Origin of the sequence: Streptomyces sp. NPDC001508 (assembly GCF_040298665.1) — a bacterium.
Taxonomy (GTDB): domain Bacteria; phylum Actinomycetota; class Actinomycetes; order Streptomycetales; family Streptomycetaceae; genus Streptomyces.
Genome location: NZ_JBEPAP010000068.1, coordinates 1 through 52224, shown reverse-complemented (window position 1 = coordinate 52224; position 52224 = coordinate 1). Strand labels below are relative to the sequence as shown.

Below are 52224 nucleotides of genomic sequence, written 5' to 3'. Positions count from 1 at the left end.
CCCAGTACGCGGACGACCCTCCGCCTTGCGATGCACCGCACCAGACGCCGCGGGCCCCGCCCTCCGGGCGGACGACGCTACTTTCGAAACACGCCTAGCCCGCGTAGGGGTCCCGCACCTGGCCCGGCCGGGCCGGGAACTCGAAGTCACAGCCGGTGTCGGCCTGGGCGATCTGCTCGCCGCAGAGCGCGCCGTAGCCGCGCTCGTCCCGCATACGCCCCCGCACCACCACCCAGCCCCGGTCCGACGCTCCCTCGTGGCACAGGCGCTCGCTCAGCGCCCGGCAAGCCCCTCCCGCACCACCACCACGTCACCGTCCGACGCCAACCCGGCGTGGCACAGGCGCTCGCTCAGCGCCCCGTGAGGGCCTCCCGTACCGCCGGCAGGTCGTCGTCCGACGCCAAACCCGCGTGGTACAGGCGTAGTTCGGTGGCGCCTGCCGCGCGGGCGCGGGTCGTGTCCGCCGCCAGGGTGGCGGGGCTGCCGCCCATGCCGGAGACCACGGTGAAGTCGGCCGCGAGCACGGCGCCCGCGCGCCGCTGGTCCGCGAAGGGCGCGAGCGGCCCCGGGCCGCCGGCGCAGGGCACCACGACCCCGTCCGCGACGGTGCCGAGCCGGGCGAGCCGCGCGGGCGCCTCCGGGTCGCCGTTGACGTCCCAGGGGTAGACGAACGCCGAGGTCTTCACGTGCCCTCCCCCAGCAGCGCGTACCCGCGCTCGATGACCTGGGCGAGCTGTGTGACGTGGTCCTCGCTCGGCTCGTGCAGCGGGGGCCGGACCTCTCCGACGTCGAGGCCGCGCAGCCGCACGCCCGCCTTGACGAGGGCGACGGCGTAGCCGCGGCCCTGGGCGCGCAGTTCCACGAAGGGGCGGTAGAAGCCGTCCAGGAGCCGGTGCGCGGTGGTCTCGTCGCCGTCGCGCAGCGCCCGGTGGAAGGCGAGGGCGATCTCGGGTGCGAAGCAGAAGACGGCCGAGGAACAGAGGGTGATGCCGAGGGCGCGGTAGGCGAGCTGGGTCTGCTCGGCGGTCGGCAGGCCGTTGAAGTACAGGAAGTCGCCGGTGGTCTCGGTGCGTACGGCGCTGACGATGCGCTGCATCAGGTCCAGGTCGCCGAGGCCGTCCTTGAGACCGATGATGCCTTCCGTGCGGGCGAGTTCGGCCACTGTGGGCGGGGTGAACACCGCGTTGTCGCGCTGGTAGACGATCACGGGCAGGTCGGTGGCGGCGGCGACCTGCCGGTAGTGCCGCAGCAGTCCCTCCTGGCCGGCGACGACGAGGTACGGCGGCATGGCGAGCAGCCCGTCGGCCCCGGCGTCGCGGGCGAGCCGCGCGTAGCGTGCGGCGAGCGCGGTGCCGTAGCCGGCGCCCGCGACCACCGGTACCCGTCCGCCGGCCGCTTCGACGGCGGCGCGTACGCAGGACTCGAACTCCTCGGGCAGCAGCGCGTGGAACTCCCCGGTGCCGCAGCAGGCGAACACGGCGGCGGCCCCGGCCTGCACGCCCCGGCGCACGTGCGCGCGGTAGACGTCGAGGTCCACGGAGCCGTCGGCGCCGTACGGGGTGACGGGGAAGAACAGCGGCCCGCTGGGGTTGCGGAGTCGAGCGGCGAGAGGGACTGGCGTCACGGGCACTCCCTGGAAGTGCATGTTTGTGATCGGCATCTATGTTTCTGAACGCTGCACGCTACGGGCCGCATTGGGGAGCGGTCAAGCGGGCAAACCGCGACGCGAGAGCGGATTTGCCCACTCCGCGCCCCACTTGACGAGCCGACCGGCGCTCCCTAGCGTGTCCACGAATGTGAATGCTGGCTATGAATACGGCTGTTGAGTCAGGTTGACCCAAGGAGACCGAGGATGCCCGCTCCCCGTACCGTTCTGCTCACCGGCGCCGCCGGCGGGCTCGGCACCCTGATGCGGGAGCTGCTCCCGGAATACGGCTACGAGCTGCGGCTGTTCGATGTGCGCCCGATCGAGGGCGAGCCGGACGCCATCACCGCGGACCTCTCGGACACCGAGGCGCTGCGCGGGGCCGTGCGGGGCGTCGACGCGATCATCCATCTCGCGGGCATCTCCCTGGAATCGACCTTCGAGAAGGTCCTGAAGGCGAACATCGAGGGCACCTACCACCTGTACGAGGCGGCCCGCGAGGCGGGCGTGCCCCGGATCGTGTTCGCCTCCTCCAACCACGCGGTCGGCTTCACGCCCGCCCCGCGCGGCGACGACCCGCTGATCCCGGTCGGCATCCCGCGCCGCCCCGACACCTTCTACGGCCTGTCCAAGTGCTTCGGCGAGGACCTCGCACAGCTCTACTGGGACAAGTACGGGCAGGAGACCGTCTCCATCCGCATCGGCTCCTGCTTCCCCGAGCCGACCAGCGTGCGGATGCTCTCGGTGTGGATGAGCCCGGCCGACGGGGCCCGGCTGCTGCACGCGGCCCTGACCGCCGAGCACGTCGGGCACACCGTGGTGCACGGCTCGTCCGCGAACACGCGCCTGTGGTGGGACCTGACGTCCGCGCGTGGGCTCGGCTACGCGCCGCAGGACGACTCGGAGCCGTACGCCGCCCAGCTGATCGCCGAGCAGGGCGAGCTGGATCCGGACGATCCGGCCCACACGCACCTCGGCGGACACTTCGTGAACGCCCCGCCGATCTGGCCGCACTGACGGCGTCCGAGACGACCACCGTCAGCAGGCGGGCGACAACAGACCGACGGCGGCGGACCGGCCGGCAGCAGACCGGCCGACGACAGCAGACCGGCGGCAGACCGGCCGGCAGCAGACCACCGGCGGCAGACCGACGACAGCAGACCGACGACAGCAGGCGAGCGGAAACGGTTTACGGGCGGCGGGCGGCGGGCGGCGGGCGGCGGAAAGGCAACGTTCACGTGGGCGGGCGGGCACCGATCGGGCCCGCCCGCCCGCGTATTCGGGCGGGCGCCCTGCCCGTTCTCACCCTCGCCCGCGCAGCCGCGCAGGTCCGAGGCGGGCACTCCGCCCGGCGATCGGGCACACACGGGCAGCATCGGGCCCGCAACAGACCTGGTCGGCGCCGCACACCCGCTGTACAACTTCCCCCATGGGTCGCACCGGGCCCGAACGGGCACACCTCGGCGTGGAGGCAGGTGAAGCGATGAGCGCCAGGACGGCTGAAGAGCGCCAGCGGGCGATCGTACGGGCCGCGCGGGCCGCCGGCTCGGTCGACGTCACCGTGCTCGCCACCGAGCTGGGCGTGGCCAAGGAGACCATCCGGCGCGATCTGCGCGCCCTGGAGGACCACGGTCTGGTGCGCCGCACCCATGGGGGCGCCTACCCCGTGGAGAGCGCCGGGTTCGAGACGACGCTCGCCTTCCGTGCCACCAGCCATGTGCCCGAGAAGCGCCGGATCGCCGCCGCGGCGGCCGAACTGCTCGGGGACGCGGAGACGGTGTTCGTCGACGAGGGGTTCACCCCGCAGCTCATCGCCGAGTCGCTGCCCGTGGACCGGCCGCTGACCGTGGTCACCGCCTCCCTGCCGGTCGCCGGCGCACTGGCCGAGGCCGAGAACGTCTCGGTGCTGCTGCTCGGCGGCCGGGTCCGGCCCGGCACGCTGGCGACCGTCGACCACTGGACCACGAAAATGCTCAGCGGATTCGTGGTCGACCTCGCTTTCATCGGCGCCAACGGCATCTCCCGCGAGCACGGTCTGACCACCCCCGACCCGGCGGTCAGCGAGGTCAAGACGCAAGCCGTCCGGGCCGCGCGGCGCACCGTCTTCGCGGGCACGCACACCAAGTTCGGCGCGGTCAGCTTCTGCCGGTTCGCCGATGTCGGCGCGCTGGAGGCGATCGTGACGAGCACCCTGCTCCCGGCGACCGAGGCCCACCGGTACTCGCTGCTGGGGCCACAGGTCATCCGGGTCTGAACGACATATGTCCGGCGTCACCCAGGGATTCCGCGCACACAGCGGTGCCCCTCGCATCTCCCTGTCTTCTTTGGTCCCCACATCTTCCAGGAGCGATCCATGCGCACCCAGAGCCGACGGAGGCCGCGAGCCACGCTCGCCATGGCCGCCGCAGGGACGCTGCTCGCCCCGCTGCTCTCCGGCTGCTGGGTCGGCGCGGGCGGGTCCGGTTCCGGCGGCGACTCCCTCAACGTGCTGATGGTCAACAACCCCCAGATGACCGAGTTGCAGAAGCTCACCGTCGCGCACTTCACCAAGGAGACCGGCATCAAGGTGAACTTCACGGTGCTGCCCGAGAACGACGTCCGCGACAAGATCAGCCAGGACTTCGCCAACCAGGCCGGCCAGTACGACGTGGCGACCCTGAGCAACTACGAGATCCCCATCTACGCCCGCAACGGCTGGCTGCACGCGATGGACTCCTATGTCGCCAAGGACCCGGCCTACGACGAGCAGGACGTCCTCAAGCCGATGCGCCAGTCCCTGACCGGCGACGACGGCAAGCTCTACGGTCAGCCCTTCTACGGCGAGTCGTCCTTCCTCATGTACCGCAAGGACGTGTTCGCCGAGAAGGGCCTGACGATGCCCGCACACCCGACCTGGACCCAGGTGGCCGACCTCGCCGCCAAGGCCGACGGCGCCCGGCCCGGCATGAAGGGCATCTGTCTGCGCGGCCTGCCCGGCTGGGGCGAGCTGATGGCGCCGCTCACCACCGTGGTGAACACCTTCGGCGGCACCTGGTTCGACAAGGACTGGAAGGCACACCTCGACTCCCCCGAGTTCGTGAAGGCGACGAAGTTCTATGTCGACCTGGTGCGCGAGCACGGCGAGTCCGGCGCCGCCCAGTCCGGATTCGCCGAGTGCCTCAACAACATGACCCAGGGCAAGGTCGCCATGTGGTACGACGCCACCTCCGCGGCCGGTCTCCTGGAGGCGGACAAGTCCCCGGTCAAGGACAAGCTCGGTTACGCCCCCGCCCCGGTGGAGAAGACTGGTTCCTCCGGCTGGCTCTACACCTGGGCCTGGGGCATCCAGCACGCCTCCCGCAACCCCGACAAGGCCTGGAAGTTCGTCTCCTGGGCGTCCGGCAAGGGGTACGAGCAGCTGGTCGGCGACACCATCGGCTGGTCCGACGTGCCGGCCGGCAAGCGCGCCTCGACCTACACCAACCCCGCCTACCGGCAGGAGGCCGCCGCCTTCCAGGACATGACGAAGGACGCCATCGAGAGCGCCCGGCCGAACGACCCCGGTCTGCAGCCGCGTCCCGCACCCGGCATCCAGTTCGTCGGCATCCCCGAGTTCACCGACCTCGGCACCAAGGTCTCCCAGGAGATCAGCGCGGCCATCGCCGGACGCCAGTCCGTGGACGCGGCCCTCAAGAAGTCCCAGCAACTCGCCGAGAAGATCGCCAAGGAGTACGAGGGACGATGACCGCCACGACGACAGCACCGATGCCAGCGACACCCGTACGCGCCGCTGCGCCGCCGCCCGCCCGGCTGCGCGCCTGGGCGAGTCGGGCCCCGCTGCTGGCCGCCCTGATCTTCATGATCGCGGTGACCCAGCTGCCCTTCGTGGCCACGCTGGTGATCTCCTTCTTCGACTGGAACGCCCTCTATCCCAAGGCCCGCCGCTTCACCGGCGTCGACAACTACCGGCAGGTGCTCACCGACACCGATCTGCGCCACTCGGTGTGGACGACCGTGCTGCTCACGGTGGCGGTGGTGCTGGCCAGTCTGGTGCTCGGACTGGCGCTCGCACTGCTCCTGGACCGGCGCTTCCGCGGCCAGGGTGTGGTCCGCACCCTGCTGATCGCACCGTTCCTCGTCGTGCCCGTGGCCGCCGCCCTGCTCTGGAAACATGTGCTCTACAACCCTGAGTACGGCCTTTTCAACGGGTTGCTGCACTATGTGGGCGGGCCCCAGCCCGACTGGATCTCCGACACCCCGCTGCTCGCCGTCGAGGCGGCCCTGGTCTGGCAGTGGACGCCGTTCATGATGCTGATCCTGCTCGCCGGGCTGCAGAGCCGCGATCAGCAGCAGATCGAGGCCGCTCGGGTGGACGGGGCGAGCGACTGGCAGATCTTCCGCCATCTGACCCTGCCCCATCTGCGCCGCTATCTCGAACTCGGCGCCCTGCTGGGCTCGATCTACATCGTCCAGAACTTCGACGCGGTCTTCACGATCACGTCCGGCGGCCTGGGTACCGCGAACCTGCCCTACACCGTCTACCAGAGCTTCTACCAGGCCCACGAGAACGGCCTCGCCTCGGCCGCGGGCGTCCTGGTGGTCATCGGCTCGATCATCATCGCGACCTTCGCGCTGCGCGTGGTGTCGTCACTGTTCCGCGAGGAGGTGTCCCGCGCATGAGCGCCGCAGTCGTTCCCGCCCGCCGCCGCAGGGGCGTCGGCCTTGGCCTGGTGGCCTGGCTCGCCGGCATCCTGTTCTTCCTGCCCATCGCCTGGATGGCGCTGACGTCCTTCCACTCCGAACAGGACGCGGCGGCCAACCCGCCGTCGTTCACCGCCGCCCTGACCCTGGACGGCTACCGCGAGTTCTTCGGCACCGGCGGCGGGGCCCACCCGTGGCCCGCGCTGATCAACTCGACGGTGGCGTCGGTGGTCTCGACGCTGTGCGTCCTGCTGCTGGCGCTCCCGGCGGCCTACGCGCTGTCGATCCGCCCGGTGAAGAAGTGGACGGACGTCCTGTTCTTCTTCCTGTCGACGAAGATGCTGCCGGCCGTGGCGGGCCTGCTGCCGATCTATCTGTTCGCGAAGAACGCCGGGATGCTCGACAACATCTGGCTCCTGGTCATCCTCTACACGGCCATGAACCTGCCGATCGCGGTGTGGATGATGCAGTCGTTCCTCGCCGAGGTCCCGGTGGCGGTGATCGAGGCCGCCCGGGTGGACGGCGCCCGGCTGCCCACGGTGCTCGGCCGGATCGTGGCCCCCATCGCCCTGCCCGGTATCGCCGCGACGGCGCTGATCTGCTTCATCTTCAGCTGGAACGAGCTGCTGTTCGCCCGGGTCCTCACGGGCGTGGTCGCCGAGACCGCCCCCGTCTTCCTGACCGGCTTCATCACCAGCCAGGGCCTGTTCCTGGCGAAGGTGTGCGCCGCGTCGCTCGTCATCTCCCTGCCGGTGCTCGCCGCGGGGTTCGCCGCCCAGGACAAGCTGGTCCAGGGCCTGTCGTTGGGAGCCGTGAAATGAAGGCCGCCGTCATCGAGTCCCTGGGCCACGCCGTCGTCACCGAGGTCCCCGACCCGACGCCAGGACCTCGCGAGGTCGTCGTCGAGGTGGCGGCCTGCGGGCTGTGCGGCACCGATCTGCACATCCTCCAGGGCGAGTTCGCGCCCAAGCTGCCGATCGTGCCCGGCCATGAGTTCGCCGGCCAGGTGGTCGGCATGGGCGCCCAGGTCACCGAGGTCGCCGTCGGCGACCGGGTGGCGGTCGACCCGTCGCTGTACTGCTACGAGTGCCGCTACTGCCGCAGCGGCCACAACAACCTCTGCGAGCGCTGGGCCGCGATCGGTGTGACCACCGCGGGCGGCGCGGCCCAGTACGCGGTGGCGCCGGTGGCGAACTGCGTGAAGCTGCCCGAGCAGGTGCGCACCCAGGACGCGGCCCTGATCGAGCCGCTGTCCTGCGCGGTACGCGGCTACGACATCCTGCGGTTGCGGCTCGCCGCCCATGTGCTGATCTACGGCTCCGGGACCATGGGTCTGATGATGCTGGAGCTGGCCAAGCGGACGGGCGCGGCGAGCGTGGACGTGGTCGACCTCAACCCGGCCCGGCTGGAGACGGCCCGCCTGCTCGGCGTCTCGGCGTCCGCGGCGAGCGCGGACGAACTGGATCGGCCGCAGGGCTGGGACGTCGTGATCGACGCGACGGGGAACGCGGCGGCGATCCAGGACGGCCTGGACCGGGTGGCCAAGGCGGGCACGTTCCTGCAGTTCGGGGTCGCCGACTACGCGACCCGCGTGACCATCGACCCGTACCGCGTCTACAACCAGGAGATCACCATCACCGGCTCGATGGCGGTGCTGCACAGCTATGAGCGGGCGGCGGAACTGTTCGCGAACGGCGTGCTCGACCCGGAGATCTTCATCAGCGACCGCGTCCCCCTGGACCGCTACCCGGAGGCACTGAACCAGTTCGCAGCAGGCGTGGGCCGCAAAATCGTGGTGGTGCCATAACGCATCCCGCCAAGATTCCCCCGCGCCGAAGGGGCAGCGCCCCGAAGGGCAAAGGCAAAGGGGCGCGGGGAACTGCGCAACCAGCCCCCACGCCGCCGCAGCCGACCAACGACCCCTCACGGCCCATCCAGCGGAGCGGTGCCGTATCGACATGCGGCTCCGCCGCGCGGGCGCGACCAGCCCCCACAGAGCCGCAGACGAACAACGACCCACCACGGCCCACCCAGCGGAGCACCAAGGTAAGGGAACGGTAAAGCACCCTCGATCGTTACTCCTGGCATGACAGCTATGACCCCCGGCTCGAACATCCCTCTCGCCGCCGCCCGTGTGACGGTGGACGTCGCCGCCCCGGTGCGGCTCGACGTATCGGGCCTGCTGCTCACCGCCGACGGCAAGGTGCGCTCCGACGACGACTTCATCTTCTACAACCAGCCCACCGGCCCGGGCGTGACCTACCGCTCGGGCGCAGGCGCGGCACCCGACGCGATCATCGTCGACACCGGCGCCGTACCGCCCGGCATCGAGAAGATCGTCGTGACCGCGAGCCCGGACGCCGCGGGCCAGACCTTCCAGGGCGTCGAACCGACGGCGACGATCCGCAACGCCGACGACAACGCCGTACTGGCGACCTTCACACCCCCGCAGCTCGGCACCGAGACCGCGCTGGTGATCGTCGAGGTCTATCGGCGCAACGGCCAGTGGAAGGCCCGCGCCGTCGGTCAGGGCTACGCCGACGGACTCGCCGGCATCGCCACCGACTTCGGCGTCACCGTGGAGGAACCGGCACCCGCACCGGCCGCCCAGCCCGTGGCACCGCCGCCGCCCGCCGCCCAGCCGGCCGCGCCCCCGATGCCCGCCGCGCCCCCGGCGCCCCCCGCCCCCGCGCCCGGCACCGGGAAGATCAACCTGGACAAGGGCCGGGTCAGCCTCCAGAAGAACCAGACCGTCTCCCTCGTCAAGGGCGGCCGTCCGCTGCTGTCCCGGGTGCAGATGGGACTCGGCTGGGAACCCGCGTTCCGCGGCAAGGACATCGACCTGGACGCCTCGGTCATCGCCTACGGCCCGCAGCGCAACCACATCGACAGCTGCTACTTCGGCAAGCTGACCATCCTGAACGGCGCGATCAAGCACTCCGGCGACAACCTCACCGGCGAGGGCGGCGGTGACGACGAGGTGATCGTCGTCGATCTCGGCCGGATCCCGCAGGAGGTCTCCGGCCTGGTCTTCACCGTGAACTCCTTCTCGGGCCAGAAGTTCACCGAGGTCGCCAAGGCCTACTGCCGCCTCGTGGACACCGCGACCGGCGAGGAACTGGTCCGCTTCGACCTGACCGGCGCCGAACCGCAGACGGGCGTGATGATGGCCAAGCTCATCCGCCAGTTCTCCGGCGAGTGGGAGATGACCGCGATCGGCGACTTCGTCAAGGCCCGCACGGTCCGCAACATGGTCAAGCCGGCCGGCCAGGCCCTGTAGCGAGCCAAGGGCTGACCCGCCATACCCGGGTCAGCCCTTGATCGTTGAGGGTGGGTCGATCAGCTACCGCTTCTGGCGCTTCCAGGGGCCGGTGATGGCGAGCATGATGCCGGGTTCCTGGATGTTGGCGAACAGGGTCCGGCCGTCGGGTGAGAAGGTGACGCCGGTGAACTCGCTGTACTCCGGCTCCTCGGCGGTGCCGATGTTCAGCTCGTTGCGGGCGATCGGGTAGGTGCGACCGCTGTCGGTGGCGCCGAACAGGTGCTGGATCCCGTCGCCGTCCTCGGCGATGACGAGACCGCCGTACGGGGAGACGGTGATGTTGTCGGGGCCGTCGAAGGCGCCCTCGGCGGAAGGGTCGGGGTTGACGCCGAGCAGAACCTTCAGGGTGAGTGTGCGGCGCTTCGGGTCGTAGAACCAGACCTGGCCGTCGTGCTGGACGGGGCTCTCCGCGCGGGCGTAGGAGGAGACGACGTAGGCTCCGCCGTCGCCCCACCACATGCCCTCCAGCTTGCGGGCGCGGGTGACCTGGCCGGTGGTGAACTGCTTGCGGACGGAGGTGGTGCGCGCGTCGCGGTCGGGGACATCGACCCAGTCGACGCCGTAGACCGTGCCGATCCGCGTGGCGCGGGACAGGTCGTCGACGAACGTGCCCCCGGAGTCGAAGCACTTGAACGCCTGCAGGCGGCCCGCGTCGGCGGCGAGGGTGCGCAGCCTGCCCCGGCCGTGGTGGAAGCCCTCCGGCGGGGTCCAGCGGTAGAAGAGTCCGTTCGGGGCGTCCGCGTCCTCCGTCAGGTAGAGGTGGCCGCGCTTGGGGTCCACGACGACGGCCTCGTGCGCGTACCGGCCCAGCGCCTTGATCGGCTGCGGGTCGCGGTTGGCGCGGCGGTCGGCCGGGTCCACCTCGAAGACATAGCCGTGGTCCTTGGTCATGCCGTTCTGGCCGGCCTTGTCCTCGGTCTCCTCGCAGGTGAGCCAGGTGCCCCACGGCGTGCTGCCGCCCGCGCAGTTGGTGGAGGTGCCGGCGATGCCGACCCACTCGGCGACATGGTCGCGGCGGACCTCGACGACCGTGCAGCCGCCCGAGGCGGCCGGGTCGTAGACCAGGCCCTCGGTGAGCGGGACGGGGTGCTCCCACTTGGTGCGCGGGCCCTTGAGTTCATGGTTGTTGACGAGGAGGGTCGCGCCGCGCGGGCCGTCGAAGGTGGCGGTGCCGTCGTGGTTGGAGGGCGTGAACTCGCCGGACTCCAGCTTGGTCCTGCCGCTGTGGGTGATGACCCGGTAGGTGAAGCCGACGGGCAGGGCCAGGATGCCGTTCGGGTCGGGGACGAGCGGTCCGTAGCCGGCCCCGGGGTGTCCGGCGGCCTCGGCCTCCCCCGCGCTCTCGGTGTCCGTGGAGGCCAGGGCGTTGGGGGCGGTGGCGAGGGCACCGACGCTGCCCGCCAGCGCGACACCGGCGCCGGTGATCGCGGATGTCCTGGCGAAGTCCCTGCGAGTGAGCGACATGCTGTCTCCTGTAGCGGGTGGGAAATGCCGTGGAGGGTGGCGGATCGCACTGCGCGCAACACTGCCGCCTCCCCCTGAACCGGGGTTGAACACCTGGCGACTTCAGGATCCCCGCTTCCGTGAACCCGTACGCGCACCGCGGCGACCGCCGAAGCACCGATCCGGTGTCTGGCGACGGGAAAGGGCGCGAAGGGGCTGGGCCCCGGGTTTCGGGTGCGCGGGCGTGTCGTGGCCCGCATGTCGCACACCCGCATGTCGCACATCGGAACCCGGGCCGCCCACGCGCCCCTCCGGGGGACCCCAGAACCCCGAGGCCAGGACGTGCCCCGGCGTCGGACGGGCAGGCGCCGTGATGCGGCTCGGGTCCAAGACGGTGCCCCGGCCTCGGACAGGGCAGACGCCTCGATGCGGCTCGGGTCCAAGACGGTGCCCCGGCCTCGGACAGGGCAGACGCCTCGATGCGGCTCGGGTCCAAGACGGTGCCCCGGCGTCGGATGGGGCAGGCGCCGTGATGCGGCTCGGGTCCAAGACGGTGCCCCGGCCTCGGACGGGGCACGTGCCTCGATATGACTCGGGTCCAGGGTGGTGACCCGGCGTCGTGAGGAGTCAGGTGGCCTGTGAGCGGGCCTTGAAGGCCGCTTTGCGGGCCTCCTTGGCGATCTTCTTGTCCGGGTGCAGCCGGCCCATCGCCTCCAACACGTCCGCGGTCGCCGGGTGCTCCACCCGCCACGCCGCCGCGAAGAACCCGCTGTGCTGGGCCGCAAGCCCCTCCACCAGGCCATGCAACTCCTCGGAGTTGCCCTCGGCGGCGAGCTGCGCGGCCACCGTGTCGATGGTGAGCCAGAACACCAGCTCCTGCGACGGCGCCGGCACACCGGGGATGCCCCGCTCGCTCAGCCACACCCGGGCAAGCCCGCCCAGTTCGGCGTCGTCAAGGACCTCCCGCAGCGCCGGCTCGGCTTCCGTGCCGACCAGGGACAGCGCCTGCTGGCAGCGCAGCCTGCGCAGCGGCGCCCCGGCATCGCCGCCCCGCGCCGCGGCCAGCAACTCCCGTGCCGCGGCGAGGGGTTCACGGCGGGCCAGCCACTGCTCGGTCTCGGCCCGGGCCGCCGCCTGCGGAAAACGGGACGTGCCGTCGAGCAGGACGTCCGCGCCCTTGTCCACGAGTTCGCCGACCGCGGGCGCCGCGAACCCGGCCTCCAGCAGCCGCGCCCGTAGCCCGTACAGACCGAGCGGGGTGAGCCGCACCAGGCCGTAGCGAGAGACGTCGGTGTCGTCCTCCGGCGCGGCCGGCTCGTCGTCGCCCTCGGCCATGAGCGCCTCGTCGACGGGCTGGTACTCCACGATGCCGATCGGTTCCAGCACCCGGAACTGGTCGTCCAGGCGCATCATCGCGTCGGACACCTGCTCCAGCACGTCATTGCTGGGTTCACCCATGTCAGGGGGCACGATCACCGAGGCGGCGAGCGCGGGCAGCGGCACCGTGCCGTCGCCGGGACCGTCCTCGCCGACGGTCAGCAGGTACAGATTGCCGAGGACACCGTCGAGGAAGTCGGCCTCGGCCTCCGGGTCCCAGTCGAGTGACGAGAAATCGACCTCGCCGTCGCCGTCCGTCGCGTCCATGAGGCCGTCCAGATCGGGCACGGTCGCGTCGGCGACGACGGCCTCCAGGGCGGCGAGCCACACCGTGAGCACGTCGTGCGGCGAGCCGGAGGTGAGCAGGGCCAGCTCCTCCCCCGCCGCGACGGTCCCGGCCTCCTCGTCGACGATGTCGACAAGGCCGGTGTCCACGGCGACCCGCCAGGCCTCGCTCGCCCAGGCCGCGGCGTCGTCGCCGGCCAGCCCCAGCAGCTCGACCGCGGCGGGCAGCTGTTCCTCGATCAGGCTGCCCCCGGCGTCCACTCTGGTGTCGGGCCCGGCCCAGCGGGCGAGCCTAACGGCCCGGGAGAGCGACGGCGTGGACAGCGCGGCGCGCGCCAGCTCCGCTTCGGAGTGCAGCCGCACCGGCGGCAGGGGGGAGCTGTCTGACATCGGCTGGTTCTCCTCGCGGCCGTGATGGGACTCAGCGGTTCAGCCTAGACGGATTTCCACCTATGCCGCCCGGTTCCTCTCCTCACCGGAATACGCACCTGGCCGAAACCCTGACGTCCCCCTCGACCGAGCCGGAGGTTGACGCGCGTAGCGGAAGCCGGTGACAGCTCGGACGACGACCGCCCACTCGGCCCGAGGCGCCGGCGGTCGCGCACGTCCCGCTATGTGACGGCGTGCGACGGCGTGCGACGGCGCCGTGGGCGGACCCGCCGGACAGCGGCGGTTCCGCCCACGGCGCCGTTCGCTCAGGACTGTCCGAACACCCCGTCCAGCCAGCCCTGCCACACGGCCTCGTTCGCCTTGGCGTCGGCGTCCGGAGCGAAGTCGTGCACGGAGATGCCGACCGGCGCGCCCCAGTGGTTGCGCCCGAAGAAGCGGATCAGAGCGTGGTCGGTGCGCAGTCCGATGAAGTACGGGTTGCGGAAGTCGAGGACGACGTCGAGAGGCCGCCCCTGCGGGCCGTGCACCTGGAGGCGGGCTCCCCGAGCGGTGTCGTCGCCGAGGCCGAGGGCCCGGCCGACGGCGGTGAAGGCGTCGGCGGCCTTGGACGCCTCGGGCCCGTCGAATGTGACGAACGCCACCGGACGGGGCGCGAAGTGGACCAAGTACTCACGCAGGGTGTGCAGATAGAACTCGGTGTGCTTGCTCGCGCCGTCGTACTGGTTGTCCCAGTCGTCGACGAAGATGCCGCTGTGCACGTACCGCACCCAGGCGCGGCGGCCCTCGTCGCGCGGCTCGATGGTGTAGTCGAGCTGGTTGAGGGTCTGCTCGGAGATGCCCTCGACGTTCTCGACACGGTTCGTGTAGCGGTGCGGCGGGTCCCAGGCGGTGACGGCGGACCCGAAGGGACCCCGGCCGCCCACCCGCGGCTCCGGCGGCTCCATCGGCCACAGGTAGCCCCCGGTGCCGGTGGTCACGGCCTGCCACACCTCCTCCGGGGTGGCGTCGACCTCAAACTCGCTGACGATCTCGAATTCCTTGGACATGGCGGGGCTCCTGATTACTGCGGGTCCGGTTCCGGGGCGGACCGCTCCCGGATCGAGGCGTCACCCCGGACCGGGCCACGGCCCTGGGCGCTGATCTGATCGTCGACCGCGGGCTGCCCACCCACCGGGGACTGCCCACCAACCGGCGGTTGGCCCCCCACCCGAGGTTGGCCACCCACATCGGGCTGCTCACCCACCGAGGGCTGCCCACCACCCGGGGACCGGCCACCCACCGGCGGCCGCCCACCCACGGGGGGCTGCCCACCAACCGGCGGTTGGCCACCCACCGGGGACCGGCCACCCACCGAGGGCTGTCCATCGACCTGTGGCCGGCCACCCGGGGACCCGCCCTTGACCGTCGGATGCAGGGCCACGACGATCCGGTGGCCCCGTCCACTCTCGGCGTCGGGAGCGTCGTACTTGCGGATGAGGGCACTCACGCCCGCCGTCAGCTCCTGGACGAAGGCCGCACGGTCGGCGGCAGAGGCGAAGCGGACCTCGCCGTCCAGGGCGTACGTCGCCAGCCGCTTGCGGGCCTTCGCCGCGCCGGTGATCAGCGTGCCGACGTCCCGCACGAGCCGGGCGCCGAGCGCGAGCAGCCAGCGCGCGGACAGCCGGTCCTGGAAGCGATCCGGGTCGGGCTGTACGGCGGCCAGCGCGAGCGGGCTGATCACGTACGACGCCGCGGTCGCGCGCATCAGCCGCTCGGTGACGTTGCCCTTGCGGCGCTCGCCGGCCAGCTCGACCAGGCCGTGCCGCTCCAGCGTCTTGAGGTGGTAGTTCACCTTCTGCCGGGGCAGTCCGACCCGGCCGGCCAGCATGGCGGCCGACGCGGGCGCGGAGGCCAGCTCGGCGAGCAGCCGGGCCCTCGTCGGGTCCAGCGACACGGCGGCGGCCTCGGGGTCCTCGATCACGGTGACGTCCAGCATGCGCCCACCCTCTCACCGAAAACTTTCCTTGTCCAGGCGACTGGAGCTTTCGGTGAGGAGGGCGCCGGGCACGTGGCGCCGGCGGGTCAGCCCTCAGTGCCCCCTTCGGCACCGCGGTCGCCGAGGCGGGCCAACTGGGTCTGGAACCAGTCGAGCCGGGCCTGCAACAGGGCGGCCTCGGCGACGAGTTCGGGCACGCCGAACCGTTCGGCCGCGCCGGCCACGTCGAGCGCGCCGCCCACGCCCGCGCCGCCCGGCCCGCCGGACGACGGCCGACCGCCGGTCGCCGACACCCGCAGCCCGTCGCCGGCCAGCCCGGCGAATCCGGCGAACGAGACCGACGTACGGGCGCGCACGCAGTCCGCACAGGCGGGCGCCAGGGCACGCCGGCCGGGGCGGCCCAGCCGGCGTCGGCCAGCGCGGCGGCGCGGGCACCGCAGGCGCACGGGCCGACGGCCACCGCACGCACCCGCTGCCGGGCGTAGCGGAAGCCGCGTTCGAAGCGGATGTAGGCGCCGAGGACGGAGACCTCCAGGAGGACCGCCGCCCGGTGCTCCGCGGTGCACAGCAACGCCTCGGCGGCCGTACGGTCGTGCACGCAGTGGAAACCGCAGTCGCACAGCCGCGCGGGCGGGCGGTGCCGCCGGCCGTAGACGCAGGAGGCGTCGTCGAGGACCCCGTACGGCAGCGCGCCGCCCAGTGACACCCCGGTGAAGCCGGCCCGGGTGCCGTCCTGGGACAGCATGGGGTGGGCGATCTTGTATCCGGTCGGCGGCTCCGTCGGGCGTTCCGCGGGAAGCCGCAGCCTCATCGGGCGGCCGGCACCTCTTCGGGCGCGGGCGTCCGCGGTTCGACGGCGCGCGCGGCGGTCTCCTCGGGGCGTTCAGGTGCTTCGTCGTGGTCGAGCGGCTGTTCCTGCGCGATTCCGGTGGCCAGTGCCTTGCCGAGCTTCATGGCTGCCTCCCATGACTGCCGTAGGTGACCGTTCCGCCCATGGTGACCCACACCGGCCGAGTCGGACACAGGGCAGCGTCACCGCAGCCGCCCACCGGGCAGCAACGCTTATCGATACCTCGTAGAAGAATTAAGTGGAGCTACACCATCGTCCTGCCGAGACTGTAGCCATGACGAACCCGGATCGCCCCGCTCCGCCCTTCGGCCGCGCCCTGTGCGCCATGGTCACGCCCTTCACGCCGACAGGCGCCCTCGATCGCGACGGCGCCGGGCTGCTGGCCGAGCGGCTGGTCACGGAGGGCTGCGACGGACTGGTGCTGGGCGGCACGACGGGCGAGTCGCCGACCCTCACCGACGCCGAGAAGGCGGAGCTGGTACGGGCCGTCCGAGAGGCCGTCGGCCCGCGGGCGACGATCGTCGCGGCCGTCGGCACCTTCGACACCCGGCACACCGTCGAACTGGCCCGCGCCGCCGAGAAGGCCGGCGCCGACGGCACGCTGGTCGTGACGCCCTACTACTCCAGGCCCCCGCAGGACGCGCTGGAGGCCCACTTCCGGGAGGTCGCGGACGCGAGCGGACTGCCCGTCATGCTGTACGACATCCCCGGCCGCACCGGCACCCGCATCGAGCCCGAGACGATGATCCGGCTCGCGGACCACCCGCGCATCGTGGCCGTCAAGGACTGCTCCTACGACTTCCTCGGCACCCAGAAGGTACTGGCACGCACGGAACTGGCGTACTACACGGGCTGCGACGAGCACATCCTCGCCCTGTACGCGGTGGGCGCGGCGGGCTGTGTCAGCACGGTGGCGAACGTCGTACCACGCGAAGTCGCCGACATCCTGGCGGCGTTCGACGCGGGCGAGACGGCACGCGCGGCCCGGATCCAGCGACGGGCCACGCCCTTGATCGAGGCGACGACGGCGGCGGGCCTGCCCGGCACGGTCACCACCAAGGCCCTCCTGAACGCACTCGGCCACCCCGCGGGCCCTGTACGCCCCCCACTCCGCCCGGCCACCCCCGAAACCACAACCCAACTCCTCGCCCGCCACACAGAGTTCACAACAACCTGAGCAGCCCCCGTACCGCGGGAGGACGCAGCGCAGCGAGATCTCCTCCGCCCGGAACTCAACCACGGGTCAGTCCCTGGCACCCGTGCGCAGTCAACCGTCAGCAGTTGTCAGCCCTGTACGGGGAGGTTCGGGTGGGTGGCCAGGAAGATCATGTAGGCGATCGCCGCGGTGGCTCCCAGGAGGGACAGCACGCCACCCACTACGGCTCGTGACCTGCTCGCCCGACCGGTCCGTGATGCCCGGTACTCGACGAAGGCCCGCACAAGGCCGCCGATGGCCGCGGGCAGGACGACGTAGCAGACGAGTATCCAGAACGGGCAACAGAACCAGCACGCCAGGGACGCACCGCCGAACCAGAGGGCGAGCGCCGCTTTCTGGGGTCTGTCATCCAGCGCGCCAACAGAACTCATGAGCTGATCCAAACAGAACACGCGGCGGAGCTTCGCAGCGGAGCCCGGCATGAACGCCGCTTCCAGGCCGAGACCTATGTACCGGTGTCTCCACGGATCCTCGTCCGCTGCGGTCCGTCGAACTCCCCCTGTCCGCCGGGCCGGAAAAAGCGCCCTTCCAGGCCGTACGGGGCCATGGAAGGGCGCTCAGATGGTGGTCAGTTGTGGGTGTGGAGGATCTCGTTCAGGCCGTCCCAGACCGCGTTGTTCGGCCGGGCCTCCACGGCGCCGGTGACCGAGTTGCGGCGGAAGAGGATGTTGGAGGCACCGGACAGCTCGCGGGCCTTGACGATCTGGCCGTCGGGCATGGTCACGCGGGTGCCCGCGGTGACGTACAGGCCGGCCTCCACGACGCACTCGTCGCCGAGCGCGATGCCGACGCCCGCCTCGGCACCGATCAGGCAGCGCTCGCCGATGGAGATGATCACGTTGCCGCCGCCGGACAGCGTCCCCATGGTGGAGGCGCCGCCGCCGATGTCGGAGCCGTCGCCGACGACGACGCCCGCGGAGATGCGGCCCTCGACCATGGAGGTGCCCAGGGTGCCGGCGTTGAAGTTCACGAAGCCCTCGTGCATGACCGTGGTGCCCTCGGCGAGGTGGGCGCCGAGGCGTACGCGGTCGGCGTCGGCGATGCGGACGCCCTTCGGCGCGACGTAGTCCGTCATGCGCGGGAACTTGTCGACCGAGGTCACCTGGAGGTGCAGGCCCTCGGCGCGGGCGTTGAGCCGCACCTTGTCGATGTCGTCGACGGCGACCGGGCCGAGCGAGGTCCAGGCGACGTTGGCGAGGAAGCCGAAAATGCCGTCCAGGCTCTGCCCGTGCGGCTTGACCAGACGGTGCGAGAGCAGGTGCAGGCGCAGATAGACGTCGTGCGCGTCGATCGGCTTCTCGTCGAGGGAGGAGATGACCGTGCGCACCGCCACCACTTCGACGTTCCGGCGGGGATCGGGGCCGACGGCGCGCACTGCGCCCTCGCCGAGCAGCCGCTCGGCCTGCTCGGCCGACAGCGACTCGGTGCCGGACGGACCGGGCTCGGCGACCAGTTCGGGCGCCGGGAACCAGGTGTCGAGAACGGTGCCGTCGGCGGCGACGGTGGCGAGCCCGGCGGCCACGGCGCCGGTGGTACGAGGAGCAGTCGTGTCGGTCATGAGGGCAACCTAACGTGGGCGGGCCCGCACGGGCGAACCGGCGGAGAAGCATCTCAGCTGCCGGTCGGCGAACCACCCCAGGCACCGTCCGCGAAGCACCCCAGGCACCCGTCCGCGAACCGCGTCCGTCCGGCACCGGACTCGCGGCCGGGCCCAGCCAGGCCCGGACCGGCCCGGACCGGCCCGGGCTCTCAGGGGATCAGCCGTGCCAGTGCCTCCCGCGCGTACTCCTCGTCGTACTCGCCTCCGGTCAGCAGTACCTGGAGGCAGATGCCGTCCATCAGGGCGAGCAGGGCCCGGGCGGTCACCGGGTCGGTCCGGTTGGCCAGCCGCCGTACCGTCTCCTCGGTCCACTCCGCGGCCACGGGCCGCAGCGCGGGGCGGCGCAGGGCCGCCAGATACAGCTCGTACTCCAGCTCGACGCCCGTGCGCTCGCCGCCCAGCCACTCCCCCAGCACCCGTGCGAGCCCGGCCGCCAGGTCGCCCTCGGTGTCGTCCGGTACGCCGCTGCCGACCAGCACCTCGGCGAATCCCTCGTTGGCCTGCCGCAGGGCCGCGACCAGCAGTTCGTCGAGGGTGGCGAAGTGGTACGTCGTGGAGCCGAGCGGAACGTCCGCCTCGGCCGCGACGGTCCGGTGGCTCAGCCCGGCGATGCCCTTCTCACCGACGACCCGGATCGCCGCGTCGATGATCCGCTGCCGCCGGTCCGGGTCGTGCCGCCGGGCCCTCAGTGCGCGCCGCCCAGGTTCAGGACCACGACGCCGCCGATGATCAGCAGAAGCCCGGTGATCTTCGTCGCGTTCAGCCCCTCTCCGAACAGCAGCAGGCCGAGCACCGCGATGGTCGCGGTGCCGACCCCGGACCAGATCGCGTACGCCGTGCCGATCGACAGGCTCTTCAGCGTCCGGGCGAGCAGGACGAAGGAGACGAGATAGCCGACAGCGGTCAGCAGCGCGGGCCCCGGCCTGCTGAGGCCGTCGCTGTACTTCATCGCGGTCGTGGCGGCCACCTCGGCCGCGATGGCTCCGGAGAGCAGCAGATACCCCATGTGTACGAGCGTACATAGCGGTTCGCGCCGTCCCTTCACCGGGTCGGAAGATCGCCCAACACCCTTTCGTGGAGCCGAATCTGATATGGAGTCAGCGATTGCCTCCGACTGGTCGGTTGCGGTGGAGCCGGGTCCCGTCGGGCTGCCGTCGGAGGGAGAGAAACCGCTCGCTGAAACGGTCCCCGCCGGCTCTCCGGCTCCACTAGTGTTTCAGCCTCGATCACCTCGCCCCCACATCCCCGGCCGCCGCACAGGGCGCCGCTGGAGGAACAGCGCATGCCAGAAACCACCCCCCGGCCACCGCGGCACCCGTCCTGGGAACGCGGCTGGCCCCCCGACCCGTCCCGGGCACCGGGAACCCGAAGACTCTGGCTGGCCGGCGGGCTGGCCGCGGCCACCGTCGTGGCCTGTCTGACGGCGATATCCGTCGACCGCCCGGCCGCTGACGAGTCGTCCGCCCCGGCGCCGGCCGCGGCGCCCACGGACGCCGGCCCCGGACTGCTCTCCTTCGCCTCGCCCTCGTCCGGTACGACGGCTCGGCCGCACGACGGCAGCGGCCCGACGACGGCAACGCCCACCACCGCCACGCCGCGCACACCGGCGCCCGGCGACAGCGCGCGGGCCACCCCGGCCCCCTCGGCCCGCCCGTCCGGGTCCGGTGCCGCGCACGGTGGCTCGTCCGGTGCCGCGCACGGCGGCTCGTCCGGCACATCGGACGACTCCCCGCTCCTGCGGTCCGTCCGCTCGGTGAACTACCCCGACCGCTACTGGCATGTGAGCCGCGGCCTGGTCCAGCTCGATCCCGTCGGATCGCGCGCGGAGCGCCGCGCCGCCACCTTCCGGCTGGTCGACGGCCTGGCCGACGGATCCTGCTCGTCGTTCGCCACGGCCGACGGCACCTATCTGCGCCACCGCGACTTCGTGCTGCGCGCCGAACGCGACGACGGCTCGGCGCTGTTCCGGGAGGACGCCACCTTCTGCCGGCGCCCCGCGGCCCGCTCCGGCGCGGTCGTACTGGAGTCGGTGAACTACCCGGGCCGCTTTCTGCGGCACCGGAACTTCCGGCTCAGGCTGGACCCGTACCAGGACACGGACCTGTACCGCGCGGACTCGGCGTTCCGTCTGGAGGACGGGCTGAGCTGAGCGGCCGGGCCGCACGAAGCGAACGGCGGCACCCCCTTTGGGTGCCGCCGTTCGCTTCCGCGGAAACCGTGCGGATGGGATCAGGCGTGAGCCGGGCGGGACCTCAGACGTTGAATCCGAGCGCCCGCAACTGCTCGCGGCCGTCGTCCGTGATCTTGTCGGGGCCCCATGGGGGCATCCAGACCCAGTTGATCCGCAGTTCGTTGACGAGGCCGTCCGTGGCGGACTTGGCCTGGTCCTCGATGACGTCCGTCAGCGGACAGGCCGCCGACGTCAGGGTCATGTCGACGGTGGCGATATTGGCCTCGTCGACATGGATGCCGTAGATCAGGCCGAGGTTGACGACGTCGATGCCCAGCTCGGGGTCCACCACGTCCATCAGGGCCTCGCGGAGCTCCTCCTCCGAGGCCGGCTTCGTCTCCACGGTGTCGCTCATGCCGTCTTCCTTTCGGCGTCGGCTCCGCCCAGCGCCTGGGCCGTCGCGTCCTTCCACGCCATCCAGCTCAGGAGGGCGCACTTCACCCGGGCCGGGTACTTGGAGACACCGGCGAACGCGACCGCGTCCTCCAGGACGTCCTCCATGGCCTCGTCGGGCTCGATCCGGCCCTTGGACTGCATCAGCTCCAGAAAGGTCTCCTGGATCTTCTGCGCCTCGGCCAGCTCCTTGCCGACGAGGAGGTCGTTCAGCACGGAGGCCGATGCCTGGCTGATGGAGCAGCCCTGGCCCTCGTACGAGACGTCCTCGATCGTCGTTCCGTCGTACTTCACGCGAAGGGTGATCTCGTCACCGCACGTCGGGTTCACATGGTGCACTTCGGCGTCGCCATCCCGCAGACCACGCCCGTGCGGGTTCTTGTAGTGGTCCAGGATGACTTCCTGGTACATGGAATCCAGCTTCATGCGATCGCTCGTCCCGTCAGCCGAAGAAGTTCCGTACATGCTCCAGTCCGTCGACCAGAGCGTCGATCTCGGCCGGCGTGGAGTACAGATAGAACGACGCTCGCGTGGTCGCGGGAATTCCGTAGCGCAGGCAGACGGGGCGCGCGCAGTGGTGCCCGACACGTACCGCGATGCCCAGCTCGTCGAGGACCTGTCCCACGTCGTGCGGATGAATGTCACCGAGCGTGAAGGAGATCGCCGCGCCCCGGTCCTCGGCCGTGGCCGGGCCGATGATCCTCAGGTCCGGGACCTCGCCCAGCCGCTTCACCGCGTACTCGGTGAGCGCGTGCTCATGGGCGAGGACCTTGTCCATGCCGATCGCGTTGAGGTAGTCGATCGCCGCGCCCAGCCCGACCGCCTGCGCGATCGGCGGGGTGCCCGCCTCGAACTTGTGCGGGGCGGGAGCATAGGTGGACGAGTGCATCGACACCGTCTCGATCATCTCGCCGCCGCCGAGGAACGGAGGCAGGTCCTCCAGCAGCTCCTGACGGCCCCACAGCACACCGATGCCGGTCGGGCCGCACATCTTGTGGCCGGTGAAGGCCACGAAGTCGGCCTGCAGCGCCTGCACGTCCAGCGGCATGTGGGGGGCGGCCTGGGAGGCGTCGATGCAGACCAGCGCGCCGACCTCCTGGGCGCGGCGCACTATCGCCTCGACCGGGTTGACCGTGCCCAGGATGTTGGAGACCAGCACAAAGGAGACGATCTTCGTCTTCTCGGTGATGACCTCCTCGATGTCCGAGAGGTCGAGCCGGCCGTCCTCGGTGAGGCCGAACCACTTCAGCTTCGCGCCCGTACGCTGCGACAGCAGCTGCCACGGGACGATGTTGGAGTGGTGCTCCATCTCGGTGATGACGATCTCGGTGTCCTGGTCCACCCGGTAGGGCTCGTCGGCCCAGCCGAGCATGTTCGCCACGAGGTTCAGCGACTCGGAGGCGTTCTTGGTGAAGATCACCTCGTCGCGGCTGGGGGCGTTGACGAACTCCGCGACCTTGTCGCGCGCGCCCTCGTACAGCGCCGTGGCCTCCTCGGCGAGCACATGCACACCGCGGTGGACGTTGGCGTTGTGGCGCTCGTAGTACTCGCTCAGGGCGTCCAGTACCTGGCGCGGTTTCTGCGAGGTCGCCGCGTTGTCCAGGTACACGAGCTTCCTGCCGTCGTGGACCAGCCGGTCCAGGACGGGGAAGTCCTTGCGGATCGCCTCGGTGTCGAGGAGGCCGGGGAGCCCATGGCGGGAAGGTGTCACGCGGATGCGCCACCCTTCACGTATGCCTCGTAGCCCTCGTTCTCCAGCTTGTCCGCCAGCTCCGGGCCGCCGGACTCGGCGATCCGGCCGTCGGCGAACACATGGACGTGGTCGGGCTTGATGTAGCGCAGGATGCGCGTGTAGTGCGTGATCAGCAGGGTGCCGACCTCGCCGGTCTCGCGGACGCGGTTCACGCCCTCCGAGACGATCCGCAGGGCGTCGACGTCCAGCCCCGAGTCGGTCTCGTCGAGAATCGCGATCTTCGGCTTGAGCAGCTCCAGCTGAAGGATCTCGTGGCGCTTCTTCTCGCCGCCGGAGAAGCCCTCGTTGACGTTGCGCTCGGCGAAGGACGGGTCCATGTGGAGCCCTTCCATGGTCTCCTTGACCTCCTTCACCCAGGTGCGCAGTTTGGGTGCCTCGCCACGGATCGCGGTGGCGGAGGAGCGCAGGAAGTTGGAGACCGAGACGCCGGGGACCTCGACCGGGTACTGCATCGCCAGGAACAGGCCCGCGCGGGCGCGCTCGTCGACGGTCATCTCCAGGACGTCCTCGCCGTCGAGCAGGACGGTGCCGCTGGTGATCGTGTACTTGGGGTGGCCCGCGAGCGAGTAGGCGAGGGTCGACTTGCCCGAGCCGTTGGGGCCCATGATGGCGTGCGTCTCGCCCTGCTTCACGGTGAGGTCGACGCCCTTGAGGATCTCCTTCGTGGCGTTGTCTGCCTCGACGGTGACGTGCAGGTCTCGGATTTCAAGCGTTGCCATGGGTGCCTCAGGACTCCTGGGTGAGGGAGACGAGCACGTCGTCCCCTTCGATCTTTACGGGGTATACGGGGACGGGGCGCGTCGCGGGGAGGGCGTCGGGCTTTCCGGAGCGGAGGTCGAAGCGCGAGCCGTGCAGCCAGCACTCGATGTGGCAGTCGTCGACCTCGCCCTCGGAGAGCGAGACGTTGGCGTGCGAGCAGATGTCGTTGATCGCGAACACCTCCCCCTCGGTCCTGACGACCGAGACCGGTGTGCTGTCGATCTCCACCCGCTTCGGGGTGTCCTCCTCCAGCTCGCTCAGCCCGCAGACGCGTACGAAGGCGCTCATGCGACCGACGCCTCCAACTCCTCTTCGATCTTCGCGAGCAGGCGCTCCTCGATGTCGGTGACGCCGATCTGCTGGACCAGTTCGGCGAAGAAGCCGCGCACCACCAGGCGGCGGGCGTCGCGCTCCGGGATGCCGCGGGCCATCAGGTAGAAGAGCTGCTCGTCGTCGAAGCGGCCGGTGGCGGAGGCGTGGCCGGCACCGACGATCTCACCGGTCTCGATCTCCAGGTTCGGCACCGAGTCGACGCGGGCGCCGTCGGTCAGCACCAGGTTCCGGTTCATCTCATAGGTGTCGGTGCCCTCGGCCTTGGCCTCGATCAGCACGTCCCCGATCCACACGGCGTGCGCGTCGTCGCCCTGGAGCGCGCCCTTGTAGGCGACGTTCGACTTGCAGTGCGGGGTGTTGTGGGTGACCAGGAGGCGGTGCTCCTGGTGCTGGCCGGCGTCCGTGAAGTACAGGCCGTACAGCTCGGCCTCGCCGCCGGGGCCCGTGTAGCTGACGCGCGGGTGCAGGCGTACGACGTCGCCGCCGAAGGTGACGACGACCGACTTGAAGGAGGCGTCCCGGCCTACGAGGGCGTTGTGCTGCGACACATGCACGGCCTTGTCGTCCCAGTCCTGGACGGAGACGACGGTCAGCTTGGCGCCGTCGCCGAGGATGTAGTCGACGTTGCCGGCGAGCACCGCGTCGCCGGTGTGGTCGATGACGACGACGGCCTCCGCGAAGGCGCCCAGCTCGATGATCTGCTGGCCGAAGGCGGTGCCGCCCTCGCCGCGCACGGCGATGCGGATCGGCTCGGTGAGGACGGTCTCCTTGGGGACGGTCACCACCGAGGCCTTCTCGAAGGCGGAGTACGCCTGGGCGGCGACGCGGTCCACCGGGGTGCCCGCGCGGCCGACCCGCGCGTCGTCGCGGCCGACGGTCTCGACGGTGACGCCCTCGGGGGCATCGACGTCCACCCGCACACCGTCGCCGGTGGCGACCGCGCTGCCGTCGTGCAGGCCGCGCAGCCGCTCCAGCGGGGTGAAGCGCCACTCCTCCTCGCGGCCGTGCGGCACCGGGAAGTCCGCCACGTCGAAGGAGGGCGGCGCGCTCATGCGTGTCGCGACGGTCGACTCGGCGGCCACCGCGATCTGGCCGGAGGTGGTGGAGCCCACCGGGATTGTCTGGGCCTCAGCCATGGCTGTCGTATTGCTCGCTTTCTTGCGTAGGGCTTGACGGGGACTGCGGGCCGGCGGCTCAGCCGACCGCGCCCTCCATCTGCAGCTCGATCAGCCGGTTGAGTTCCAGCGCGTACTCCATGGGCAGTTCCTTGGCGATCGGCTCGACGAAGCCGCGCACGATCATCGCCATCGCCTCGAACTCGGACAGGCCGCGGCTCATCAGGTAGAACAGCTGGTCCTCGGAGACCTTGGAGACGGTCGCCTCGTGGCCCATGGACACGTCGTCCTCACGGACGTCGACGTACGGGTACGTGTCGGACCGGGAGATGGTGTCCACCAGCAGGGCGTCGCAGAGCACGTTCGACTTGGCGCCCGGGGCGCCCTCGCCGATCTCGATGAGACCGCGGTAGGAGGTGCGGCCGCCGCCGCGCGCCACCGACTTGGAGACGATGTTGGACGACGTGTTCGGCGCCATGTGGACCATCTTGGCGCCCGCGTCCTGGTGCTGCCCCTCGCCCGCGAAGGCGATGGACAGGGTCTCGCCCTTGGCGTGCTCGCCCATCAGGTAGACGGCCGGGTACTTCATCGTCACCTTGGAGCCGATGTTGCCGTCGATCCACTCCATGGTCGCGCCCTCGTAGGCCACGGCACGCTTGGTGACCAGGTTGTAGACGTTGTTCGACCAGTTCTGGATGGTGGTGTAGCGACAGCGGGCGTTCTTCTTGACGATGATCTCGACGACCGCGGAGTGCAGCGAGTCCGACTTGTAGATCGGTGCCGTGCAGCCCTCGACGTAGTGCACGTAGGCGCCCTCGTCGACGATGATCAGGGTCCGCTCGAACTGGCCCATGTTCTCCGTGTTGATGCGGAAGTAGGCCTGGAGCGGGATCTCCACGTGCACGCCCGGCGGGACGTAGATGAAGGAGCCGCCGGACCACACGGCGGTGTTCAGCGAGGCGAACTTGTTGTCACCGGCGGGGATGACGGTCCCGAAGTACTCCTTGAACAGCTCCGGGTGCTCCTTCAGCGCGGTGTCGGTGTCGAGGAAGATGACGCCCTGCTCCTCCAGGTCCTCGCGGATCTGGTGGTAGACGACCTCCGACTCGTACTGCGCGGCGACACCGGCCACGAGGCGCTGCTTCTCCGCCTCGGGGATGCCGAGCTTGTCGTATGTGTTCCTGATGTCCTCGGGCAGGTCCTCCCAGGACTCCGCCTGCTTCTCCGTGGACCGCACGAAGTACTTGATGTTGTCGAAGTCGATGCCCGACAGGTCCGAGCCCCAGTTCGGCATGGGCTTCTTCTCGAAGAGCCGCAGGCCCTTGAGGCGCAGCTTGGTCATCCACTCCGGCTCGGACTTCTTCGCCGAGATGTCCCGGACGACCTCTTCGTTCAGACCGCGCTTCGCCGCGGCACCGGCCTCGTCGGAGTCGGCCCAGCCGTATTCGTACGTGCCCAGGCCCTCGAGTTCGGGGTGAGCAGTCTCCGTGGGGAGAGTCATGCGGGGTTCCTCCCGGCCGTGCTTGCAGATGCGTCAGTGGAAATCTTGGGGATGAACGTCGTACAGACGCCGTCGCCGTGGGCGATGGTCGCCAGCCGCTGGACGTGTGTTCCGAGCAGTTCGGCGAAGATCTCCGTCTCCGCCTCGCACAGCTGCGGGAACTGCTCGGCGACATGGGCGACCGGGCAGTGGTGCTGGCACAGCTGCTCGCCGACCGGTGCGCTGCGCGCCGTAGCAGCGTACCCGTCGACGCTCAGGGCCTTGGCCAGGGCTTCGGCGCGTTTGTCGGGCGTGGCGGCCTCGATCGCCTTGCGGTAGGCGCTCGCCTGGGCGGCGATCCGGGCGCGGGCGAAGGCGGCGACCGCCTCCGGGCCGCCCTCCCGGTCCGCGATCCAGCGCAGCGCGTCCTCGGCGAGCTTGTCGTACGACTGGTCGAAGGCGTCACGGCCGCAGTCGGTGAGCGCGAAGACCTTGGCCGGGCGGCCACGGGTCCGCGCCCCGTACACCCGCTGCTCGCGCGCCTCGACGACGTCGTCGGCGGCCAGGGCGTCCAGGTGCCGGCGCACGGCGGCGTGGGTGAGTCCCAGCCGTCCCGCCAGCTCGGCGACGGTCGACGGGCCGTGGTCCAGGATGGACCGCGCGACCCGGTTGCGCGTGGAGCGATCCGAGCGCACACCGGCCGCGAACTCCTCCTGGGGGGTACCCCGGGGGGTCTCCCGAGCCTCGCCGACGTTTTTCACAACGCCATTGTTGCGTAATTCCTCAGAGCCTGACAAGCCGCGTCCCGCCGAGCGGACGGTGCCCTGGGTCACTTAGGCATACCTAATCCGACCTGCGGAAACGATCTTTGATCGATCGTCGCCCGGCCAATTCGATGGCGGCGCGGCACCGGGTCCGGCAGACTCCCGGGCCATGCGCGACCCCACGAACGGCCCGCTTGTCACCCGCGACGCCGTCTTTGCCCGGCTGCGCGCGCTCGGCGTCGAACCCGGCGAGATCCTGCTGGCGCACTCCTCGCTCAGCTCCCTGGGCTGGGTGTGCGGCGGCGCCGTCGCGGTGGTCCAGGGGCTGCTCGACGCCCTCGGCCCGGACGGCACCCTCGTGGTGCCCGCCCAGTCCGGCGACCTGTCCGATCCGGCCCTGTGGCGCAGCCCGCCGGTACCCGAGGAGTGGTGGGAGACCATTCGGGTCACGATGCCCCGCTACGACCCGCGCACCACGCCCACCCGCGGGGTCGGTGTGGTCCCGGAGACCGTACGGACCTGGCCGGGCGCCCTGCGCAGCGCGCACCCGCAGACGTCCTTCGCCGCGCTCGGCCCGCACGCCGCCGAGATCGTCGCCGAACACGCCCCGGACTGCCGGCTGGGCGAGCGAAGTCCGCTGGCCCGACTGGAAAAGCTGGGCGCGCGGGTGCTGCTGCTCGGCGCGGGCTACGCCAGCTGCACCGCCTTCCACCTGGCCGAGTACCGTATCCCGGCCCCGCTGGTCGAGGTGGGCCGCCCCGGCCCCGACGGCTGGGAGCGGGTCACCGAGGTGTCGATCAGCTCGGAACGTTTCGACGAGCTGGGCCACGACTTCGAACGGGACCGACCCGTGCTGCGGGGCACGGTGGGCGCAGCCGACGCTCGGCTGTTCCCGCTGGCGGACGCCGTGGCGTACGCCGAACGGTGGCTGGCGGTGCACCGGCCCCGCGAGGACGAGTTCCCGCACCCGCCGGTCTGAGAGCCGGGCGGCGTCCCTAGACTCTGGAGCCATGCGAAGTGAGCCCGCCCGCCCGTCTCCCGACCACCACCCCTCGGGGAGACGCTTCGTGTCGCACCCGGTCATCGAGGTCCAGGCCCTGGTGAAGCGGTACGGCACGAAGACCGCGGTGAACGGCCTCGACCTGGTGGCCGGGGCGGGCGTGACCGCCGTGCTCGGCCCCAACGGGGCGGGCAAGACGACCACGGTCGAGATGTGCGAGGGATACCGGAGGCCGGACGCCGGCACGGTGCGCGTCCTCGGCCTCGACCCGGTGCGGGACTCCGCCGCGCTGCGCCCCCGCATCGGCGTGATGCTCCAGTCCGGCGGGGTGTACTCGGGCGCCCGGGCCGACGAGATGCTGCGCCATGTGGCGGCGCTGCACGCCCGTCCGCTGGACGTGGACGCGCTCATCGAACGGCTCGGGCTCGGCGGCTGCGGGCGCACCGCCTACCGGCGGCTGTCGGGTGGACAGCAGCAGCGGCTCGCGCTCGCCATGGCCGTCGTGGGACGCCCGGAGCTGGTCTTCCTGGACGAGCCGACGGCCGGGCTGGACCCGCAGGCCCGCCACGCCACCTGGGACCTGGTCGGCGACCTGCGCGCCGACGGTGTCTCCGTGATCCTCACCACACACCACATGGAGGAGGCCGAGCGGCTCGCCGACCACGTCGCCGTCATCGACGACGGTCGGGTCATCGCCCAGGGCTCCCCCGACGAGCTGTGCCGCGGCGGCGCCGAGAACACGCTGCGCTTCACCGGCCGGCCGGGCCTCGACGTGGGTTCCCTGCTGAAGGCGCTCCCGGCGGACTGCGCCGCCGCCGAGCTGACGCCGGGCTCCTACCGGGTCGTCGGCAAGGTCGATCCGCAGCTGCTGGCGACGGTGACCTCGTGGTGCGCCCAGCACGGTGTGATGCCGGAGCGGATCTCCGTCGAACGGCACACCCTCGAAGACGTCTTCCTGGAACTGACGGGCAAGGAGCTGCGCTCGTGACCACCGTGGGCACCTACACCCCCGCGCCCGGCGCGGCGCCCCTGCCCCGCATGATCGCGGCCCAGGCGGCGTTCGAGACCCGGCTGCTGCTGCGCAACGGCGAGCAGCTGCTGCTGACGGTCGTGATCCCGACGCTGCTGCTGGTGCTGTTCAGCTCGGTGGACATCGTGGACACCGGCGCGGGCAGGGCGGTGGACTTCCTCACGCCCGGCATCCTGGCGCTCGCCGTGATGTCGACGGCGTTCACCGGCCAGGCCATCGCCACCGGCTTCGAGCGGCGCTACGGCGTGCTGAAGCGGCTGGCGTCCTCGCCTCTGCCGCGCTGGGGACTGATGACCGCGAAGACCGCGTCCGTACTGGTCACGGAGGTCCTCCAGGTGGTGCTGCTGACGGCGATCGCCTTCGCGCTGGGCTGGTCGCCGCACGGCGGGGCCGGCACCGTGGCCGCCGTGCTGCTTCTGCTCGTGCTGGGCACGGCCGCCTTCTCGGGCCTCGGGCTGCTGATGGCGGGCACGCTGAAGGCGGAGGCGACGCTGGCCGCCGCCAATCTGGTCTTCCTGCTGCTGCTCGTCGGCGGCGGCGTGATCGTCCCGCTGGACAAGTTCCCCTCCGGTGTCCAGGACGTGCTCGCGCTGCTGCCCGTCACGGCCCTGTCGGACGGGCTGCGGGACGTGCTCCAGCACGGGGCAGGGATGCCATGGGGCGACCTGGGGATCCTGGCCGGCTGGGCGGTCGTGGGGCTGGCCGCGGCCGGGCGGTTCTTCCGCTGGGAGTGACGGCTCGGCCCGGTCCGCGGGTACGCCGTGAGGGCGACGCCGGCCCGGCTCCACGGCGCCGCCGGACGGCCGGAGGGCGACCCTCGTGAACGCGTGCACAAGCGGCGCCCTACCATGGTGCGCGTGCCAAAGCTGACCCGCGCCGATGCCGCAGCGGCCGTGCGCAACCCGCTCGCCTTCATCGCCGAACGCTGGACCCCGAGCCCCCGGACGGTCCAGCGGGCGGCTCTCATCGCCCTCGTCATGTCGGTGGTCATCGTCGTCACCGGCGGTGCCGTCCGGCTGACCGGCTCGGGCCTCGGCTGCCCGACCTGGCCCACCTGCACCGACGACTCGCTGACCACCACCCGGGCCATGGGCCCGCACGGGGTCATCGAGTTCGGCAACCGCATGCTCACCTATGTGCTGTGCGCGGCCGTGGGCTGGGCGATCATCGCCGCCCGCGCGCAGAAGCCATGGCGGCGCGGCCTGACCCGGCTTGGCTGGGCGCAGTTCTGGGTGGTCATGGGCAACGCGGTGCTCGGCGGCATCGTCGTCCTGGTCGGGCTGAACCCGTACACGGTCGCGGCCCACTTCCTGCTGTCCACCGCGCTCATCGCCGTCGCCACCGTCATGTGGCAGCGCAGCCGCGAGGGCGACGGACCGCCGCGCCCGCTGGTCGGCAAGGCCGTGCAGCAGCTGGTGCGGGTCCTGGTGACCGCGTCCGTCCTGCTGATCGCCGTCGGCACGGTGGTGACCGGGGCGGGACCGCACGCGGGCGACTCCAGCGAGGTCGAACGGATCCCGATCGACTGGGAGAACATCACCGAACTGCACGCCGTGCTCGCCTGGATCGTGGTGACGCTGACCTTCGCCCTGTGGTTCGTCCTCAAGGCGGTCGACGCGCCCAAAGGTCCGCTGGACCGCACGCGCGAGCTGTTCATCGTGCTGCTGTGCCAGGGCGCGATCGGCTACGTCCAGTACCTCACGCATCTCCCCGAGGTCCTGGTGGGCGCGCACATGCTGGGCTCCTGCGTGATGTGGATCTGGGTGCTGCGCGTGCTGCTGTCCCTGCGGGAGCGCCCCGAGGCGACGGCCACACTGCCGGGCCCCTCCCTGGAAACACCGATCGCCACCCGCGCGTGAACGTGAGCGTCAGGCAACGGCACGCGCGCTGAGCCCGCGCCGAACCTGCATGGGCAAGCGCCACACGGGCGCACCGTGGGCGGGTGTGGTAAGCGCAGGTGTGGGCGGGCACGCCACAGGAACATGCGGGGGCGGGCGTCAAAGGTCCACACATGGGCGAGCGCCACAGGCACATGCGTGGGCGTATGGCAGGCGCACGTGTGGGCGGGTACTACGGGCGTGGGTGTGCGGGGCCTCAGTCCCCCAGGCCGTAGACCCGGACCGCGTTCTCCGTCGCGATCAGGCCGGCCACCCGTTGCGCGTCCCCCAGCGACCAGGCGCCCTCGGCGACCCACATGCCCAGCACCCGCCCGAGCGCCTCGCGGAACAGGCTGGCGCCCACGACATGCAGTTCGGGCAGCCCGTGTGCGCCGCTGGAGAAGAGGATCTTGCCGAACGGGGCCAGTTCCAGGATCTCCGCGAGGACACCGGCCGCGCGGACGCCGGTGCGCACCAGCGCGGCACCGGAGTCGGCGTACACATGGGGGAAGACCCCGGCCAGATGGGCGGCCTGCCGGTGGTACGGGTAGCCGTGCAGCAGCACCAGGTCCGTACCGAGGCCCGCGGTGGCCCGTACGAAGTCGGTCAGCAGCACCGGGTCGGTACGGTCGATGCGCGAGCGCGGCTCGCCGAGCCCGGCGTGCAACTGGAGCGGCAGGCCGGAGGCGACCGCGATCCACAGCACATGGCGCAGCAGCACCGGATCGTCGAGTTCGCCGCCGACCCGGCGCTCGGCCAGCCAGCGTCCCGCGGCGCCGCGTACCTCGCCGGCCCCGGGTGGCTCCGGTGCGAGCGCCAGCCCGTGCCGCACCCCCGCGACGGAAGTGAAGGCGACGGCGTTCGCGGCGGCCCCGTGCACCGATTCGGCGAGGTTGGCGAGGAAGGACTCGACGGTGCCCGAGGTGTCGGCGACCTGCTCGGCGAGGAGTTCCAGGCGCACGATCTCGCGGGCCTCGGCGGCACCGGCGGACGCCATCTCGTCGGGGCCCGTGAGGTCGCCGGCCAGTCCCGTGTCGACGAGGTAGGTGGTGATGCCGCTGCCCCGCAGCAGCCTGCGGCCCGCCTCCAGCACGCCGAGTTCACGGCGCCGGGCGAGATAGCTCGCCGGCGGGCAGTGCGGTTCGAGGCCGAGCAGCGGGGGGCACCAGCGGCGCACGGCGAAGCCGGTCTGAGTGTCGAAGAGCGTGGTGCCCGGGGCGGGCGGCCCCTCGGTGCGGGCGAGCTGGGCCTCGAAGGTGCCGAGGCCCAGCTCGGTGCGGAGCACTCCGTGGCAGTACTGGTCCACCAGGGACGGCGTGTCGATCATCCGGGCTCCCCGTGTGGACGGTGTGCGTGCCTACCGTCTTAACGGGTGAACCGGGGATGAGGTCGCGGCTCGGCTCGGGAGCGTGCATCGTCCGGCGGCCACGGGCTGCCCCGGGGCTGATCGCGGGCCCCCGCCGCCCTTGAGGGGCCCAGGTCAGCCCCCGATCTGGATGCCCGCCATCCGCTTCCACTCGTAGGCGCCCGTCCTCACCTTCGCCGCGAACTCGCCGTCGAAGGACTCGTGGGCCGTGATGCCGGACTTCGCCACCGCCCGTTCGGCGATCTCGTACGTCGGGGCCACCAGGTCGCCCCAGCCGCCGTCCTCGCCCACGAGCACGATCCGGGCACCGCGTTCGCCGAGGTAGGCCACCTGGCCCTCGGCGCCGCCGTGGGCCTTGGCGAAGGCGCCGATCCGCTGGGCGAGCCGCGCCGCCGTGCGCTCGGTCTTCTGGTCAACCCGCTGTGTGTCTGCCATGGCCAGGATGCTATTCACGAGTGGACCGGCTGGCGAGAGCAGCGCCCTGTGACCTGTGCCGAAGGAAGGTGCCCCGGGCCGGCGCGGTCAGCGCAGGAAGGGGTCCACCGCAACCGCCACGAACAGCAGTGACACATAGGTGATCGACCAGTGGAACAGGCGCATCTCCTTGAGCTTCGCGCCCGTCACCTCGGCCTTCGCCCGATGCTGCAGCGCGTGCGCCTCCCACAGCCACCAGCCGCCCGCCACCAGGGCGACCAGCATGTAGAACCAGCCCGTGTATCCGAGGGGGGTGAGGAGCAGCGAGACGCCGACCATCACCCAGCTGTAGAGGACGATCTGCCTGGCGACCACCTTGTTGGAGGCGACCACGGGCAGCATCGGCACGCCCACGCGCGCGTAGTCGTCCTTGACCTTCATGGACAGCGGCCAGTAGTGGGGCGGCGTCCAGAAGAACATCACGAGGAAGAGGACGACCGGCGCCCAGGACATCGAGTTGGTGACGGACGACCAGCCGATGAGCACCGGCATACAGCCGGCGATGCCGCCCCAGACGATGTTCTGCGACGTGCGCCGCTTGAGGATCATCGTGTAGACGACGACATAGAAGAAGAGCGCTCCGAGTGACAGCCAGGCCGACAGCCAGTTGACGGTCAGCCCGAACAGCAGCGTCGAGACGACCGCCAGCGTGATGCCGAACGCGAGGCATTCCCGGGGGCTCACCATGCCGGTGACCACCGGGCGCTGCGAGGTGCGGTCCATGAGCGCGTCGATGTCGCGGTCGATGTACATGTTCAGCGCGTTGGCGCCGCCCGCGGAGAGGTAGCCGCCGAGGCAGGTGAGCAGGACCAGACCGAGGTCCGGCACTCCCTGCTGTGCCAGGAACATCACCGGAACGGTGGTGATCAGCAGCAGCTCGATGATCCGCGGCTTGGTCAGCGCCACAAAGGCCCTGACACGGGCCCCGAACGGCCGGCGGACCGGGCTCTGGCTCGCACCGATTACCCCCGCTGGACGGGATTCGACGGCCGTCACGCACACCCCTGACAGAGACATCCCAGCAAGCCTCCCCCCGTGAAGTCCCGGTAAAGGCTCGCGCGTACCACGCCACTGTAGACGTTGCCCACACCTCGGCCTTCGCGGGGGTCGGATCGTGTTTGCCGGGCTTGGCCGACGTGCGGACGGGGACTCGATTGAGCAGTCAGATGAGCGGGTCCGTATTCAGTTGCCGAATGTCGTACAACCCGGCCGGGAGGCGGATCCTGGCGAGTCCCGGCAGTCTGGAATGTGGGGAGAAAGCGCACGTACTTACAGGGGTAGGCTCGACAACGGCCGGTGGGCGCCCAGTGCACCGGCATTCGACATGTGGAGAGGAGCCCTGACTCAGGGTGAGCACCAAGCCGACCACTACAGACCTCGACTGGACCGAGTTGGACCAGCGGGCGGTGGACACCGCGCGCGTCCTGGCAGCCGATGCCGTACAGAAGGTCGGCAACGGCCATCCCGGTACGGCGATGAGCCTGGCACCGGCCGCCTACACCCTCTTCCAGAAGGTGATGCGGCACGACCCCGCCGACCCCGACTGGATCGCCCGCGACCGCTTCGTCCTGTCCGCCGGCCACTCCTCCCTGACCCTCTACACCCAGCTCTACCTCGCCGGCTTCGGACTCGAGCTCACCGACCTCGAAGCCTTCCGCACCTACGACTCCGCCACCCCCGGTCACCCCGAGTACGGCCACACCAAGGGCGTGGAGACCACCACCGGCCCCCTCGGTCAGGGCGTCGCCAACGCCGTCGGCATGGCCATGGCCGCCCGCTACGAACGCGGCCTGTACGACCCCGACACCCCCCACGGCGCCTCCCCCTTCGACCACCACATCTTCTGCATCGCCGGCGACGGCTGCCTCCAGGAAGGCGTCTCCGCCGAAGCCTCCTCCTTGGCCGGCCACCAGCGCCTCGGCAACCTCATCCTCCTGTGGGACGACAACCACATCTCCATCGAAGGCGACACCGCGACCGCCGTCTCCGAGGACACCGTCAAGCGCTACGAGGCCTACGGCTGGCACGTCCAGCGCATCGCCCCCAAACCGGACGGCGACCTCGACCCCCACGCCCTCTACAACGCCATCGAAGCCGCCAAGCAGGTCACGGACAAGCCGTCGTTCATCGCGATGCGCTCGATCATCGCCTGGCCCGCCCCCCACGCCCAGAACACCGAAGCCGCCCACGGCTCCGCCCTCGGCGACGAGGAGGTCGCCGCGACCAAGCGCGTCCTCGGCTTCGACCCCGAGCAGCACTTCGCCGTCGCCGACGACGTCCTCGCCCACACCCGCCAGGCCCTCGAACGCGGCCACACCGCCCGCGCCGCCTGGGAGAAGACCTTCCAGGAGTGGCGCACCAACCAGCCCGAACGGGCCGCCGAGTACGACCGGATCACCTCCGGCGCCCTCCCGGCCGGCTGGCAGGACGCCCTGCCCGTCTTCGAACCCGGCAAGGCCATCGCCACCCGCGCCGCCTCCGGCAAGACCCTCCAGGCCCTCGGCCCCATCGTCCCCGAACTGTGGGGCGGCTCCGCCGACCTCGCCGGCTCCAACAACACCACCATCGACAAGGACAGCTCCTTCCTCCCGAAGGACAACCCGCTGCCCAGCGCCACCCCGTACGGCCGCACCGTCCACTTCGGCATCCGTGAATTCTCGATGGCCGCCGAGATGAACGGCATCACCCTGCACGGCCACACCCGCGTCTACGGCGGCACCTTCCTGGTGTTCTCCGACTACATGCGCAACGCCGTACGCCTGTCCGCCCTCATGCACCTGCCCGTCACCTATGTGTGGACGCATGACTCCATCGGCCTGGGCGAGGACGGTCCCACCCACCAGCCCGTCGAACACCTCGCCTCGCTGCGCGCGATCCCGGGCCTGAACGTGGTGCGTCCGGCGGACGCCAACGAGACCGTGATCGCCTGGCGCGAGGTCCTCGCCCGCCACACCAAGGAATACGGCAAGGGCGCCCCGCACGGTCTCGCCCTGACCCGCCAGGGCGTACCCGTCTACGAGCCCAACGAGGGCGCCGCGCGCGGCGGTTACGTACTGTTCGACGCCGAAGGCGGTGAACCGCAGGTCATCCTGATCGCCACCGGCTCCGAGGTGCACCTCGCCGTCGAGGCCCGCACCCAGCTGCAGGCCGAAGGCGTCCCCACCCGGGTGGTGTCGATGCCCTGCGTGGAGTGGTTCGAGGAACAGGACCGGGCCTACCGCGACAGCGTGCTGCCCCCCACCGTCCGGGCACGCGTGGCGGTGGAGGCCGGTATCGCCCTGACCTGGTACCGCTACGTCGGCGACGCCGGACGCATCGTCTCCCTCGAACACTTCGGAGCCTCCGCCGACGGCAAGGTCCTCTTCCGCACCTACGGCTTCACGCCCGAGAACATCGCCGCCAAGGCCCGGGAATCCCTCGCCGACGCACAGCGCTGACGCTGATACACGACACGTAGGAGATGCAATTTCCATGACAGACGCACTGAAGCGCCTCTCCGAGGAAGGCGTCGCGATCTGGCTGGACGACCTGTCGCGCAAGCGGATCACGTCCGGCAACCTCGCCGAGCTGATCGACCAGCAGCACGTCGTGGGCGTCACCACCAACCCGACGATCTTCCAGAAGGCCATCAGCAGCGGTGACGGCTATGAGCAGCAGCTCAAGGACCTCGCCGCCCGCAAGGTCACCGTCGAGGAAGCGGTCCGCATGATCACCACGGCGGACGTCCGGGACGCCGCCGACATCCTGCGGCCCGTGTTCGACGCGACCGACGGCCAGGACGGCCGGGTCTCCATCGAGGTCGATCCGCGGCTGGCCCACAACACCGCGGCGACCGTCGCCGAGGCCAAGCAGCTCGCCTGGCTCGTCGACCGCCCCAACACCCTCATCAAGATCCCCGCCACCAAGGCGGGGCTGCCCGCGATCACCGAGGTCATCGGCCTCGGCATCAGCGTCAACGTCACGCTGATCTTCTCCCTCGAGCGCTACCGCGAGGTCATGAACGCCTACCTCGCCGGCCTGGAGAAGGCCAAGGAGCGCGGTCTGGACCTGTCGCTGATCCGTTCCGTCGCCTCGTTCTTCGTCTCCCGGGTGGACACCGAGATCGACCAGCGGATCGACGCCCTGGGCAGCCCGGAGGCCAAGGCCGCGCGCGGCAAGGCCGCCGTCGCCAACGCGCGCCTCGCCTACCAGGCGTACGAGGAGGTGTTCTCCTCCGAGCGGTGGAGCGCGCTGGAGAACGCGGGCGCGCACCGGCAGCGTCCGCTGTGGGCGTCGACCGGGGTGAAGGACCCGGCGTACAAGCCGACCCTGTACGTCGACGACCTGGTGGCGCCGAACACGGTGAACACCATGCCGGAGGCCACCCTGCGGGCCACCGAGGAGCACGGCGAGATCACCGGTAACACCATCGCCGGCACGTACGAGCAGGCCCGCGCGGACCTCGACGCCGTCGAGAAGCTCGGGATCCGGTACGACGACGTGGTCCAGGTCCTGGAGGACGAGGGCGTCGAGAAGTTCGCGGCGTCCTGGAACGACCTGCTGAAGTCGACCGAGGCGGTGCTTGACCGCCTCGCCCCCTCGGAGGGCTGACATCTTGTCCCCCTTTTCCGGCTTGCCCGGTTCCGGAGCGAATCCGCTCCGTGACCCCGCGGACCGACGGCTCCCGCGTATCGCGGGGCCGTCGGGCCTGGTCATCTTTGGCGTCACGGGCGATTTGTCACGTAAAAAGCTGATGCCCGCCGTGTACGACCTCGCCAACCGGGGTCTGCTGCCGCCGGGCTTCTCCCTCGTCGGCTTCGCCCGCCGCGAGTGGCAGAACGAGGACTTCGCGCAGGAGGTCCACGACTCCGTCAAGCAGCATGCGCGGACGCCGTTCCGCGAGGAGGTCTGGCAGCAGCTCATCCAGGGGATGCGCTTCGTCCAGGGCACCTTCGACGATGACGACGCGTTCGAGCGGCTGCGCTCGACCATCGAGGAGCTGGACAAGGCGCAGGGCACGGGCGGCAACTTCGCGTTCTACCTGTCCGTGCCGCCGAGCGCCTTCCCGGTGGTCATCCAGCAGCTGAAGAAGCACAGACTGGCCGACCAGACGGGCGGCTCCTGGCGGCGCGCGGTCATCGAGAAGCCGTTCGGCCACGATCTGAAGTCGGCCGAGGAGCTGAACAAGGTCGTGCACGAGGTGTTCGAACCGGACCAGGTGTTCCGGATCGACCACTACCTGGGCAAGGAAACGGTCCAGAACATCCTGGCGCTGCGCTTCGCCAACACGATGTTCGAGCCGGTCTGGAACCGGTCCTTCGTGGACCATGTGCAGATCACCATGGCCGAGGACATCGGCATCGGCGGCCGGGCGGGCTACTACGACGGGATCGGCGCCGCCCGTGACGTCATCCAGAACCATCTGCTGCAGTTGCTGGCGCTCACCGCCATGGAGGAGCCGGCCTCCTTCGACGCGGACGCGCTGGCCGCGGAGAAGACCAAGGTGCTGGGTGCGGTCCGGGTGCCGAAGGACCTGGGCCGGCACACCGTCCGCGGGCAGTACGCGGCGGGCTGGCAGGGCGGCGAGAAGGTCATCGGCTATCTCCAGGAGGACGGCATCGACGCCAAGTCGAAGACCGACACCTTCGCCGCGATCAAGGTCGGGATCGACAACCGCCGCTGGGCGGGGGTCCCCTTCTATCTGCGCACCGGCAAGCGGCTCGGCCGCCGGGTCACCGAGATCGCGGTGGTCTTCCAGCGGGCCCCGCACTCGCCCTTCGACCACACCGCGACCGAGGAACTGGGCCAGAACGCGGTCGTCATCCGCGTCCAGCCCGACGAGGGCATCACGGTCCGGTTCGGCTCGAAGGTGCCGGGCACCTCGATGGAGATCCGGGACGTGTCCATGGACTTCGCCTACGGCGAGTCGTTCACGGAGTCCAGCCCGGAGGCGTACGAACGGCTCATCCTGGACGTGCTGCTCGGCGACGCCAACCTCTTCCCGCGCACGGAGGAGGTCGAGCTGTCCTGGAAGATCCTCGACCCGATCGAGGAGTACTGGGACAGGCACGGCAAGCCCGCGCAGTACCCGTCGGGCACATGGGGTCCCACGGAGGCCGACGAGATGCTCGCACAAGACGGACGGAGCTGGCGCCGGCCATGAAGATAGACCTCACGGACACCACGGCCAGCAAGGTCAACAAGGCGTTGGTGCAGGGCCGCCGCGCGATCGGCACGCCCGCCGTGGGCATGGTGCTGACCCTGGTCATCGTCACCGACGAGGAGAACGCCTACGACGCGTTGAAGGCCGCCGGGGACGCCTCGCACGAGCATCCCTCGCGCACCCTGGTCGTCATCAAGCGCGTCTCCCGCTCCCCGCGCGACCGCACCACCTCGCGGCTGGACGCCGAGGTGCGGGTGGGCGCGGACGCCGGCACCGGCGAGACGGTGGTGCTGCGGCTGTACGGCGAGGTCGCCGACCACGCCGACTCCGTGGTGCTGCCGCTGCTGCTGCCGGACGCCCCGGTCGTCGTCTGGTGGCCGGTGAACGCGCCGCTCGATCCGGCCAGGGACCCGCTGGGCGCCCTCGCGCAGCGCAGGGTCACCGACACCTACGCGTCCGAGCAGCCGGTGCGGGAGCTGTCCGCCCGCGCGGACACCTACACGCCCGGCGACACCGATCTGTCCTGGACCCGGATCACGCCCTGGCGCTCGATGCTGGCCGCGGCCCTGGACCAGGTGGTGTGCGAGGTCGAGGGCGTCGAGGTGGAGGGCGAGGAGTTCAACCCGAGCTGTGAGCTGCTGGCGATGTGGCTCGCGGACCGGCTGGACATCCCCGTCAGGCGGTCGCTGTCGTCCGGACCGGGGCTGACCGCGGTCCGGCTGGACACCGACTGCGGCCCGATCGCCCTGGACCGTGCGGACGGCTCGCTGGCCACGCTGTCCATCCAGGGGCAGCCGGACCGTGCCGTGGCGCTCAAGCGGCGCGAGACGTCCGAGCTGATCGCCGAGGAGTTGCGGCGGCTCGACCCGGACGACACCTACGCGTCGGCGCTGCGCTACGGCGTGGAGCGGCTGATCGGCTCGCCCGCCGCGGAGGCCGGGCCGGTCACGGCGGGCGCCGTGGCGGCCGAGGCCGAGGCCGCGCCCGCGCCCGCGAAGAAGGCGGCGCGGAAGGCCCCTGCGAAGAAGGCGGCGGCGAAGTGAGCACCCCGCAGCTGGTCGTGCACCGCGACAAGGAGCTGATGGCCCAGGCCGCGGCGGCCCGCCTGATCACCAAGGTCGTGGACGCGCAGGCCTCGCGCGGCTCCGCGTCCGTGGTGCTGACCGGCGGCCGCAACGGCAACGGCCTGCTGGCCGCGCTGGCGGCGGCGCCCGCCCGGGACGCCGTCGACTGGGCCCGGCTGGATGTGTGGTGGGGCGACGAGCGGTTCCTGCCCGAGGGCGACCCGGAACGCAATGTCACCCAGGCCCGTGAGGCACTGCTGGACGCCGTGCCGCTGGACCCCGGGCGCGTGCACCCCATGCCCGCGTCGGGCGGCCGGTACGGCAGCGACGTGGACGCGGCGGCGGACGCGTACGCGGCGGAGCTGGCCCGGGCCGCGGGCCCCGAGAACCATGGGGCCGTGCCCACCTTCGACGTGCTGATGCTGGGCGTCGGCCCGGACACCCATGTGGCCTCGCTGTTCCCGGAGCTGCCTGCGGTGCGGGAGACCGAGCGCACGGTGGTCGGCGTGCACGGCGCTCCCAAGCCGCCGCCGATCCGGGTCTCTTTGACGCTCCCGGCGATCCGGGCGGCCCGTGAGGTGTGGCTGCTCGCGGCCGGCGAGGACAAGGCGGAGGCCGCGCAGATCGCGCTGTCCGGCGCGGGCGAGATCCAGGCACCGGCGGCGGGCGCGTACGGCAGGCAGCGCACCCTGTGGCTGCTGGACGCGGCGGCGGCCTCCGGGCTGCCGCGTTCGCTGTATCCGCCGGCCTTGGCGTGAGACGACGGGCGGCGGGGCCGGTGCCCCGCCGCTCCGGTCATTTCACGGACCCCGCCATGACGCCCTGCACGAAGTGCCGCTGGAAGGCGAAGAACACCGCGACCGGCACGATCAGGGACAGAAAGGCGCCGGGCGCGAGCACATCGATGTTGCTGCCGAACTGTCGTATCTGGGACTGGAGTTCCACGGTCAGCGGCTGTGCGGAGGTGTCCGCGAACAGCAGGGCGACCAGCATGTCGTTCCACACCCACAGGAACTGGAAGATGGCGAGGCTCGCGATGGCGGGCCGGCCGACGGGCAGCACGAGCCGGGTGAAGATCCGCCATTCGTTGCCGCCGTCCATCCGCGCCGCCTCCAGAATCTCCTTCGGCATGTCGGCGAAGTAGTTGCGCAGCAGGAACACCGCGAACGGCAGCCCGTAGGCGACGTGGAACAGCACCACCCCGGGGATGGTGCCGAACAGCCCGAGTTGGCCGAAGAGTTTGGCCACCGGCAGCAGACCGATCTGTACGGGCACCACCAGCAGGGCCACCACCAGCAGGAACAGTGGTTCGCGGGCCGGGAAGTCCAGCCAGGCGAAGGCGTATCCGGCGAGGGCGGCGACGACGACCACGAGCACGGTCGTCGGCACCGAGATCAGCACGGTGTTCCAGAACGCCTGGGTGATCCCGGCGTTCTTCAGCAGCGCCGAGTAGTTGTCGAAGGACAGCTGCCGGGGGCCGGCCAGCGCCGTCCACCAGCCGCCCTTGGCGGTGTCCTCGGCCGACCTGAGCGAGGACAGGAACAGTCCCGCGAGCGGAGTCAGCCAGATCAGGCCGATCACCACCAGGAACGCCTGGACCAGCCCGTTGCCCAGGCCGCGCCTGACCGCGTTCATCGCTGACTCCTTCGGAAACGGCGGACGTTGAAGGCCATCGCGGGGATCACCAGGAGCAGGAGCAGCACCCCGAGGGCGCTGCCGAGACCCTGGTTGTTGCCGCCGCCGAAGGACACCAGCCACATCTGCGTCGCGAGCACGGTGGCGTCCTCCTGCACCGGTCCCGGCGCGATGATGTAGACGAGGTCGAAGACCTTCATCACGTTGATGACGAGGGTGACGAAGACGACGGTGAGCACGGGCGCCAGCAGCGGCACGGTGATCCGCCGGAAGGTCTGCCACTCGTTCGCGCCGTCCATCCGCGCGGCCTCCAGCGCGTCCCGCGGCAGGGTGGACAGGCCGGCGCCGATCAGCACCATCGCGAACCCGGTCCAGATCCACAGGTACGCGCCGATGATCGCCGGGGTGACCAGCGCCGGACCGAGCCAGGAGACGCCCCGGTAGGGCGGGGCGAAGTTGTCCGCGGGCAGTTTCACCGCGTATGTGCCAGCGGTGAGCCCGCCGAAGCGGAAGGAGCCGTCGGACGCGGTCGTGGTGCTCGCCACGGTCCGCCCGTCACGCACCGCCTCGACCTTCATCGCGGGCAGTCCGCTCTCCCGCGGGTCGACCTTGCCCTGGGTGCCTTTGCCGCCGGGTGTGAAGTCCAGGTAGACGACTCCGCGCAGTTCGTCGGGGGCGGCGCCGCGGCCGGCCGCCGGGGCGGCGGGCGCGGCACCCGCGGGCAGGTCCTTGGGCAGCACGCCGACCAGCGCGAGCGTCACCGAGTCGCCCGGTGCGGCGTTCGTCCGGTACGAGCCGTCGCCGTCCCGGGTCAGTCCGTGCCCCTCCCGGGCCCGTGCCGTCGGATACGACGAGGAGCCCTTGACGGCGTCGTGGACGGTGACGACGGCGGCGTTCAGCACGCCCTTGTCGGGGTCCTCGTCGTAGGCGAGCCGGAAGACGATCCCGGCGGCGAGGAAGGACACCGCCATCGGCATGAACAGCAGCAGCTTGAACGCGGTGGCCCAGCGGACCTTCTCCACCAGGACGGCGAGGATCAGGCCGAGCCCGGTCAGCAGCGTCGGGGCGACGACGACCCACACGGCCGTGTTCCGGATGGCTTTGAGGGTGGCCGGGTCGCGGAACATCTCGGTGTAGTTGTCGCCGCCGACGAAGCGGGTGCCGGAGGCGTCGAAGAAGCTGCGGCCGATGGAGAACAGCACCGGGTAGACGACGAGGGCGCCGAGCAGGAGCAGCGCGGGCAGCACGAAGAGCAGGGCGATGGTCCGGCCCCGCCGCCGGGTGCGGCGCCTTGGCGGCGCGCCGACGGCGGGCGGGCCCGCCTTCTTCGGTGTGGTCAGGGTGGTCGCGGTCATGGCGGGTCAGCCCCGGTAGGCCTTGGCCGCCGCGGCCTCCAGCCGGGCCGCGGTCGCCTTCGGGTCGGACGGGTCGCGCAGGAAGTCCTGGAGGAGCTTCCACTCGCCGGTGCCCTTGGTGCCGCCGAAGGCCGCGGGTGCCTGGTCGGACATGTCGAAACGGACCGAGTCGCCGGCGCCGACCAGGGACTCGGCGGTGGCGCGGGTGACGTCGTCACCGTAGGCGGCGAGGTCGAGCTTCTTGTTCGGGGACAAAAAGCCGCCCGCCCCGGCCCACACGGCCGCCGCCTCCGGGGTGGCCAGGTACTCCAGGAGCTTCATGCCGGCCTTGGCGTTCTTGCCGTCCTTGAGGACGACGGCCGCGTCGCCGCCGCTGACGACGGGCGCCTTGCCGCCGTCGACCGCCGGGAACGGGAAGAAGTTCGCGTCCTTGCCGACGGTCCGCCCGAACTGGTCGTGGGCGACACCGGCGACGAAGTCGCCCTCGTAGACCATCCCGGCCTCGGGCTCGGGTCCGAACACCTTCTCCACGGAGCCGGGGAAGTCGGTGTTGAGGGCTTCCTTCTGGCCGCCGGCTATCAGCTGCTTGTCCTTGAAGAGCTTGCCGAGGCCGGTGAGCGCCTCGACGACGCTCGGGTCGGTCCACTTCAGCTCGTGGGCGGCGAGGGCGTCGTACTTGTCGGGACCGGCCTGGGAGAGGTAGACGTTCTCGAACCAGTCGGTGAGCGTCCAGCCGTCCTGTCCGGCGACCGCGAAGGCGGCGAGCCCGGAGTCGGAGACGGTGCGGCCGGCCTTCAGCATCTCGTCGTACGTGGTGGGCGGCTCGACGCCGGCCTGGGCGAGGGCGTCGGGGCTGTACCAGACCGTCGACTTGTGGGCGGCCTTGAAGTAGAGGCCGTAGAGGGTGTCGTCGACGCTGCCGTAGTCGCGCCACACGCGGGCGAAGCCGGTGTCGATGCGCTGCCGGGCGGTCTGGGACAGCGGTTCGAGCCAGCCCTCCTTCGCGAACTGCTGGAGCACGCCGACCTGCGGGACCATCACGACGTCGGGGGCGTTGCCGCCCTCGATCTTGCTGCCGACGACGGTGGAGACGTTGTCGCCGGTGGCCATGAACTGGGTCTTGGCGCCGGTCTTCTCGGTGAAGGCGTCCAGCACCTTCTGGAAGTTCTTCTGCTCGGTGCCGGACCAGACACCGGCCACGGTGACGGTCTGGCCGCTGAGCGCCTTGTCGCCGCCGCCGGCCGAGACGGGCTCGCCGCCGCCGCAGGCGGTCGCGCCGAACGCCAGGGCGAGGGCGGTGCAGGAGGTGGGCAGTGTCGTGCGTCGTCGCATCGTCGTTGATGTCCCTTCGGGATGGCTGGGCAGGGAAAACTGACGGGAGCAGCAGGGGGCAGGGAGCGCGGGCCGGGCGCCGGGGTCAGAGGTCGCGTGTCCACCAGGCCGCGGTGGAGCCGGGCAGCACCCCGGCCGGGCAGGGCCCGCTGGACAGCAGGGGCGTGCCGGCCACCGGCGCGGGGGTGGGGGCGGTGGTGAAGTTGACGGCGCAGACCAGGCCGTCGCCGCGGACGAAGGCCAGCACGCCCGGCGGGGACTCCAGCCAGTCGAGCGTGCCCTCGCCCAACTGGGGCAGCGCGGCGCGCAGTTGCAGGCCGTCGCGGTAGAGGTGCCAGAAGGAGCGGGTGTCGGCGACGGCCCGGTCGGTGGCGTACTCGGCGAAGTACTCGGGCTGCGGCAGCCACGGCTTGGCGCCCTCGGCGCCGGAGCTGAAGCCGAACGGGGAGGCCTGTCCGGACCAGGGCAGCGGCACCCGGCAGCCGTCCCGGATCCGGGCGCTGCTTCCGGTGCGCCGGAAGATGGGGTCGGTGAGCACGTCGTCGGGCAGGTCGACGACCTCCGGCAGGCCGAGTTCCTCGCCCTGGTAGATGTAGGCGGCGCCGGGCAGCGCCAGCATGAGCAGCGCGGCGGCGCGGGCGCGGACGGCGCCGAGCCCGCTGCCTCCGGTGGCCGGTTCGCCGTAGCGGGTGACGGTGCGGACCTGGTCGTGGTTGTTGAGGACCCAGGTGACCGTGGACCCGGTGCCGGCGATGTCCTGCATGGCCTCGGAGATGACCTTGCGGAAGGCGTCGGCGTTCCAGGGGGCGCTGAGCAGGTCGAAGAAGAACGCCTGGTGGAGTTCGTCGGGGCGGACGTAGCGGGCGTGTTCGCGGGCGGTGGGCACGGAGACCTCGCCGACGAGCAGCCGTTCACGGCCGTCGCGTGCCGTGTACTGCTCGCACACCGCGCGCCAGCGCCGCCACACGTCGTGCACCTCGGGCTGGTTCCAGGCCAGCGGGTTGACCGAGTCGCGGGTGCGGGCGTCGGCCTCGGGGTCCGGGGAGTCGGGCAGATGGGGGTGCTTGTAGAGGCCGGCGGCGACATCGATGCGGAAGCCGTCGACGCCCCGGTCCAGCCAGAAGCGCAGGGTGCGTTCGAACTCGGCGGCCACCTCCGGGGTGCGCCAGTTCCAGTCGGGCTGCTCGGGGGTGAACATGTGCAGGTACCACTGGCCCGGGCGGCCGTCGGGTTCGGTGACCCGGGTCCAGGCGGGGCCGCCGAACATGGCGTGCCAGTTGTTGGGCGGCTCGGCGCCGTCCGGGCCGCGGCCGTCGGCGAAGTGAAAGCGGGCGCGGGCCGCGTCGCCGGGTGCCGCGGTGAGGGCGGCGCGGAACCACGGGTGCTCGCTGGAGCAGTGGTTGGGGACGATGTCCAGGAGCACCCTGATCCCGAGGCGCCGGGCCGCGGACATCAGCCGGTCGAACTCGGCGAGGTCGCCGAAGACCGGGTCGACGTCGCAGTAGTCCGCCACGTCGTAGCCGTGGTCGTGCTGGGGGGACGGGTAGAAGGGGCTCAGCCAGATGCCGTCGACACCGAGCTTCCTCAGGTACGGCAGCCCGGCCCTGACCCCGGCCAGATCGCCGATGCCGTCGCCGGTGCTGTCCAGGAAGCTGCGGACGTACACCTGGTAGATCACTGCGTCGCGCCACCAGCGGTGGGCCTCGATGTGCTGGGAACTCACCCCGTCGACCTGTCTGTGTGAGCTAACGGTTATGCATGCATGTTAAGTAGTCGCTTCACGAGGGTGTCAATGAAGTGGACGGAAGCTACTGCTGAGTTTGGCCTTCATATCCAGACATGTCTGCCCGTCGAAGCCTCAGTTGAGATGCGCGCGTTACCTAACAGGTAACTACCCGACTATCGGCGGGAGATGGCCGCCAGCTCACGCGCCAGCCGGCGCACCGCGCCCCCGGGCGTCTCCTGCCCGGTCAGCGCGTCGTGCACGACCGCCTGCACCACCAGGCTGACCTGGTCGTAGCGCGGGCTCTTGGGACGCGGCACCGCCGAGAGCACCGCGGCCCGCAGGGTCGGCAGGTAGGGGAACCGCCGTATGAGGTCCGGGTCTTCGTAGAGCGCGGCGCGCACCGGCGGCAGGGCGCCGCGCGTGAGGACCTGGCGCTGGACGCGCTCGCCGGTGAGGTAGGCGATCAGCCGGGCGGCCGAATCCGGGTGCCGGGCATGCGCGTTGACGGCCAGATTCGAGCCGCCGAGGACACTGGTGCCCGGCCCGTCCGGACCCGGCACCGGTACGGCACCGATCCTCCCGGCAACCGCGGAGCCCTCGGCCGACGCGCCGACGTACGCGTACGGCCAGTTGCGCAGGAAGAGCAGCCGGCCGTCCTGGAACGCCTGCTTGGACTCCTCCTCCTTGTACGTCAGCGCCCGCTCGGGTATCCAGCCCTCGCGCACCCCGCACACCAGGAAGCCGATGCCCTCACGGGCCGCCGCCGAGTCCACGGTGACCCGGGCGCCCTCGTCGCCGAGGATCGTGCCGCCCGCCGAGTAGACGGCCTCGGCCGCGTTGACCGTGAGCCCTTCGTAGGGCAGCAACTGGCCCGCGTAGCCGTCGAGTCCGTACTTCGGCGCGACGGTCCGCGCGATGCGCGCCAGCTCGTCCCAGGTGCGCGGCGGGGCGATCCCCTCCTTCGCCAGGATGTCCGCCCGGTACAGCAGCAGGCCCGCGTTGGTGACGTACGGCACCGCGTACAGCCGGCCGTCGTAGGTCGCCGTGTCGACGACCGGCGGCAGGAAGGTCTCCAGCGGGAACCGGTCGCGCGGCAGCGGACGGATCCAGCCGGCCGCGGCGAACTCCGAGGTCCAGTTGACGTCGATGTTCAGCACGTCGAAGCGGCCGCGGTCACCGCCGCGCAGATCGGTGGCCATCTGCGCGCGGGTCTCGTCGGCGGAGTCCGGAAGCTCGACGAGGGTGACCCGCTCGGCGGGATGCGCGCGGTTCCAGCCCTCCAGCAGGGGGCCCAGATAGCCGGTGAGGTCACCCGCGGTGGCCAGGGTGAGCGGCCCGCGGTGCGCGCCGCCGCCCTCGTCGGCACGGGCGCCGGAGGCGACATAACCTGCCAGAACCACCGCGAGAGAGAGGAGGCCCCTACCGGCGGCGCGCATCCACCGCATAGGTTCCTCCTTGCACCCGCGGCGCCGCGCACCCTCGCCCGGCGTCAGAGGCCATGTATACCTGTTAGGTATGGGCGATACTAGGGCCTGGAGCACATTACGAGAACAGGAGGACTGCACGAGTGCGCCTGCCCCTCCTGGCCCTCCTCGCCCGCGGTCCCGCCCACGGCTACGAGCTGAAGCAGGACCTTGAGCAACTGCTGGGCTCCGCGTACCCTCAGCCGAACGTCGGCCAGATCTATGTGACCCTCGGCCGCCTGGAGAAGCAGGGCCTGATCGAGGGCGAGGAGGTCGAGCAGAGCAGCCGGCCCAACAAGAAGATCTACCATCTCACCGACGCCGGGCGGGAGGCGCTGCGCGCCTGGTTCGCGGAACCCGAGGACGAGCCGCGCGTGCGGGACGAGTTCTTCATGAAGCTGGCCCTCGCCCCGCAGACCGGTCTCGCCGACCAGCTCGCCCTCATCAACAAACAGCGGCGCCAGTACCTCAACACCATGCGCAACCTGTCGAGACTGGCCGCCGCCGAGAACCGGGACAACCGAATCGCCCAGCTGCTCATCGAGGGCGCGATGCTGCATCTGCAGGCCGACCTGGACTGGCTGGAGCGGTGCCAGGAGGAACTGGAGGAGCCGGAGTGAGCAACCGCCCCACCGCTCCGGCGCTGTGGGCCGCGGGTCTGGTCAAGACCCACCACGGCCGTGGCGCGCCGGCGCACGCCGTGCGCGGCGTCGATCTGTCCGTGGCACGCGGTGAGTTCGTGGCCGTCACCGGCCCCTCCGGCGCCGGCAAGTCGACGCTGTTCCATCTGCTCGGCGGGCTGCAGCGGCCCGACGCGGGCAGCATCCGGCTGGACGGCGAGTGCACCGACTCCTACAGCGAGGCCCGCTGGGCGGTGGAGCGCAGACGGCGCATCGGGATCGTCTTCCAGTTCTTCAACCTGGTCTCCGACCTGTCCGTCGCCGACAACGTCGAACTGCCCGCGCTGCTCGCCGGCGTCCCACCGAAGCGCGCCCGGACCGAACGCCGGGAGCTGCTGGACGAGTTGGGACTGACCGGCAAGGAGCGCAGCATGCCGGGCGAGCTGTCCGGCGGCGAACAGCAGCGGGTCGCCCTCGCCCGGGCGCTGGTCAACCACCCTCCCCTGCTGCTCGCCGACGAACCCGCGGGCAGCCTCGACAGCAGGGGCACCCGCGAGGTGATGCGGCTGCTGTCCCGGTTCCACGGCCGCGGACAGACCATCCTGCTGGTCACCCATGACGCCCGGCTGGCCAGCGCCGCGGACCGGGTGATCAGCTTCTTCGACGGCCGGGTCGCCGACGACGCCGCGCTGGACCCGGCGCCGCCGCACCGGACCGGGATATCCGGCGTGCTGGAACTGAGGGACTGAGCCGCGGTGTACGACGACCTTCACGGCCCCCGCCCGGGGGCGCGCCGCGGGGCCCGGCGCCCCGTCCCGCGCGGGACGAGGGGCTGAGCCGGTGCGGGCCGCGTTGCGCTGGGCGCACTCCGATCTGCGGACGCACCGCGGCGAGGCACTGTTCCTGGTGCTCGCCACCGCCGGCATCGTCGTCTCGCTGCTGCTGGCCACCGCCCTGTTCGGCTATGCGACCAACCCCTGGCAGCGGATCTTCACCCAGTCCCGCGGCGCGCACGTGTGGATCCACGCGGCGCAGAGCGCGGACACCGCGCGGCTCGCCCGGCTGGACGGCGTCCAGGCCCTCGCCGGCCCCTACGCCACCGAGAAGGTGACCGTCTCCTCCCGCGGCACCCGCGCCTCCGTCGAGTTACGCGGCACACCGGAGCAACCGGCCGTGGGCCGCCCGCTGCTCGTCTCCGGCCACTGGCTGCGGCCCGCCGACCCCGACGGCGTGGTCCTGGAGAGCAGGCTCGCCCGGGCCCTGCTGGCCGAGCCAGGCGACGTGCTGACACTGCCGGACACGGCCCGGACCCTGACGGTCGTGGGCGTCGCCGACAGCCCCGAGCCCCGCTACCGCCCCGGCGAGCAGCCCGGACTCGTCTGGGCCCCGCCCACCGCCCTGCGCGACCCCCGCGGCCAGGTCGTCGGGCTGCGCCTCACCGACCCCGACGACACCGACTACGCCGTGCAGCGGACCGTCACCGTCCTGGGCGCCGGCGCGGTCGGCGAGGTCTCCACCTGGCAGCAGGCGCGGGCCGAGGCGCAGGGCGACAGCCGGCTCCTCGGCCAGATCCTCGGGCTGTTCGGGCTCGGCGCGCTGATCGCGGCCGGGTTCGCCGTGCACGGCGCGATCGGCACCCGGATCCGCGGCCATCTGCGGGACATCTCGGTGCTGAAGGCGATCGGATTCACCCCCGGCCAGGTGGTGCGGATCTTCCTGCTCCAGCATGTCGCCTACGCCGTCCTCGGCGCGCTGGCCGCAGCCGCGGTCACCGAGGGACTGGGCCGCCGGATCCCCGGGCGGCTCGGCGACGCGGTGGGCGTGTGGCAGGGCCTTCCGGGGCACACCCTGACCCTGCTCGCCGTGCCCGTGGGCGCGGTGCTGCTGATCGGGCTGACCACGTCCCTCGCGGCCTGGCGGGCGGGACGGGTGCCGCCGGTGCCGGTGCCCCGGCCCGCGGCCCCGGCCGGCGGGCGGCTGACGCGAGCGGGCCGGCTCGCCCTGGGGCTGGGGCTGCCGCCCGGGCTGGTCCTCGGCTGCCACACGGCGTGCACCGGCCGCCGCCGCTCGCTGGCCACCGTGGGCCGGCTGGCACTACCGCTACTGCTGATCGTGGTGGCCCTCAGCGCCTGGACCACGATCGACCGCTTCCACCGCGACCCGCAGCACGTGGGCCTCGCGGCCACCCTCACCGCCCGTACGGACGGCAGCCTGAGCGACCGCGCGGCCCGGGCCCTGCTGGAGTCCGACCCCGAGGTCGCCGCCGCCTACCCGGGAGTCGAGGTCGCCGCCCTGGTCCCCGGCCAGACCGCCACGATCGCCCTGCGCGGCCTGGGCACCCGCCAGGACCCCTACCCGTACGCGCTCGCCGAGGGCCGCGCCGCGACCGGCCCGGACGAGGCGGTGGCCGGGCAGGGGCTGCTCGACCTGCTGGACGCGCGCGTCGGCGACTGGGTGCGGATGACCGTGGGCGACCGTCCGCAGATCCTGCACATCGTGGGCCGCAGCATCGAACCGGAGAACGCCGGCCGGGTCGTCTCCACCTCGCTGGACACCCTGCGTGAGAACGACCCGCGGCTGGAGCCCGGCCTCTACCAGCTGCGGCTGCACCCGGGCGCCGACCCGCACCGGGTCGCCGCCGTCCTGGCCCGGGCCGGGCAGGGGCACCTGGACGTGCACACCGTGCCGAACCCGGCCGACGGGCTGTCCCCGCTGCGCGGAGTCGTCGTCGGCGTGGTCGCCGTCCTCGCCCTCATCGGGCTGATCGAACTGCTCACCGCGATCGGCGGGACGGTCCGCGAGCGCGAGCGGGACCTGCCTGCACTCAAGGCGATCGGTATGTCCCCGCGGCAGATCACCGCGATCACGGTCACGGCGACCGGCTGTACGGCCCTGGCGGCGGTCCTCGTCGGCACGGCGCTGGGGCTGCCCCTGGCGTGCCGGCTGATCGACACCCAGGGCAGCTCCAGCGGGATCGGCGCCGGGATCGCCCAGTCCCCGTCCCCGGTCCTGCTGCTGGCCCTGGGCGCGGGCGCGGTGCTGGGCGCCGCCGCACTGGCCGCCCTCCCCGCGACCCGCTCAACCCGCCGACGCCTCACAGACACCCTGAACACAGCAACCTGACCGAACAGAGGTGAGCACGCCGGCGGACCGGGCACTCCGCCGACCGAGACCCGACCGTGGCAGGGGACGGGCCGGCGGGTGGGCCGGGCCGAGCGGCGGTCGCTGATCCGCACGGCCCCGCGTTCATCGCCTGCCTCGCGCTGGGCGCCGGATCCGTGCCCGGTGCCGGATCCCGCCCGGTGTCGGATCCGTGCCCGGCACCAGATCCCGCCCGGTGCCGGATGCGTGCCCGGTGCCGGTTTGTGGTCAGCTTCTGCCGCGCAGCTCCCGGTACTTGGCCACCAGGTGGCGTGTGGACGGGTCGAGGCCGGGGACCTCGGTGCCCTCGGTGAGTGCGGGCTCGACGCGTTTGGCGAGGACCTTGCCCAGCTCCACGCCCCACTGGTCGAAGGAGTCGATGTCCCAGA

General features: G+C 71.4%; 48 protein-coding genes and 2 pseudogenes. 21 read left to right on the top strand and 29 right to left on the bottom strand.

Features of this window, described 5'->3' with window-relative positions; genetic code table 11:
- Positions 1 to 350: 350 nt before the first annotated feature.
- Both ABT245_RS38285 and ABT245_RS38280 read right to left on the bottom strand, forming a co-directional pair.
- Positions 351 to 686 carry a hypothetical protein gene (locus ABT245_RS38285; RefSeq protein WP_502982264.1) on the bottom strand — a complete coding sequence of 112 codons (336 nt, stop codon included), beginning with the start codon at positions 684 to 686 and terminating at the stop codon, positions 351 to 353.
- Positions 683 to 1624 (bottom strand): 5-dehydro-4-deoxyglucarate dehydratase, encoded by a 942-nt coding sequence (locus ABT245_RS38280; RefSeq protein WP_351743389.1) that lies wholly within the window; start codon positions 1622 to 1624, stop codon positions 683 to 685. The genes ABT245_RS38285 and ABT245_RS38280 overlap by 4 nt, the downstream gene beginning before the upstream one ends.
- Before the next feature lie 228 nt (positions 1625 to 1852).
- Between ABT245_RS38280 and ABT245_RS38275 the strand changes: the two genes are divergently transcribed.
- The 7 genes from ABT245_RS38275 (at position 1853) to ABT245_RS38245 (ending at position 9605) form a co-directional block, all read left to right on the top strand.
- Positions 1853 to 2662, top strand: coding sequence for an NAD-dependent epimerase/dehydratase family protein (locus tag ABT245_RS38275; RefSeq protein ID WP_351743386.1), 810 nt, complete (start codon positions 1853 to 1855; stop codon positions 2660 to 2662).
- Positions 2663 to 3128: 466 nt separating this feature from the next.
- Complete coding sequence (locus tag ABT245_RS38270) at positions 3129 to 3899, top strand: DeoR/GlpR family DNA-binding transcription regulator (RefSeq protein ID WP_351743383.1); 771 nt, start codon at positions 3129 to 3131, stop codon at positions 3897 to 3899.
- Between the two features lie 99 nt (positions 3900 to 3998).
- Positions 3999 to 5369: an ABC transporter substrate-binding protein gene (locus ABT245_RS38265; RefSeq protein WP_351743381.1), complete on the top strand. Its 1371-nt coding sequence runs from the start codon at positions 3999 to 4001 to the stop codon at positions 5367 to 5369.
- The gene (locus ABT245_RS38260) at positions 5366 to 6304 is read left to right on the top strand and encodes a carbohydrate ABC transporter permease (RefSeq protein WP_351743378.1); all 939 of its coding nucleotides are present in this window, start codon (positions 5366 to 5368) and stop codon (positions 6302 to 6304) included. The genes ABT245_RS38265 and ABT245_RS38260 overlap by 4 nt, the downstream gene beginning before the upstream one ends.
- Positions 6301 to 7146 (top strand): carbohydrate ABC transporter permease, encoded by an 846-nt coding sequence (locus ABT245_RS38255; protein ID WP_351743375.1) that lies wholly within the window; start codon positions 6301 to 6303, stop codon positions 7144 to 7146. Before ABT245_RS38260 ends, ABT245_RS38255 begins: the two co-directional genes overlap by 4 nt.
- A complete protein-coding gene (locus tag ABT245_RS38250; RefSeq protein WP_351743372.1) occupies positions 7143 to 8132 on the top strand; it encodes a zinc-dependent alcohol dehydrogenase family protein in 990 nt (329 codons plus the stop codon). The genes ABT245_RS38255 and ABT245_RS38250 overlap by 4 nt, the downstream gene beginning before the upstream one ends.
- A 288-nt stretch (positions 8133 to 8420) precedes the next feature.
- Positions 8421 to 9605 carry a TerD family protein gene (locus tag ABT245_RS38245; protein WP_351743400.1) on the top strand — a complete coding sequence of 395 codons (1185 nt, stop codon included), beginning with the start codon at positions 8421 to 8423 and terminating at the stop codon, positions 9603 to 9605.
- A 63-nt stretch (positions 9606 to 9668) separates the two neighbouring features.
- Here ABT245_RS38245 and ABT245_RS38240 read toward each other — a convergent pair whose 3' ends face one another.
- From ABT245_RS38240 to ABT245_RS38215, 6 genes and pseudogenes are all read right to left on the bottom strand, one after another.
- Entirely contained in the window at positions 9669 to 11111 is a 1443-nt protein-coding gene (locus tag ABT245_RS38240) for an alkaline phosphatase PhoX (protein WP_351743369.1), read from the bottom strand.
- A gap of 606 nt (positions 11112 to 11717) precedes the next feature.
- On the bottom strand, positions 11718 to 13142 hold the full coding sequence (locus tag ABT245_RS38235) for a hypothetical protein (RefSeq protein WP_351743367.1): 1425 nt from the start codon (positions 13140 to 13142) through the stop codon (positions 11718 to 11720).
- A gap of 305 nt (positions 13143 to 13447) precedes the next feature.
- Positions 13448 to 14188, bottom strand: coding sequence for an SRPBCC family protein (locus ABT245_RS38230; protein WP_351743364.1), 741 nt, complete (start codon positions 14186 to 14188; stop codon positions 13448 to 13450).
- A gap of 350 nt (positions 14189 to 14538) precedes the next feature.
- Positions 14539 to 15117 (bottom strand): annotated as a pseudogene (locus ABT245_RS38225) (ArsR/SmtB family transcription factor); the annotation flags it as partial.
- A gap of 86 nt (positions 15118 to 15203) precedes the next feature.
- A pseudogene (locus ABT245_RS38220) lies at positions 15204 to 15928 on the bottom strand (hypothetical protein).
- Positions 15925 to 16071 (bottom strand): hypothetical protein, encoded by a 147-nt coding sequence (locus ABT245_RS38215; protein ID WP_351743362.1) that lies wholly within the window; start codon positions 16069 to 16071, stop codon positions 15925 to 15927. Before ABT245_RS38215 ends, ABT245_RS38220 begins: the two are co-directional and overlap by 4 nt.
- A gap of 170 nt (positions 16072 to 16241) precedes the next feature.
- Here ABT245_RS38215 and dapA point away from each other — a divergent pair, with 170 nt between their 5' ends.
- Positions 16242 to 17144 (top strand): 4-hydroxy-tetrahydrodipicolinate synthase, encoded by a 903-nt coding sequence (gene dapA / locus ABT245_RS38210; RefSeq protein ID WP_351743360.1) that lies wholly within the window; start codon positions 16242 to 16244, stop codon positions 17142 to 17144.
- A gap of 107 nt (positions 17145 to 17251) precedes the next feature.
- Here dapA and ABT245_RS38205 read toward each other — a convergent pair whose 3' ends face one another.
- From ABT245_RS38205 to ABT245_RS38190, 4 genes are all read right to left on the bottom strand, one after another.
- The gene (locus tag ABT245_RS38205; protein WP_351743357.1) at positions 17252 to 17554 is read right to left on the bottom strand and encodes a hypothetical protein; all 303 of its coding nucleotides are present in this window, start codon (positions 17552 to 17554) and stop codon (positions 17252 to 17254) included.
- A 197-nt stretch (positions 17555 to 17751) separates the two neighbouring features.
- Positions 17752 to 18741, bottom strand: coding sequence for a 2,3,4,5-tetrahydropyridine-2,6-dicarboxylate N-succinyltransferase (gene dapD / locus ABT245_RS38200; RefSeq protein ID WP_351743355.1), 990 nt, complete (start codon positions 18739 to 18741; stop codon positions 17752 to 17754).
- A 191-nt stretch (positions 18742 to 18932) separates the two neighbouring features.
- Complete coding sequence (locus ABT245_RS38195; RefSeq protein WP_351743397.1) at positions 18933 to 19472, bottom strand: TetR/AcrR family transcriptional regulator; 540 nt, start codon at positions 19470 to 19472, stop codon at positions 18933 to 18935.
- Positions 19469 to 19789, bottom strand: coding sequence for a DMT family transporter (locus tag ABT245_RS38190; protein WP_351743352.1), 321 nt, complete (start codon positions 19787 to 19789; stop codon positions 19469 to 19471). Before ABT245_RS38190 ends, ABT245_RS38195 begins: the two co-directional genes overlap by 4 nt.
- A gap of 276 nt (positions 19790 to 20065) precedes the next feature.
- Between ABT245_RS38190 and ABT245_RS38185 the strand changes: the two genes are divergently transcribed.
- Positions 20066 to 20932, top strand: a complete 867-nt coding sequence (locus tag ABT245_RS38185; protein WP_351743349.1) for an AbfB domain-containing protein — start codon at positions 20066 to 20068, stop codon at positions 20930 to 20932.
- Between the two features lie 103 nt (positions 20933 to 21035).
- On the opposite strand, the gene ABT245_RS38180 is transcribed toward ABT245_RS38185, so the two are convergent.
- Genes ABT245_RS38180 through ABT245_RS38145 form a run of 8 tightly spaced genes read right to left on the bottom strand, consistent with a single transcriptional unit; the run spans position 21036 to position 27607 of the window.
- A complete protein-coding gene (locus ABT245_RS38180; protein ID WP_351743346.1) occupies positions 21036 to 21368 on the bottom strand; it encodes a metal-sulfur cluster assembly factor in 333 nt (110 codons plus the stop codon).
- A complete protein-coding gene (gene sufU, locus ABT245_RS38175) occupies positions 21365 to 21832 on the bottom strand; it encodes a Fe-S cluster assembly sulfur transfer protein SufU (RefSeq protein WP_351743343.1) in 468 nt (155 codons plus the stop codon). Before sufU ends, ABT245_RS38180 begins: the two co-directional genes overlap by 4 nt.
- Positions 21833 to 21848: 16 nt before the next feature.
- Complete coding sequence (locus tag ABT245_RS38170) at positions 21849 to 23117, bottom strand: cysteine desulfurase (protein WP_351743340.1); 1269 nt, start codon at positions 23115 to 23117, stop codon at positions 21849 to 21851.
- Complete coding sequence (gene sufC / locus ABT245_RS38165; protein WP_351743337.1) at positions 23114 to 23878, bottom strand: Fe-S cluster assembly ATPase SufC; 765 nt, start codon at positions 23876 to 23878, stop codon at positions 23114 to 23116. The genes ABT245_RS38170 and sufC overlap by 4 nt, the downstream gene beginning before the upstream one ends.
- A gap of 7 nt (positions 23879 to 23885) precedes the next feature.
- Positions 23886 to 24206, bottom strand: a complete 321-nt coding sequence (locus ABT245_RS38160) for a non-heme iron oxygenase ferredoxin subunit (protein ID WP_351743334.1) — start codon at positions 24204 to 24206, stop codon at positions 23886 to 23888.
- Positions 24203 to 25387, bottom strand: a complete 1185-nt coding sequence (gene sufD, locus ABT245_RS38155) for a Fe-S cluster assembly protein SufD (RefSeq protein WP_351743332.1) — start codon at positions 25385 to 25387, stop codon at positions 24203 to 24205. The genes ABT245_RS38160 and sufD overlap by 4 nt, the downstream gene beginning before the upstream one ends.
- A gap of 58 nt (positions 25388 to 25445) precedes the next feature.
- Positions 25446 to 26867 (bottom strand): Fe-S cluster assembly protein SufB, encoded by a 1422-nt coding sequence (gene sufB, locus ABT245_RS38150; RefSeq protein ID WP_351743330.1) that lies wholly within the window; start codon positions 26865 to 26867, stop codon positions 25446 to 25448.
- On the bottom strand, positions 26864 to 27607 hold the full coding sequence (locus tag ABT245_RS38145; protein WP_351743327.1) for a helix-turn-helix transcriptional regulator: 744 nt from the start codon (positions 27605 to 27607) through the stop codon (positions 26864 to 26866). Before ABT245_RS38145 ends, sufB begins: the two co-directional genes overlap by 4 nt.
- A 172-nt stretch (positions 27608 to 27779) precedes the next feature.
- Here ABT245_RS38145 and ABT245_RS38140 point away from each other — a divergent pair, with 172 nt between their 5' ends.
- From ABT245_RS38140 to ABT245_RS38125, 4 genes are all read left to right on the top strand, one after another.
- The gene (locus ABT245_RS38140; protein WP_351743324.1) at positions 27780 to 28589 is read left to right on the top strand and encodes an AAC(3) family N-acetyltransferase; all 810 of its coding nucleotides are present in this window, start codon (positions 27780 to 27782) and stop codon (positions 28587 to 28589) included.
- 31 nt (positions 28590 to 28620) lie between these two features.
- Positions 28621 to 29598, top strand: coding sequence for an ABC transporter ATP-binding protein (locus tag ABT245_RS38135; RefSeq protein ID WP_351743321.1), 978 nt, complete (start codon positions 28621 to 28623; stop codon positions 29596 to 29598).
- A gap of 50 nt (positions 29599 to 29648) precedes the next feature.
- Entirely contained in the window at positions 29649 to 30374 is a 726-nt protein-coding gene (locus ABT245_RS38130) for an ABC transporter permease (protein ID WP_351743394.1), read from the top strand.
- Positions 30375 to 30488: 114 nt separating this feature from the next.
- Entirely contained in the window at positions 30489 to 31499 is a 1011-nt protein-coding gene (locus tag ABT245_RS38125; protein ID WP_351743318.1) for a COX15/CtaA family protein, read from the top strand.
- Positions 31500 to 31734: 235 nt separating this feature from the next.
- On the opposite strand, the gene ABT245_RS38120 is transcribed toward ABT245_RS38125, so the two are convergent.
- From ABT245_RS38120 to ABT245_RS38110, 3 genes are all read right to left on the bottom strand, one after another.
- Positions 31735 to 32844 carry an amidohydrolase family protein gene (locus ABT245_RS38120; RefSeq protein WP_351743315.1) on the bottom strand — a complete coding sequence of 370 codons (1110 nt, stop codon included), beginning with the start codon at positions 32842 to 32844 and terminating at the stop codon, positions 31735 to 31737.
- A gap of 153 nt (positions 32845 to 32997) precedes the next feature.
- Positions 32998 to 33318: a hypothetical protein gene (locus tag ABT245_RS38115; RefSeq protein WP_351743313.1), complete on the bottom strand. Its 321-nt coding sequence runs from the start codon at positions 33316 to 33318 to the stop codon at positions 32998 to 33000.
- 87 nt (positions 33319 to 33405) lie between these two features.
- Positions 33406 to 34374, bottom strand: a complete 969-nt coding sequence (locus ABT245_RS38110) for a heme o synthase (protein ID WP_351743311.1) — start codon at positions 34372 to 34374, stop codon at positions 33406 to 33408.
- Positions 34375 to 34706: 332 nt separating this feature from the next.
- On the opposite strand from ABT245_RS38110, the gene tkt reads away from it, so the two are divergent.
- The 5 genes from tkt to pgl are packed head-to-tail and all read left to right on the top strand — an operon-like array spanning position 34707 to position 41321.
- Positions 34707 to 36794, top strand: a complete 2088-nt coding sequence (gene tkt, locus ABT245_RS38105; RefSeq protein ID WP_351743308.1) for a transketolase — start codon at positions 34707 to 34709, stop codon at positions 36792 to 36794.
- A gap of 34 nt (positions 36795 to 36828) precedes the next feature.
- Positions 36829 to 37947: a transaldolase gene (gene tal, locus ABT245_RS38100; protein WP_351743305.1), complete on the top strand. Its 1119-nt coding sequence runs from the start codon at positions 36829 to 36831 to the stop codon at positions 37945 to 37947.
- Positions 37948 to 37969: 22 nt separating this feature from the next.
- Positions 37970 to 39499, top strand: a complete 1530-nt coding sequence (zwf, locus tag ABT245_RS38095) for a glucose-6-phosphate dehydrogenase (RefSeq protein WP_351743302.1) — start codon at positions 37970 to 37972, stop codon at positions 39497 to 39499.
- Positions 39496 to 40542, top strand: coding sequence for a glucose-6-phosphate dehydrogenase assembly protein OpcA (gene opcA, locus ABT245_RS38090; protein WP_351743299.1), 1047 nt, complete (start codon positions 39496 to 39498; stop codon positions 40540 to 40542). Before zwf ends, opcA begins: the two co-directional genes overlap by 4 nt.
- A complete protein-coding gene (gene pgl / locus ABT245_RS38085) occupies positions 40539 to 41321 on the top strand; it encodes a 6-phosphogluconolactonase (protein ID WP_351743296.1) in 783 nt (260 codons plus the stop codon). Before opcA ends, pgl begins: the two co-directional genes overlap by 4 nt.
- Positions 41322 to 41358: 37 nt before the next feature.
- Here pgl and ABT245_RS38080 read toward each other — a convergent pair whose 3' ends face one another.
- The 5 genes from ABT245_RS38080 to ABT245_RS38060 all read right to left on the bottom strand — a co-directional run bounded on the left by ABT245_RS38080 (position 41359) and on the right by ABT245_RS38060 (position 48056).
- The gene (locus tag ABT245_RS38080; protein ID WP_351743294.1) at positions 41359 to 42198 is read right to left on the bottom strand and encodes a carbohydrate ABC transporter permease; all 840 of its coding nucleotides are present in this window, start codon (positions 42196 to 42198) and stop codon (positions 41359 to 41361) included.
- Positions 42195 to 43553 (bottom strand): ABC transporter permease, encoded by a 1359-nt coding sequence (locus ABT245_RS38075; RefSeq protein WP_351743291.1) that lies wholly within the window; start codon positions 43551 to 43553, stop codon positions 42195 to 42197. Before ABT245_RS38075 ends, ABT245_RS38080 begins: the two co-directional genes overlap by 4 nt.
- 6 nt (positions 43554 to 43559) lie before the next feature.
- Positions 43560 to 44885: an ABC transporter substrate-binding protein gene (locus ABT245_RS38070; RefSeq protein ID WP_351743288.1), complete on the bottom strand. Its 1326-nt coding sequence runs from the start codon at positions 44883 to 44885 to the stop codon at positions 43560 to 43562.
- Positions 44886 to 44970: 85 nt separating this feature from the next.
- A complete protein-coding gene (locus ABT245_RS38065) occupies positions 44971 to 46608 on the bottom strand; it encodes a glycoside hydrolase family 13 protein (RefSeq protein WP_351743285.1) in 1638 nt (545 codons plus the stop codon).
- A gap of 176 nt (positions 46609 to 46784) precedes the next feature.
- Complete coding sequence (locus tag ABT245_RS38060; protein ID WP_351743283.1) at positions 46785 to 48056, bottom strand: ABC transporter substrate-binding protein; 1272 nt, start codon at positions 48054 to 48056, stop codon at positions 46785 to 46787.
- Positions 48057 to 48178: 122 nt separating this feature from the next.
- On the opposite strand from ABT245_RS38060, the gene ABT245_RS38055 reads away from it, so the two are divergent.
- The 3 genes from ABT245_RS38055 to ABT245_RS38045 all read left to right on the top strand — a co-directional run bounded on the left by ABT245_RS38055 (position 48179) and on the right by ABT245_RS38045 (position 51817).
- A complete protein-coding gene (locus ABT245_RS38055; RefSeq protein ID WP_351743280.1) occupies positions 48179 to 48694 on the top strand; it encodes a PadR family transcriptional regulator in 516 nt (171 codons plus the stop codon).
- Entirely contained in the window at positions 48691 to 49443 is a 753-nt protein-coding gene (locus ABT245_RS38050; RefSeq protein WP_351743278.1) for an ABC transporter ATP-binding protein, read from the top strand. The genes ABT245_RS38055 and ABT245_RS38050 overlap by 4 nt, the downstream gene beginning before the upstream one ends.
- A 91-nt stretch (positions 49444 to 49534) precedes the next feature.
- Positions 49535 to 51817 carry an ABC transporter permease gene (locus tag ABT245_RS38045; RefSeq protein ID WP_351743275.1) on the top strand — a complete coding sequence of 761 codons (2283 nt, stop codon included), beginning with the start codon at positions 49535 to 49537 and terminating at the stop codon, positions 51815 to 51817.
- A gap of 246 nt (positions 51818 to 52063) precedes the next feature.
- Here ABT245_RS38045 and ABT245_RS38040 read toward each other — a convergent pair.
- Positions 52064 to 52224, bottom strand: a 161-nt coding sequence (locus tag ABT245_RS38040) for a phosphoglucose isomerase-related protein (RefSeq protein ID WP_351743391.1), incomplete at its 5' end; no start/stop codon positions are given.

What these genes read in the sequence shown, in the direction of transcription:
- ABT245_RS38250 (WP_351743372.1), top strand. Translation starts at nt 7,143, where the DNA reads ATGAAGGCCGCCGTCATCGAGTCCCTGGGCCACGCCGTCGTCACCGAG.
- ABT245_RS38125 (WP_351743318.1), top strand. Translation starts at nt 30,489, where the DNA reads ATGGTGCGCGTGCCAAAGCTGACCCGCGCCGATGCCGCAGCGGCCGTG.
- ABT245_RS38275 (WP_351743386.1), top strand. Translation starts at nt 1,853, where the DNA reads ATGCCCGCTCCCCGTACCGTTCTGCTCACCGGCGCCGCCGGCGGGCTC.
- ABT245_RS38130 (WP_351743394.1), top strand. Translation starts at nt 29,649, where the DNA reads ATGATCGCGGCCCAGGCGGCGTTCGAGACCCGGCTGCTGCTGCGCAAC.
- ABT245_RS38245 (WP_351743400.1), top strand. Translation starts at nt 8,421, where the DNA reads ATGACCCCCGGCTCGAACATCCCTCTCGCCGCCGCCCGTGTGACGGTG.
- sufU (WP_351743343.1), bottom strand. Translation starts at nt 21,832, where the DNA reads ATGAAGCTGGATTCCATGTACCAGGAAGTCATCCTGGACCACTACAAG.
- ABT245_RS38265 (WP_351743381.1), top strand. Translation starts at nt 3,999, where the DNA reads ATGCGCACCCAGAGCCGACGGAGGCCGCGAGCCACGCTCGCCATGGCC.
- ABT245_RS38235 (WP_351743367.1), bottom strand. Translation starts at nt 13,142, where the DNA reads ATGTCAGACAGCTCCCCCCTGCCGCCGGTGCGGCTGCACTCCGAAGCG.
- ABT245_RS38180 (WP_351743346.1), bottom strand. Translation starts at nt 21,368, where the DNA reads ATGAGCGACACCGTGGAGACGAAGCCGGCCTCGGAGGAGGAGCTCCGC.
- ABT245_RS38110 (WP_351743311.1), bottom strand. Translation starts at nt 34,374, where the DNA reads ATGTCTCTGTCAGGGGTGTGCGTGACGGCCGTCGAATCCCGTCCAGCG.
- sufC (WP_351743337.1), bottom strand. Translation starts at nt 23,878, where the DNA reads ATGGCAACGCTTGAAATCCGAGACCTGCACGTCACCGTCGAGGCAGAC.
- tal (WP_351743305.1), top strand. Translation starts at nt 36,829, where the DNA reads ATGACAGACGCACTGAAGCGCCTCTCCGAGGAAGGCGTCGCGATCTGG.
- ABT245_RS38060 (WP_351743283.1), bottom strand. Translation starts at nt 48,056, where the DNA reads ATGCGGTGGATGCGCGCCGCCGGTAGGGGCCTCCTCTCTCTCGCGGTG.
- ABT245_RS38230 (WP_351743364.1), bottom strand. Translation starts at nt 14,188, where the DNA reads ATGTCCAAGGAATTCGAGATCGTCAGCGAGTTTGAGGTCGACGCCACC.
- ABT245_RS38160 (WP_351743334.1), bottom strand. Translation starts at nt 24,206, where the DNA reads ATGAGCGCCTTCGTACGCGTCTGCGGGCTGAGCGAGCTGGAGGAGGAC.
- sufD (WP_351743332.1), bottom strand. Translation starts at nt 25,387, where the DNA reads ATGGCTGAGGCCCAGACAATCCCGGTGGGCTCCACCACCTCCGGCCAG.
- ABT245_RS38070 (WP_351743288.1), bottom strand. Translation starts at nt 44,885, where the DNA reads ATGCGACGACGCACGACACTGCCCACCTCCTGCACCGCCCTCGCCCTG.
- ABT245_RS38255 (WP_351743375.1), top strand. Translation starts at nt 6,301, where the DNA reads ATGAGCGCCGCAGTCGTTCCCGCCCGCCGCCGCAGGGGCGTCGGCCTT.
- sufB (WP_351743330.1), bottom strand. Translation starts at nt 26,867, where the DNA reads ATGACTCTCCCCACGGAGACTGCTCACCCCGAACTCGAGGGCCTGGGC.
- ABT245_RS38075 (WP_351743291.1), bottom strand. Translation starts at nt 43,553, where the DNA reads ATGACCGCGACCACCCTGACCACACCGAAGAAGGCGGGCCCGCCCGCC.
- ABT245_RS38190 (WP_351743352.1), bottom strand. Translation starts at nt 19,789, where the DNA reads ATGGGGTATCTGCTGCTCTCCGGAGCCATCGCGGCCGAGGTGGCCGCC.
- dapA (WP_351743360.1), top strand. Translation starts at nt 16,242, where the DNA reads ATGACGAACCCGGATCGCCCCGCTCCGCCCTTCGGCCGCGCCCTGTGC.
- ABT245_RS38120 (WP_351743315.1), bottom strand. Translation starts at nt 32,844, where the DNA reads ATGATCGACACGCCGTCCCTGGTGGACCAGTACTGCCACGGAGTGCTC.
- ABT245_RS38080 (WP_351743294.1), bottom strand. Translation starts at nt 42,198, where the DNA reads ATGAACGCGGTCAGGCGCGGCCTGGGCAACGGGCTGGTCCAGGCGTTC.
- ABT245_RS38215 (WP_351743362.1), bottom strand. Translation starts at nt 16,071, where the DNA reads ATGAAGCTCGGCAAGGCACTGGCCACCGGAATCGCGCAGGAACAGCCG.
- ABT245_RS38205 (WP_351743357.1), bottom strand. Translation starts at nt 17,554, where the DNA reads ATGAGTTCTGTTGGCGCGCTGGATGACAGACCCCAGAAAGCGGCGCTC.
- ABT245_RS38270 (WP_351743383.1), top strand. Translation starts at nt 3,129, where the DNA reads ATGAGCGCCAGGACGGCTGAAGAGCGCCAGCGGGCGATCGTACGGGCC.
- ABT245_RS38140 (WP_351743324.1), top strand. Translation starts at nt 27,780, where the DNA reads ATGCGCGACCCCACGAACGGCCCGCTTGTCACCCGCGACGCCGTCTTT.
- ABT245_RS38240 (WP_351743369.1), bottom strand. Translation starts at nt 11,111, where the DNA reads ATGTCGCTCACTCGCAGGGACTTCGCCAGGACATCCGCGATCACCGGC.
- opcA (WP_351743299.1), top strand. Translation starts at nt 39,496, where the DNA reads ATGAAGATAGACCTCACGGACACCACGGCCAGCAAGGTCAACAAGGCG.
- ABT245_RS38135 (WP_351743321.1), top strand. Translation starts at nt 28,621, where the DNA reads ATGCGAAGTGAGCCCGCCCGCCCGTCTCCCGACCACCACCCCTCGGGG.
- ABT245_RS38115 (WP_351743313.1), bottom strand. Translation starts at nt 33,318, where the DNA reads ATGGCAGACACACAGCGGGTTGACCAGAAGACCGAGCGCACGGCGGCG.
- ABT245_RS38185 (WP_351743349.1), top strand. Translation starts at nt 20,066, where the DNA reads ATGCCAGAAACCACCCCCCGGCCACCGCGGCACCCGTCCTGGGAACGC.
- dapD (WP_351743355.1), bottom strand. Translation starts at nt 18,741, where the DNA reads ATGACCGACACGACTGCTCCTCGTACCACCGGCGCCGTGGCCGCCGGG.
- ABT245_RS38260 (WP_351743378.1), top strand. Translation starts at nt 5,366, where the DNA reads ATGACCGCCACGACGACAGCACCGATGCCAGCGACACCCGTACGCGCC.